This window comes from Pseudomonas sp. CCC3.1, from assembly GCF_034347405.1.
Taxonomy (GTDB): Bacteria; Pseudomonadota; Gammaproteobacteria; order Pseudomonadales; family Pseudomonadaceae; genus Aquipseudomonas.
Genome location: NZ_CP133778.1, coordinates 5,354,133 through 5,410,080, shown reverse-complemented (window position 1 = coordinate 5,410,080; position 55,948 = coordinate 5,354,133). Strand labels below are relative to the sequence as shown.

58 protein-coding genes and 1 pseudogene (2 of these 59 only partly in view) are annotated in these 55,948 nt (G+C 58.2%); 37 read left to right on the top strand and 22 right to left on the bottom strand.

The window, feature by feature from the left end:
* Both RHM56_RS23695 and RHM56_RS23690 read left to right on the top strand, forming a co-directional pair.
* Positions 1-24: the end of a RidA family protein gene (locus RHM56_RS23695; RefSeq protein WP_019410296.1), read on the top strand. The gene continues 357 nt to the left of window position 1, outside the view; only the last 24 of its 381 coding nucleotides appear in the window; its start codon lies off the left edge, out of view; its stop codon occupies positions 22-24.
* A gap of 58 nt (positions 25-82) precedes the next feature.
* Positions 83-826, top strand: coding sequence for a hypothetical protein (locus RHM56_RS23690; RefSeq protein ID WP_322236604.1), 744 nt, complete (start codon positions 83-85; stop codon positions 824-826).
* A 90-nt stretch (positions 827-916) separates the two neighbouring features.
* Here RHM56_RS23690 and RHM56_RS23685 read toward each other — a convergent pair whose 3' ends face one another.
* A complete protein-coding gene (locus tag RHM56_RS23685; RefSeq protein WP_322236602.1) occupies positions 917-1,771 on the bottom strand; it encodes an SDR family oxidoreductase in 855 nt (284 codons plus the stop codon).
* A gap of 188 nt (positions 1,772-1,959) precedes the next feature.
* Between RHM56_RS23685 and exbB the strand changes: the two genes are divergently transcribed.
* The 6 genes from exbB to RHM56_RS23655 all read left to right on the top strand — a co-directional run bounded on the left by exbB (position 1,960) and on the right by RHM56_RS23655 (position 8,936).
* Positions 1,960-2,943 (top strand): tonB-system energizer ExbB, encoded by a 984-nt coding sequence (gene exbB, locus RHM56_RS23680; protein WP_322236600.1) that lies wholly within the window; start codon positions 1,960-1,962, stop codon positions 2,941-2,943.
* A gap of 6 nt (positions 2,944-2,949) precedes the next feature.
* Entirely contained in the window at positions 2,950-3,375 is a 426-nt protein-coding gene (gene exbD, locus RHM56_RS23675; protein WP_322236598.1) for a TonB system transport protein ExbD, read from the top strand.
* Complete coding sequence (locus tag RHM56_RS23670) at positions 3,372-4,118, top strand: TonB family protein (protein ID WP_019410301.1); 747 nt, start codon at positions 3,372-3,374, stop codon at positions 4,116-4,118. The genes exbD and RHM56_RS23670 overlap by 4 nt, the downstream gene beginning before the upstream one ends.
* A gap of 332 nt (positions 4,119-4,450) precedes the next feature.
* Positions 4,451-5,371 carry a hydrogen peroxide-inducible genes activator gene (locus RHM56_RS23665; RefSeq protein WP_322236595.1) on the top strand — a complete coding sequence of 307 codons (921 nt, stop codon included), beginning with the start codon at positions 4,451-4,453 and terminating at the stop codon, positions 5,369-5,371.
* A gap of 9 nt (positions 5,372-5,380) precedes the next feature.
* Entirely contained in the window at positions 5,381-7,456 is a 2,076-nt protein-coding gene (gene recG, locus RHM56_RS23660) for an ATP-dependent DNA helicase RecG (RefSeq protein ID WP_322236593.1), read from the top strand.
* 79 nt (positions 7,457-7,535) lie between these two features.
* Entirely contained in the window at positions 7,536-8,936 is a 1,401-nt protein-coding gene (locus RHM56_RS23655) for an aminoacyl-tRNA deacylase and HDOD domain-containing protein (RefSeq protein WP_322236591.1), read from the top strand.
* 123 nt (positions 8,937-9,059) lie between these two features.
* Here RHM56_RS23655 and RHM56_RS23650 read toward each other — a convergent pair whose 3' ends face one another.
* The 4 genes from RHM56_RS23650 to RHM56_RS23635 form a co-directional block, all read right to left on the bottom strand.
* Entirely contained in the window at positions 9,060-9,443 is a 384-nt protein-coding gene (locus RHM56_RS23650; protein ID WP_322236589.1) for a helicase, read from the bottom strand.
* Between the two features lie 199 nt (positions 9,444-9,642).
* Positions 9,643-9,918 (bottom strand): HU family DNA-binding protein, encoded by a 276-nt coding sequence (locus RHM56_RS23645; RefSeq protein ID WP_322236587.1) that lies wholly within the window; start codon positions 9,916-9,918, stop codon positions 9,643-9,645.
* Positions 9,919-10,107: 189 nt separating this feature from the next.
* Positions 10,108-11,256: an NAD(P)/FAD-dependent oxidoreductase gene (locus tag RHM56_RS23640; RefSeq protein ID WP_322236585.1), complete on the bottom strand. Its 1,149-nt coding sequence runs from the start codon at positions 11,254-11,256 to the stop codon at positions 10,108-10,110.
* Positions 11,257-11,294: 38 nt separating this feature from the next.
* The gene (locus tag RHM56_RS23635; RefSeq protein WP_322236583.1) at positions 11,295-11,462 is read right to left on the bottom strand and encodes a rubredoxin; all 168 of its coding nucleotides are present in this window, start codon (positions 11,460-11,462) and stop codon (positions 11,295-11,297) included.
* Between the two features lie 202 nt (positions 11,463-11,664).
* Between RHM56_RS23635 and RHM56_RS23630 the strand changes: the two genes are divergently transcribed.
* Both RHM56_RS23630 and ubiA read left to right on the top strand, forming a co-directional pair.
* Complete coding sequence (locus RHM56_RS23630) at positions 11,665-12,228, top strand: chorismate--pyruvate lyase family protein (protein ID WP_322236581.1); 564 nt, start codon at positions 11,665-11,667, stop codon at positions 12,226-12,228.
* Complete coding sequence (ubiA, locus tag RHM56_RS23625) at positions 12,228-13,118, top strand: 4-hydroxybenzoate octaprenyltransferase (protein WP_322236579.1); 891 nt, start codon at positions 12,228-12,230, stop codon at positions 13,116-13,118. The genes RHM56_RS23630 and ubiA overlap by 1 nt, the downstream gene beginning before the upstream one ends.
* 62 nt (positions 13,119-13,180) lie before the next feature.
* On the opposite strand, the gene RHM56_RS23620 is transcribed toward ubiA, so the two are convergent.
* Together RHM56_RS23620 and RHM56_RS23615 are read right to left on the bottom strand one after the other, a co-directional pair.
* Entirely contained in the window at positions 13,181-15,565 is a 2,385-nt protein-coding gene (locus RHM56_RS23620) for a penicillin acylase family protein (RefSeq protein ID WP_322236577.1), read from the bottom strand.
* A gap of 39 nt (positions 15,566-15,604) precedes the next feature.
* A complete protein-coding gene (locus RHM56_RS23615; RefSeq protein ID WP_322236575.1) occupies positions 15,605-16,189 on the bottom strand; it encodes a DUF6436 domain-containing protein in 585 nt (194 codons plus the stop codon).
* Between the two features lie 110 nt (positions 16,190-16,299).
* Here RHM56_RS23615 and RHM56_RS23610 point away from each other — a divergent pair, with 110 nt between their 5' ends.
* Positions 16,300-17,241 (top strand): alpha/beta hydrolase, encoded by a 942-nt coding sequence (locus tag RHM56_RS23610; protein ID WP_322236573.1) that lies wholly within the window; start codon positions 16,300-16,302, stop codon positions 17,239-17,241.
* A gap of 81 nt (positions 17,242-17,322) precedes the next feature.
* On the opposite strand, the gene RHM56_RS23605 is transcribed toward RHM56_RS23610, so the two are convergent.
* On the bottom strand, positions 17,323-17,811 hold the full coding sequence (locus RHM56_RS23605; protein ID WP_003437842.1) for an Lrp/AsnC ligand binding domain-containing protein: 489 nt from the start codon (positions 17,809-17,811) through the stop codon (positions 17,323-17,325).
* 156 nt (positions 17,812-17,967) lie between these two features.
* Between RHM56_RS23605 and dadA the strand changes: the two genes are divergently transcribed.
* The 6 genes from dadA (at position 17,968) to RHM56_RS23575 (ending at position 24,122) form a co-directional block, all read left to right on the top strand.
* Positions 17,968-19,269: a D-amino acid dehydrogenase gene (gene dadA, locus RHM56_RS23600; protein WP_322236571.1), complete on the top strand. Its 1,302-nt coding sequence runs from the start codon at positions 17,968-17,970 to the stop codon at positions 19,267-19,269.
* A complete protein-coding gene (locus RHM56_RS23595) occupies positions 19,241-19,594 on the top strand; it encodes a RidA family protein (RefSeq protein ID WP_322236569.1) in 354 nt (117 codons plus the stop codon). Before dadA ends, RHM56_RS23595 begins: the two co-directional genes overlap by 29 nt.
* Before the next feature lie 101 nt (positions 19,595-19,695).
* Positions 19,696-20,769, top strand: a complete 1,074-nt coding sequence (gene alr, locus RHM56_RS23590) for an alanine racemase (protein WP_322236566.1) — start codon at positions 19,696-19,698, stop codon at positions 20,767-20,769.
* 127 nt (positions 20,770-20,896) lie between these two features.
* On the top strand, positions 20,897-21,445 hold the full coding sequence (locus tag RHM56_RS23585) for a cupin domain-containing protein (protein ID WP_322236564.1): 549 nt from the start codon (positions 20,897-20,899) through the stop codon (positions 21,443-21,445).
* 180 nt (positions 21,446-21,625) lie between these two features.
* On the top strand, positions 21,626-22,039 hold the full coding sequence (locus tag RHM56_RS23580; protein ID WP_322241853.1) for a c-type cytochrome: 414 nt from the start codon (positions 21,626-21,628) through the stop codon (positions 22,037-22,039).
* A gap of 160 nt (positions 22,040-22,199) precedes the next feature.
* Complete coding sequence (locus tag RHM56_RS23575; RefSeq protein ID WP_322236562.1) at positions 22,200-24,122, top strand: acetyl-CoA hydrolase/transferase C-terminal domain-containing protein; 1,923 nt, start codon at positions 22,200-22,202, stop codon at positions 24,120-24,122.
* A gap of 233 nt (positions 24,123-24,355) precedes the next feature.
* On the opposite strand, the gene RHM56_RS23570 is transcribed toward RHM56_RS23575, so the two are convergent.
* Both RHM56_RS23570 and rep read right to left on the bottom strand, forming a co-directional pair.
* Positions 24,356-24,928 (bottom strand): xanthine phosphoribosyltransferase, encoded by a 573-nt coding sequence (locus tag RHM56_RS23570; RefSeq protein WP_019410320.1) that lies wholly within the window; start codon positions 24,926-24,928, stop codon positions 24,356-24,358.
* A 56-nt stretch (positions 24,929-24,984) separates the two neighbouring features.
* Positions 24,985-26,994 (bottom strand): DNA helicase Rep, encoded by a 2,010-nt coding sequence (gene rep, locus RHM56_RS23565; protein ID WP_322236560.1) that lies wholly within the window; start codon positions 26,992-26,994, stop codon positions 24,985-24,987.
* A gap of 262 nt (positions 26,995-27,256) precedes the next feature.
* Between rep and RHM56_RS23560 the strand changes: the two genes are divergently transcribed.
* Entirely contained in the window at positions 27,257-28,927 is a 1,671-nt protein-coding gene (locus RHM56_RS23560) for a bifunctional diguanylate cyclase/phosphodiesterase (protein WP_322236558.1), read from the top strand.
* A gap of 172 nt (positions 28,928-29,099) precedes the next feature.
* Here RHM56_RS23560 and RHM56_RS23555 read toward each other — a convergent pair whose 3' ends face one another.
* Complete coding sequence (locus tag RHM56_RS23555) at positions 29,100-30,500, bottom strand: NorM family multidrug efflux MATE transporter (RefSeq protein WP_322236556.1); 1,401 nt, start codon at positions 30,498-30,500, stop codon at positions 29,100-29,102.
* A 150-nt stretch (positions 30,501-30,650) separates the two neighbouring features.
* On the opposite strand from RHM56_RS23555, the gene RHM56_RS23550 reads away from it, so the two are divergent.
* The 3 genes from RHM56_RS23550 to RHM56_RS23540 all read left to right on the top strand — a co-directional run bounded on the left by RHM56_RS23550 (position 30,651) and on the right by RHM56_RS23540 (position 32,858).
* A complete protein-coding gene (locus tag RHM56_RS23550) occupies positions 30,651-31,571 on the top strand; it encodes a LysR substrate-binding domain-containing protein (protein WP_322236554.1) in 921 nt (306 codons plus the stop codon).
* A 106-nt stretch (positions 31,572-31,677) separates the two neighbouring features.
* Positions 31,678-32,175, top strand: a complete 498-nt coding sequence (locus RHM56_RS23545) for an Hcp family type VI secretion system effector (protein WP_322236552.1) — start codon at positions 31,678-31,680, stop codon at positions 32,173-32,175.
* Positions 32,157-32,858, top strand: coding sequence for a DUF4225 domain-containing protein (locus RHM56_RS23540; RefSeq protein ID WP_322236550.1), 702 nt, complete (start codon positions 32,157-32,159; stop codon positions 32,856-32,858). The genes RHM56_RS23545 and RHM56_RS23540 overlap by 19 nt, the downstream gene beginning before the upstream one ends.
* 838 nt (positions 32,859-33,696) lie before the next feature.
* On the opposite strand, the gene RHM56_RS23535 is transcribed toward RHM56_RS23540, so the two are convergent.
* Complete coding sequence (locus RHM56_RS23535) at positions 33,697-35,190, bottom strand: YifB family Mg chelatase-like AAA ATPase (RefSeq protein WP_322236548.1); 1,494 nt, start codon at positions 35,188-35,190, stop codon at positions 33,697-33,699.
* Between the two features lie 183 nt (positions 35,191-35,373).
* Positions 35,374-36,285 carry a 5-dehydro-4-deoxyglucarate dehydratase gene (gene kdgD / locus RHM56_RS23530; RefSeq protein ID WP_322236546.1) on the bottom strand — a complete coding sequence of 304 codons (912 nt, stop codon included), beginning with the start codon at positions 36,283-36,285 and terminating at the stop codon, positions 35,374-35,376.
* A 384-nt stretch (positions 36,286-36,669) separates the two neighbouring features.
* Between kdgD and RHM56_RS23525 the strand changes: the two genes are divergently transcribed.
* The 5 genes from RHM56_RS23525 to RHM56_RS23505 all read left to right on the top strand — a co-directional run bounded on the left by RHM56_RS23525 (position 36,670) and on the right by RHM56_RS23505 (position 41,080).
* Entirely contained in the window at positions 36,670-37,872 is a 1,203-nt protein-coding gene (locus RHM56_RS23525) for a pyridoxal phosphate-dependent aminotransferase (protein WP_322236544.1), read from the top strand.
* 54 nt (positions 37,873-37,926) lie between these two features.
* Positions 37,927-38,823, top strand: coding sequence for a transporter substrate-binding domain-containing protein (locus RHM56_RS23520; protein ID WP_322236542.1), 897 nt, complete (start codon positions 37,927-37,929; stop codon positions 38,821-38,823).
* Between the two features lie 114 nt (positions 38,824-38,937).
* Positions 38,938-39,666: an amino acid ABC transporter permease gene (locus RHM56_RS23515; RefSeq protein ID WP_322236540.1), complete on the top strand. Its 729-nt coding sequence runs from the start codon at positions 38,938-38,940 to the stop codon at positions 39,664-39,666.
* A gap of 2 nt (positions 39,667-39,668) precedes the next feature.
* The gene (locus tag RHM56_RS23510; protein ID WP_322236538.1) at positions 39,669-40,355 is read left to right on the top strand and encodes an ABC transporter permease subunit; all 687 of its coding nucleotides are present in this window, start codon (positions 39,669-39,671) and stop codon (positions 40,353-40,355) included.
* On the top strand, positions 40,352-41,080 hold the full coding sequence (locus tag RHM56_RS23505) for an amino acid ABC transporter ATP-binding protein (RefSeq protein WP_322236536.1): 729 nt from the start codon (positions 40,352-40,354) through the stop codon (positions 41,078-41,080). Before RHM56_RS23510 ends, RHM56_RS23505 begins: the two co-directional genes overlap by 4 nt.
* A gap of 71 nt (positions 41,081-41,151) precedes the next feature.
* Here the strand turns inward: RHM56_RS23505 and RHM56_RS23500 are convergent, their stop codons facing one another.
* Entirely contained in the window at positions 41,152-41,412 is a 261-nt protein-coding gene (locus RHM56_RS23500; protein ID WP_322236534.1) for an accessory factor UbiK family protein, read from the bottom strand.
* A 416-nt stretch (positions 41,413-41,828) separates the two neighbouring features.
* On the opposite strand from RHM56_RS23500, the gene glnK reads away from it, so the two are divergent.
* The 3 genes from glnK (at position 41,829) to sutA (ending at position 44,353) form a co-directional block, all read left to right on the top strand.
* The gene (gene glnK / locus RHM56_RS23495) at positions 41,829-42,167 is read left to right on the top strand and encodes a P-II family nitrogen regulator (RefSeq protein ID WP_002555808.1); all 339 of its coding nucleotides are present in this window, start codon (positions 41,829-41,831) and stop codon (positions 42,165-42,167) included.
* Between the two features lie 35 nt (positions 42,168-42,202).
* Positions 42,203-43,540, top strand: coding sequence for an ammonium transporter (locus RHM56_RS23490; protein ID WP_322236532.1), 1,338 nt, complete (start codon positions 42,203-42,205; stop codon positions 43,538-43,540).
* Between the two features lie 486 nt (positions 43,541-44,026).
* Positions 44,027-44,353, top strand: a complete 327-nt coding sequence (gene sutA / locus RHM56_RS23485; RefSeq protein WP_322236530.1) for a transcriptional regulator SutA — start codon at positions 44,027-44,029, stop codon at positions 44,351-44,353.
* Between the two features lie 231 nt (positions 44,354-44,584).
* On the opposite strand, the gene RHM56_RS23480 is transcribed toward sutA, so the two are convergent.
* The 6 genes from RHM56_RS23480 to lptM are packed head-to-tail and all read right to left on the bottom strand — an operon-like array spanning position 44,585 to position 49,147.
* The gene (locus RHM56_RS23480; protein WP_322236528.1) at positions 44,585-45,274 is read right to left on the bottom strand and encodes an HAD-IA family hydrolase; all 690 of its coding nucleotides are present in this window, start codon (positions 45,272-45,274) and stop codon (positions 44,585-44,587) included.
* Positions 45,271-46,167, bottom strand: a complete 897-nt coding sequence (xerC, locus tag RHM56_RS23475) for a tyrosine recombinase XerC (protein WP_322236526.1) — start codon at positions 46,165-46,167, stop codon at positions 45,271-45,273. The genes RHM56_RS23480 and xerC overlap by 4 nt, the downstream gene beginning before the upstream one ends.
* Before the next feature lie 2 nt (positions 46,168-46,169).
* Entirely contained in the window at positions 46,170-46,886 is a 717-nt protein-coding gene (locus RHM56_RS23470; RefSeq protein ID WP_322236524.1) for a DUF484 family protein, read from the bottom strand.
* A gap of 13 nt (positions 46,887-46,899) precedes the next feature.
* Positions 46,900-47,730: a diaminopimelate epimerase gene (gene dapF / locus RHM56_RS23465; RefSeq protein WP_322236522.1), complete on the bottom strand. Its 831-nt coding sequence runs from the start codon at positions 47,728-47,730 to the stop codon at positions 46,900-46,902.
* A 4-nt stretch (positions 47,731-47,734) separates the two neighbouring features.
* The gene (lysA, locus tag RHM56_RS23460; protein ID WP_322236520.1) at positions 47,735-48,982 is read right to left on the bottom strand and encodes a diaminopimelate decarboxylase; all 1,248 of its coding nucleotides are present in this window, start codon (positions 48,980-48,982) and stop codon (positions 47,735-47,737) included.
* Positions 48,983-48,991: 9 nt separating this feature from the next.
* On the bottom strand, positions 48,992-49,147 hold the full coding sequence (lptM, locus tag RHM56_RS23455) for an LPS translocon maturation chaperone LptM (protein WP_322236518.1): 156 nt from the start codon (positions 49,145-49,147) through the stop codon (positions 48,992-48,994).
* A gap of 204 nt (positions 49,148-49,351) precedes the next feature.
* Between lptM and cyaY the strand changes: the two genes are divergently transcribed.
* The 3 genes from cyaY to rnk all read left to right on the top strand — a co-directional run bounded on the left by cyaY (position 49,352) and on the right by rnk (position 50,459).
* The gene (gene cyaY / locus RHM56_RS23450) at positions 49,352-49,684 is read left to right on the top strand and encodes an iron donor protein CyaY (protein WP_322236516.1); all 333 of its coding nucleotides are present in this window, start codon (positions 49,352-49,354) and stop codon (positions 49,682-49,684) included.
* A gap of 2 nt (positions 49,685-49,686) precedes the next feature.
* On the top strand, positions 49,687-49,893 hold the full coding sequence (locus tag RHM56_RS23445) for a DUF1289 domain-containing protein (RefSeq protein WP_322236514.1): 207 nt from the start codon (positions 49,687-49,689) through the stop codon (positions 49,891-49,893).
* A 152-nt stretch (positions 49,894-50,045) separates the two neighbouring features.
* Entirely contained in the window at positions 50,046-50,459 is a 414-nt protein-coding gene (gene rnk, locus RHM56_RS23440) for a nucleoside diphosphate kinase regulator (protein ID WP_322236512.1), read from the top strand.
* Positions 50,460-50,537: 78 nt separating this feature from the next.
* Here rnk and RHM56_RS23435 read toward each other — a convergent pair.
* Both RHM56_RS23435 and RHM56_RS23430 read right to left on the bottom strand, forming a co-directional pair.
* Positions 50,538-51,812 (bottom strand): annotated as a pseudogene (locus RHM56_RS23435) (class I adenylate cyclase); the annotation flags it as partial.
* Between the two features lie 187 nt (positions 51,813-51,999).
* Positions 52,000-52,269: a TIGR02647 family protein gene (locus RHM56_RS23430; protein WP_322236510.1), complete on the bottom strand. Its 270-nt coding sequence runs from the start codon at positions 52,267-52,269 to the stop codon at positions 52,000-52,002.
* A gap of 428 nt (positions 52,270-52,697) precedes the next feature.
* Here RHM56_RS23430 and oscA point away from each other — a divergent pair, with 428 nt between their 5' ends.
* From oscA to RHM56_RS23405, 5 genes are all read left to right on the top strand, one after another.
* On the top strand, positions 52,698-52,880 hold the full coding sequence (gene oscA / locus RHM56_RS23425) for a sulfur starvation response protein OscA (protein WP_019411821.1): 183 nt from the start codon (positions 52,698-52,700) through the stop codon (positions 52,878-52,880).
* 64 nt (positions 52,881-52,944) lie between these two features.
* A complete protein-coding gene (locus RHM56_RS23420; RefSeq protein ID WP_322236507.1) occupies positions 52,945-53,958 on the top strand; it encodes a sulfate ABC transporter substrate-binding protein in 1,014 nt (337 codons plus the stop codon).
* A 90-nt stretch (positions 53,959-54,048) separates the two neighbouring features.
* Positions 54,049-54,870 carry a sulfate ABC transporter permease subunit CysT gene (gene cysT, locus RHM56_RS23415; protein ID WP_322236505.1) on the top strand — a complete coding sequence of 274 codons (822 nt, stop codon included), beginning with the start codon at positions 54,049-54,051 and terminating at the stop codon, positions 54,868-54,870.
* Between the two features lie 13 nt (positions 54,871-54,883).
* Positions 54,884-55,756 carry a sulfate ABC transporter permease subunit CysW gene (gene cysW / locus RHM56_RS23410; protein ID WP_322236503.1) on the top strand — a complete coding sequence of 291 codons (873 nt, stop codon included), beginning with the start codon at positions 54,884-54,886 and terminating at the stop codon, positions 55,754-55,756.
* Between the two features lie 3 nt (positions 55,757-55,759).
* Positions 55,760-55,948 carry the beginning of a sulfate ABC transporter ATP-binding protein gene (locus tag RHM56_RS23405; RefSeq protein WP_322236502.1) on the top strand. It continues 792 nt past the right edge of the window, so 189 of the gene's 981 nt are visible here — the first part of the coding sequence; the start codon lies at positions 55,760-55,762; its stop codon lies beyond the right edge, outside the window.

Genomic DNA, 55,948 nt, shown 5'->3' with positions numbered 1-55,948 from the left:
GACGCCATTCTCGTACTCGAGTAATGCTCCCCCGGCGCAGCGCCTTCCTGCTGCGCCACCCCCGCTTTAAAAGGATTCCACTATGCGCAAAGCGCTAGCCTTGTCACTGCTCGCCGTTTTTTTGGGTGGCTGTGCCAGCGAACCCGCTCCTCGCGATATCAGTGGCGTCTGGATCAACCAGGCTGCAATCGATGAAGCGGCCAACGGCGGCAACCTGCGCGAGGCCTTGCTGGCCAACGGGCCAAACCTTGAATGGAAAATCGACGCCAAAAACGCCAAAGCCAGCTACACCAATGGCTTTGAATGGGTCGAAGGCAATCTCTTGCCTGAGAAGAATCGTGTGTGGCAGGTCAACGTTTATGGCAGCTCAGCCACTAACCTGAGCCTGGACGGCGACCAGTTGATACAAGCCGCCGCCGAGTCTGACCCGCAACAATCCTTTACTCGCTCGCCTGTACACCTGGCCAGCGATGCGCCTTTGGGCACAAACTTCGAACACGCGCTCAAATCTGCCTACCTGGGTGGTCAATGGCGCGTGGTCAGCGGTGCAGGGCAGGGCAATGCCGTGACCTTTTTGCCCGACGGCAAAATCACCGGTCTGCCAAATCACAACGCCTACGCCTTGTGCCTGGCGGGCGATTGCGCATCGATGAGCGGTGAATACGACAGCCTGTGGCTGCAACAGGACGAAGTCGGCGCAGCGCACATCTTTGTCCGTAACGGCTCACAGCTGGAAATTTTCCAGGCCCTGGACTCCGCCAAGCCTGACGAAATGCCTCAGTTTTATCCAGGCAAGCTGGAATGGCGGCTGGAAAAGCAGCTTTAACGGCGGGTGAAGCCTGCGTTGGAGCTGCCGCAGGCTGCGATCTTTTGACCTTTTAAAGCTCGCAGCCTTCGTGCCTCGTCAGCGCCTACATTACTTGCGCTCAAGGATCGCTGCATACCCCTCGCGATAACTCGGGTAACGCGGCTCCCAGCCCAACGCTTTTGCCCGCGCGTTGCTGCAACGCTTGCTACCCGCCCGTCGCACACTGGCTTCAGCGTCCCACTCAGTAACACCCAGACGCTCACGCAACCAGCCCACTACCTCAGCCAACGGCGCAGGGTCGTTATCGACGCCGATATAACAGTCGTCCAGGGTTTTGCCGTGCCGGTCAGCCTCAAGCAAGAACGCTAAAAGCCCGCCCGCATCATCCGCGTGAATCCGGTTGCCATACAGTGGCGGGTCGACAGCAACGCGATAACCCTTGCGCACTTGCCCCAACATCCATTCCCGGCCCGGCCCGTAAATGCCGGTCAACCGCACCACGCTGGCAGGAATGCCGCTGCGCAACGCAACCTGTTCGGCTTCAAGCATGATCCGCCCGGAGTAACTCGTGGCCTGCGCAGGCGACGTTTCATCCACCCATTCGCCATCTTTCTGCACGTAAACGCCGCTACTGGACACAAACAACAAGCGCTTGGGCTGCTGCCCGTGCTGCTTGAGCCAGCTCAGGGTGTGTTTCAAACCCTCGACATACGCTGCCTGATACCCGGCCTCGTCGTGATCCGTCGCAGCGGTGCTGTACACCAGATAATCGATGTGACCCGTCGGCCATTGCGCCGGGCACGCCTCACTGAACAGATCACCCGCTACACCGATGACGCCTTCAGGCAGGCGCTCGATAGAACGACGCAGCCCATACACCTGCCAGTCATTGGCGAGCAACTGAGTGGCCAGGCGACTCCCGACATCACCGCAACCGACGATCAAAGCGGAGGCTTTGGGCATCTGAAAACTCCTAACGAAATGTTACAAAATGGCATGAATAGTCACGACCAAGGTCGTGACTTTCGAAAAAAACAGGTGCTATTGCTTTTGTTAACAAGAATTACTTGCAATAATAACGCATCGTTTGCCCTGGGTCTTAAGACGCGCTGTAGGGCAATTCTTCTTTTCCTTCTTCAGGTCCGGCTAGCATGACACGCAATCAACCCACCGCTTCGCCAACCCAGCTTTCGAGCCCATCACGCCTGTGGCGCGGGCTTGCAGCGCTGATGTTCAGCTTTTTGCTGGCACCTGCTGCGGCCTTTGCCGACGAGCCTGCTGCTCCAGCCGTGCATTCTGCCACCGAGGCTGCGGCCCCGGCACCTGCGGCAACACCGGTTGCGACTGACCCTGCATTGGCGCAAAACGCTGACGCGCCAGCCGATGAAGCTTCGCAAGTGGTAGCCGAAGAAGAAGATAACAGCCTGGGCATGGCGCACGACCTGTCGCCTTGGGGCATGTACAAAAACGCCGACATTATCGTCAAGATCGTCATGATCGGCCTGGCCATTGCCTCGATCATCACTTGGACCATCTGGATTGCCAAAGGCTTTGAAGTCTTGGGCGCCAAGCGTCGTCTGCGCGTTGAAATCGCCAACCTGAAAAAAGCCCGCACCCTTAAAGAAGCCAGCGAAAGCGCAGCCAAAGAAGGCACGCTGGCGCACCTGCTGGTGCAGGATGCCCTCGAAGAGATGCGCCTCTCGGCCAATAGCCGCGAGAAAGAAGGCATCAAGGAACGTGTCAGCTTCCGTCTTGAGCGTCTGGTTGCTGCCTGCGGTCGCAACATGAGCAGCGGCACCGGCGTACTCGCCACCATCGGTTCCACAGCCCCGTTTGTCGGTCTGTTCGGTACCGTGTGGGGCATCATGAACAGCTTTATCGGTATCGCCAAAACCCAAACCACCAACCTGGCCGTGGTAGCACCCGGTATTGCCGAAGCCTTGCTGGCGACTGCACTGGGCTTGGTTGCAGCGATTCCTGCGGTAGTGATTTACAACGTCTTCGCCCGCTCCATCACCGGCTACAAAGCTCAGGTGGCGGATGCGTCGGCAGAAGTGTTGCTGTTGGTTAGCCGTGACCTCGATCACCTGCCGCCCGAGCGCAGCTCGCAACCGCACATGGTGAAAGTGGGGTAATCGGCCATGGGCCTGCATTTAAAAGAAGGCGATGACGACCTCGCCGAGAACCATGAAATCAACGTCACCCCCTTTATTGACGTGATGTTGGTGCTGCTGATCATCTTCATGGTGGCCGCACCGCTGGCCACTGTGGACATCAAAGTTGACCTGCCGGCGTCAACCGCCAAACCGGCGCCACGCCCTGAGAAACCTGTGTTCCTCAGCGTCAAGGCTGACCAGCGCCTGTATCTGGGCGAAGAGCCTGTTTTGGTTGAAGCGCTGGGCCCGACCCTGGATGCCAGGACTCACAACAACAAAGACACGACGATCTTCTTCCAGGCTGACAAAGGCGTGGACTACGGTGACTTGATGAGCGTTATGGATGCATTGCGCGCAGCCGGTTACTTGAAGGTGGGTCTGGTCGGACTTGAGACGGCAGCCAAGAAATGACCATAGCGCGCCAAAAGATGACGCGTTACGCAATCAGCTTGGCCGTGGTGTTGGGTGTCCATGCAGTGGCAGTGATTCTTGCCCTGCAATGGTCCAACCCACGGGCTATCGAACTTCCACCGCAAGCCATGATGGTTGATCTGGCACCGATGCCAGCACCGCCACCGCCTGCGCCGCCGAAAGTGGTGACACCACCGCAACCGCCGGCCCCTGTGGAAGAGTTACCGATACCCAAGCTGGCCGAAGCGCCCAAGCCCAAGATTGCCGTTCCGAAACCGGTCAAACCCAAGCAAAAGCCTCAGCCGCCCAAGCCTGTGGAAAAACCTGACCCGATTAAAGAAAAGCCGTCAGAAGAGAAACCGAGCGACGCAACGCCAACCAAGGCACCGAGCGAGAAATCGGCGGCACCCGCGCCAGGCCCATCGCCACAACAACTGGCCGCCAAAGCCAGCTGGGAAGGCACGTTGCTGGCCCATTTGGGCAAGTACAAAAAGTACCCGCCCGCAGCCCAGTCGCGGGGCAAGGAAGGTCTGAACCGTCTGCGCTTCGTGGTAGATGCTGAAGGCAAGGTGCTGTCCTACGAGTTGGTAGGCCGCTCTGGCAACGCTGATCTGGACCGGGCCACCCTGGAAATGATCCGCCGAGCACAGCCATTACCCAAGCCGCCGCCAGAAATGCTGACCAATGGCAGCATCGAAATCGTGGCTCCCTTCGTTTATTCCATCGATAAACGTCGGCGTTAACACCAGAAAGGGCACCTCAGGGTGCCCTTTTTGCATGTTGAAGCTCACTCACCCATGGCGTAGCAGTTGCCGAGCCTTGCGAGGTTACGTCCGGCGGCGAAGCCGTCGTAAAGCCAGGCAACGCGGTGCGTCAGAGCCACCCAGCATTTACGATCGCTGCGCAATCGGACGTAGCCTCGCAAGGCTCGTCAACTGCTACGGGTTTTGCGCATAACATCCAATCCAACATGAATACCTGCCGCAGTCACTGTGGTTCCGTAGGCAATGTCTAATAACGTGCGTCTATCGATTGCAGCCGTTATGCTTGGCCCGTCAATACAGGGACGCCCGCTATGACTCTTACCGAATTGCGCTACATCGTTACGCTCGCCCAAGAACAACACTTCGGCCATGCCGCCGAGCGTTGCCACGTCAGCCAGCCGACCTTATCGGTGGGCGTGAAAAAACTGGAAGACGAACTCGGTGTGCTGATTTTCGAGCGCAGCAAAAGCGCAGTGCGCCTAACGCCTGTCGGTGAAGGCATCGTTGCCCAAGCCCAAAAAGTCCTTGAACAGGCCCAGGGGATTCGCGAACTGGCCCAGGCTGGCAAGAATCAACTGACGGCGCCGCTCAAAGTCGGGGCGATTTACACTGTCGGCCCGTACCTTTTCCCACACCTTATTCCGCAACTGCACCGGGTCGCCCCGCAAATGCCGTTGTACATCGAAGAAAACTTCACCCACGTGCTGCGCGACAAACTGCGCAACGGTGAGCTGGACGCGATCATCATCGCACTGCCGTTCCACGAAGCCGACGTGCTGACGCTGCCGCTCTACGACGAGCCGTTCTACGTGCTGATGCCGAGCGAACACCCGTGGAGCAAAAAAGACACCATCGACGCCAGCCTGCTCAATGACAAAAGCTTGCTGCTGCTGGGTGAAGGTCACTGTTTCCGCGATCAAGTGCTTGAAGCCTGCCCGACGCTGGCCAAAGGCAATGATGGCGCCAAGCACACCACCGTAGAATCCAGCTCGCTGGAAACCATCCGCCACATGGTTGCGTCAGGGCTGGGCATTTCGATCCTGCCGTTCTCGGCGGTCGACAGCCATCATTACGCCCCCGGCATTCTGGCGGTGCGTCCATTGACGCCGCCGGTGCCGTTCCGCACCGTGGCCATTGCCTGGCGCGCCAGCTTCCCACGGCCCAAGGCGATTGAAATCCTCGCGGACTCGATCCGCCTGTGCTCCGTGGCCAAGCCACCTGTTGCGTCCTAAGAAGCTGAGATGAGCGAGCTGTCAAACGTATCGGTCACCGCGCTCAAGGGCGTGGGTGAGGCCATGGCCGAGAAATTGGCCAAAGTAGGATTGGAAACCGTTCAAGACGTGCTCTTCCACCTGCCATTACGCTATCAGGACCGCACACGCGTCGTGCCCATTGGCGCCCTGCGCCCGGGGCAAGACGCCGTCGTGGAAGGCCGGGTGATCGGCATCGACGTGGTGATGGGCAAACGCCGCAGCCTGCTGGTGCGCATCAACGATGGCACGGGCGGGTTGAGCCTGCGCTTTTACCACTTCAGCAATGCGCAAAAAGAAAGCCTCAAGCGCGGCACCGAAGTGCGCTGCTATGGCGAAGCGCGGCCCGGGGCTTCGGGGCTGGAGATCTACCACCCGGAATACCGCGCCATTACAGGCGATGAGCCGCCGCCCGTCGACACCACGCTCACGCCGATTTATCCCACCACCGAAGGCCTGACCCAACAGCGCCTGCGCCAGCTCAGCCTGCAAAGCCTGGGCATGCTGGGGCCGCGCAGCTTGCCTGACTGGTTGCCGCCGGAGTTGGCCAAAGACTACCAACTGGCCCCGCTGGACGAGGCGATTCGTTATTTGCATCAGCCACCGGCCGATGCCGATGTTGAAGAACTCGCGCTGGGCCATCACTGGGCCCAACACCGCCTGGCGTTTGAAGAGCTGCTGACCCACCAGCTCTCGCAGCAGCGCCTGCGCGAGAGCCTGCGCTCTCAGCAAGCCCCTGCGTTGCCTCATGCCAAAAAGCTGCCTAAACAATTTCTCGCCAACCTGGGGTTTCCGCCGACCGGCGCTCAAGTCCGGGTTGGCAACGAAATCGCTTACGACCTCAGCCAGCCTGAACCCATGCTGCGCCTGATCCAGGGCGACGTTGGCGCGGGCAAGACCGTGGTCGCAGCCCTGGCCGCGCTACAGGCGCTCGAAGCCGGTTATCAGGTGGCATTGATGGCGCCCACGGAAATCCTTGCCGAGCAGCACTTCATCAGCTTTAAACGCTGGTTGGAGCCGCTGGGCATTGAAGTCGCGTGGCTGGCCGGCAAGCTCAAGGGCAAGGCGCGAGCCGCGTCTCTGGAGCAGATCGCCAATGGCGCGCCCATGGTGGTCGGCACTCACGCGCTGTTTCAAGATCAGGTGCAGTTTAAAAACCTGGCGCTGGTGATCATCGACGAGCAACACCGCTTCGGCGTGCAGCAGCGCCTGGCCCTGCGCAACAAAGGCGTTGGCGGGGTGATGTGCCCGCATCAGTTGATCATGACCGCAACCCCGATCCCGCGCACGCTGGCCATGAGCGCCTACGCCGACCTCGATACCTCGATACTCGACGAACTGCCGCCTGGCCGAACCCCGGTCAACACCGTGCTGGTGGTCGACACACGGCGCGTTGAAGTGATTGAGCGGGTACGGGCCGCCTGCGCCGAAGGGCGGCAAGCCTATTGGGTGTGCACGCTGATTGAAGAGTCTGAAGAGATGACCTGTCAAGCTGCCGAAACCACCTTTGAAGACCTCTCCAGCGCGCTGGGTGAGTTGCGCGTCGGGTTGATCCATGGCCGCATGAAAGCGGCTGAAAAAGCCGAGGTCATGGCGCAGTTCAAAGCCGGCGAACTGCAATTGCTGGTCGCAACCACGGTGATCGAAGTCGGCGTGGACGTCCCGAATGCCAGCCTGATGATCATCGAAAACCCCGAGCGCCTTGGCCTGTCCCAATTGCACCAGTTGCGTGGGCGCGTCGGCCGGGGCAGTGCCGCCAGCCACTGCGTGCTGCTGTATCACCCGCCGCTGTCGCAAGTCGGACGCCAGCGCCTGGGCATCATGCGCGAGACCAACGATGGCTTCGTGATCGCCGAAAAAGACCTCGAACTGCGCGGCCCCGGCGAGATGCTCGGCACGCGGCAAACAGGCCTTCTGCAGTTCAAAGTCGCTGACCTGATGCGTGACGCCGACCTGCTGCCCGCGGTGCGCGATGCCGCACTGGCACTGCTTGAACGCTGGCCAAGCCATGTCAGCCCACTTCTGGATCGCTGGCTACGACATGGTCAGCAATACGGCCAAGTATGAAAATTCGTACAGTAATTTGAGAAGCGGCCGATCAAGTACCGGGTTACCCAATTTGAGTTGCACAAATCGGATGCAGATCATGACCAATGTCGCCAGCGCCTTAGCCGTTCCGAGTACGCCGCCTGTTATCCAGCAATTGCTCGATGAGCGGGCCATTGCGTATCGAGAAGTCCTTGATCATCCCGGACTCAACCCGGACAGCAAGGTACAAGCCGTGCTGCTCGAGGATACGGCTGGCGTCTTGATGGTGTTGTTCGCGCAGAGCCAATTGCTCGACCTTAACCGCCTGGCCGACTTGATCGGACGCCGCATGACCGCCGTCGCTGCGGGAAAGCTTCAGGAAATACTCGACAAACATGGCCTGAGCCAGTTGCCGGGCCTGCCCTCCATTGCGCGTTCGTCCTGCCTGTACGAAGAGCATCTGTTGCAGCAACCGCTGCTGCTGATCAGCGCGGGGGCGCCGGGCCTGCTGCTGGAAATAACCCGCGAAGACTTCCAGCGCTTGCTGGGCATCGCCAACTCCGGGCGCTTTGGCGAGCCCTTGAGCAAGATCAACCTCAACCTCAATCGCCCGGACGACGACAGCGAAGCCATCACCCAAGCGGTCCAGGCCTTCACCGCCCGGCGCATCCAGCAACGGCTTGAAGCCACCATCGAGATACCACCGTTGGCGGAGAGCGTGCGCAAAATCATGCGCCTGCGGGTGGACCCAGACGTCACCATCGATGAGATCACCAGCGTTGTCGAAACCGACCCGGCGCTGGCAGCACAAGTCATGAGCTGGGCCTCGTCCTCGTACTACGCCGCGCCGAGCAAAATTCGTTCGGTTGAAGACGCCATTGTGCGGGTGCTCGGGGTCGATCTGGTGATCAACCTGGCGTTGAGCCTGTCACTGGGCAAAACCTTGAGCTTGCCCAAGGACAATCCGCAAACCAGCACGCCGTACTGGCAACAGTCGATCTACACCGCGGCGGTCATTGAAGGCCTGACCCGTGCCATGCCACGCGATCAGCGCCCCGAGGTGGGTCTGACCTACCTCGCGGGGCTGCTGCACAACTTTGGTTACTTGCTGCTGGCCCACGTGTTCCCGCCGCACTTCTCACTGATTTGCCGCCACCTTGAAGTCAACCCGCACGTTAGCCATAGCCTGATTGAGCAGCACTTGCTGGGCATCAGCCGTGAACAAATGGGCGCTTGGTTGATGCGCCACTGGGGCATGCCAGAAGAACTGGTGACGGCGCTGCGCTTTCAACACGACCCGGACTACACCGGCATTCATGCCCAGTACCCGAATCTGGTGTGTGTCGCATTGGGGTTGCTGCGCAATCGCTCGATTGGTCACGGGGCTTATGCGCCGCTGCCTGACGCGCTGTTCGAGCGCCTGGGCGTGAGCCGCGAAAAAGCCGAGGACGCTGTCAGCAAAGTGCTGGAGGCCGAGGTATTACTGCGCGAGATGGCGAATACATTTAGTCAGGCCTGATTAGGCTTGTAGTCGCTGCCGAGGCACGAAGGCTGCGATCAGAGACCACTCGGTGTCAAGTGCGACTGCTGCGCAGCCGATCGCAGCCTCGTGCCTCGGCAGCGGCTACAGACCGACTACGTTTTAAGAAGTCTTCGGCTTTTTACGCGGCTTGAGGTACTTGGTCAGGCCCTGAAACCAGATCACCTGCGCCGGGTTGCCCTTGATCTGAATCGACTTGTCCTGAATCCCCGTCATGAACGCCAGTTGCTTGTTCTTCGCCTGCATCGTGTCGAAGCCATACGCGGCATCTTTAAAGGCAATCGCAAAGGCAGGCTCCGGGTATAAGCCCGAATGGCTGGTAATACGCTGGTCTTTGACCTTGAAGTGACGGGCGACTTTGCCATCGAGGGTTTGCAGCTGGAAAACCAGGTCCTTGTCGACCAATTGCTGCTGAAAAGCAGGGTTTTTACGACTGGCTTTGCCCATCAAAAAGCCCAGCATCCAGAGCAGGAAACGAAATTTCATGTACGCGGCCTCGGGGAAAAAATAAATAGCCGGCGCAGTGTAACGATTTGAACGAATAACGCCACATATCCACAGCAATAGGCGCAGATAGACGGTTTTTTGCCACTTATGGCCGCATGATCGGCCACGTCATCATCAAGAGCGGGCAAGCCAGCTTGCCCGTTCTTCAAGGCCGCTTCGCATAGCGGCCCAACCCGGCTTACGGGTTGACGCTGTCTTTCAGGAATTTGCCCGGCTTGAACGCAACGGTGTTGCTGGCTTTGATTTTGACCGGCTCGCCGGTTTGCGGGTTTTGCCCGGTACGCGCACCGCGATGGCGCTGGATAAAGGTACCGAAGCCGACCAGCGTGACGCTGTCTTTGCGATGCAGGGCGTTGGTGATTTCTTCGAGCACTGCATTGAGTACACGGCTGGCCTGCTCTTTGGTGAGGTCAGCCTTTTCAGCGATAGCGCTAGTGAGATCTGGTTTACGCATGATGAAGCCTCTTTGACTGTTTTTTGTTGTTATTGCGTGCTGCTCTTCTATGGAGCAGCAACCACGGCGCCACAGGCTCTACTCTGCGGCAGACCGGTGTGAGAATGGCACGCGACCAACGCCTGCGCCACCCTCAGCAGGGTCTTTGTTGAGTCAAGGCAATGTCATATACGACAAAAAATGCCGCGTTTAAGCCAATAAAGCCGGCAGCTCTTTGTTCAGCGCCAGTTTGTCGCGAACGGCCTCACCCGTCAGGGCGTAACCCAGCAGTTTTCCGTCAGCATCGCGGCACAGCGCTTTGATGTCTGCACCTTGCCCTTCCACGGTCCAGACACCTTCAAAGCCCCGCGGCACTGGCGAAACCACCAGCGGGCAGACCGGGGTTTTCACGGTGATCGGCATCGCCCCGTAGCTGACCGCTGTCGGGTTGCCGGCCAGGGTTTGCGCCAGCGCCCGGGCGCAGCTCATCAGTGGCATCACATACAGCAGACTCAAGCCATCAACCTGCGCGCAGTCGCCCAGCGCAAAGATGTTGTCGTGGGAGGTCTTGAGGTGACGGTCCACCTCGATTCCGCGGTTGATGCGAATGCCCGCAGCCGCCGCCAAGTCGGTGCGGGGCCGCAAGCCAATGGCCGACACAACCACATCACAGGCAATGACGCTGGCATCTGACAAGTGTGCTTCGAGGCCATTTTCAGTGCGCTGCAAACGCGTAAGCACCGGCCCTAGGTGCAAGCGCGCGCCCAGACTTTCGAGGCCCGCCTGCACCGCTGCCGCAGCGGCAGGGTGCAGCAATGTCGGCATCACTTGCTCACAAGGCGCCACCAGATCAACTTCGTAACCGCCTGCAATCAAATCGTTGGCAAATTCACAACCAATCAGCCCAACGCCCAAAATCAGCACCCGACGCTTGCCCGCAGCCGCGGCACGAAAGCGTGCGTAGTCTTCAAGGTCGTTAATCGAGAAAATCGCGTCCTGGGCATCGCCGTCTACCGGCACCTGCACCGACTGTGCGCCCCAGGCCAGAATCAGGTCGCGATAGGGCACGGCTTCCTCACCGATCCACAGTTGCTTGTGGCCCGGATCAATCCCGCTGACCCGCGTATGGGTCCGCACTTGCGCCTTGAGTTGCTCGGCCATGGCGCCGGGCAGGGCCATGCTCAAACCGTCGGCTTCTTTATTTTTGCCAAAGCCGGTAGACAGCATCGGCTTGGAATAGGAGCGCCCATCATCGGCCGTGATCAGCAACAGCGGGGTTTCGCTGTCCAGCTTGCGAAACTCCCGGGCCAGGTTATAGCCAGCCAGCCCAGTACCTACGATCACGACAGGTGCGTTCATTCCAATCTCCAGGGTGAATCAATTCAAAAGAGGGCGGATCAGCCGATTTCGATCATCTCGAAATCCATTTTTCCGACGCCGCAGTCCGGGCACAGCCAGTCTTCAGGCACGTCTTGCCATTGCGTGCCGGGCGCGATGCCGTCATCCGGCCAGCCATCGGCTTCGTTGTAAATCAGTCCACAGACAATGCATTGCCACTTTTTCATGGGGGTTACTTCCTTAAGTTCAGGCTGGGGCGAGGGCACAGGCTCTTATCGACCGGCTGTGTTGCTCGTTAAATTCAGGGCGTTTTGTACTGATCAGCACCGATAGATGCAAGCACGATGACTGCCAAAGGCGCTCAGCCGCTCCTGCCAGGATCCGCGTGATAAGCTCGCCGACCTCAATGGCTGCCAATTATGACCCACCGTGCCGCACATAACTCCCCCGCTGGTCTCCTCTGTCTGGCTTGAGCAACGCCATCTTCCTGCGCTGCCCGACGAACTAACCCTCGACTGGCTATTCGATCAGGGCTCCCTGACCCGGCGCCTGACCGCACTTTCAAACGACGCCTTCAGCGTGCTCCCGCTGTTCGAAGGTTGGCAAACGTTGCGTGCCGATGAATGCACCGCGCTTGGCCTGTGCAAAAACAGTGAGGGCTGGGTGCGCGAAGTGTATTTGCTCGGCCATCAGCAACCGTGGGTATTTGCCCGCAGCGTGGCAGCGAGAAGCGCGCTGCAAGAGGGCGGGCTGGACATGGACGCGTTGGGGACTCGCTCACTGGGTGAGTTGCTGTTTTGCGACGACGCCTTTGAGCGCGGCGCATTGCAGGTGTGCCGCTACCCCCGCGACGGGCTGCCGGTCGCCGATCAGGCCGACGGCCTGTGGGCACGTCGCTCACGCTTTACCCGCGGCCCGTTGAGCCTGTTGGTGGCCGAAGTCTTCTTACCTAACCTGTGGGCCGCCCTGAGTGCCCGGTCGGAGAACACCTGATGTACGTGAGCCTGCTCAAATCACTCAATCGCTTGAACCCGCGTGCCTGGGACTTTATTCAACTGACCCGCATGGACAAGCCCATCGGCATTTACCTGCTGCTGTGGCCGACGTTGTGGGCGCTGTGGATTGCCGCCAAGGGTGTGCCTTCGTTGAGCAACCTGCTGATCTTTGTCTTCGGCGTGATCCTGACCCGGGCGGGTGGCTGCGTGATCAACGATTTTGCGGATCGCAAGGTCGACGGCCACGTCAAACGTACTGAACAACGGCCTTTGGTCAGCGGAAAAATCAGCAGCAAAGAAGCGCTGGTGTTTTTTGCGTTGCTCATGGGTATCAGCTTCCTACTGGTGCTGTGCACCAACGCCCCGACCATCTGGCTGTCATTCGGCGGCCTGGCGCTGGCCGCAAGTTACCCGTTCATGAAGCGCTACACCTACTACCCGCAAGTGGTCCTGGGCGCGGCGTTCTCGTGGGGCATGCCTATGGCTTTCACCGCCGAAACCGGCAGCCTGCCAGCGGCCGCGTGGTTGCTGTACATCGCCAACCTGCTGTGGACCGTGGGTTACGACACCTACTACGCCATGACCGACCGCGACGACGACCTGAAAATCGGCGTCAAATCTACCGCCATCCTGTTTGGCGACGCCGACCGCGTGATCATCCTCAGCCTGCAAGGTCTGGCGCTGGGCTGTTTGTTGCTGGCGGGGGCGCACTTTGAACTGGGCGGCTGGTTCCACCTCGGTTTGCTTGCGGCAGCGGCGTGCTTTGTGTGGGAATTCTGGTACACCCGCAACCGCGACCCGCAACGCTGCTTCAAAGCCTTCCTGCACAACCATTGGGCCGGGTTGGCGATCTTCGTGGGGATCGTGCTGAATTACGCGCTGGCCTGACCGCAACCCCTGTAGGAGCAAGCTCGCTCCTACAGGTTTTTTGTACGAAACACCTATTGATTTCATTGCGTCACAGGCACCAGCCGCAACGTACTGCGGGTGTTGGCCTGGACCTCGGTGTCGTCGATATGGGTGATGTCGTAGTCGCCTTCGATGTAGGCCTGCGCCTGGTCGCTGTAGTGTTTGTCGAAGGGCACGCCGCTTTGGCCCACCGGGTTGATGGTCAGGCCGTGCGAAGGGTCGGCAAAGTCGATCACACGCCGGGTCGACGGGCCATAGCTCACGGCCCACGGCGCATTGCCGAGTTTGGCGCTGAGGTTGTTCGGCACTTCGTGACTGCCGGGCGCCGCAAAGGGCCCCACGTTAAATAACCAGTCCAGCGGTTTTTGCCGTCCCAGCGGGTGTTCGTGGGTCAGGGTGTGGGCGCTGCCCCAACGCCATTGCGCGGGGTCATCGCCCAAGGTGGTCTTGAGCTGGGCGATGCTGTTTTGCCAAGCCAGTTTGACGGTGTCGGCGCGGGTCTCTTTTTGCGCCGTGTTGCGATTGTCCCACCACGGCGAATCAGGGCTCGCAGCAAGGCGCGGCAAGGCCTCGTCGATCACGCGGGTGGTCAGCAAGGTGTCGAAGAGGGCATCGCCCAGCTTGTCGTGCATCGCGGCCTGCGCCAGGCTGTACAAAAACTGGTTGAACACGGTGGCGGCCGTCGAGTCCAACGGGTAGTCGCCTTTCCACTGCGCCAGTTGCTCGACTAATTTGCGCTCCGCCGGGGCGTTGACCACTTCTCGCAGCACCGGCAACAGCGGCTTGAGCACGCGCTGACCATAGTCAGTGGTGGTGCCCAGTTGCAGCGCCTGGCTGTTTTTAAGGTTCCATTTCACGCCGGGATCGCTGAGCTGGCGATTTAACTGTTGGCCACGATCCGCGAGGTTGTAGTAGCCGGGGATCTGAATGCCGGTGGGCGAAACCGGCTGAAAATTGGCCGACACGATGTAGCCCCGCGCCGGGTTTTCTTCCTGCGGGTTATCGCTAAACGGGTAAAAGCCCTCTTTGTCAGCCTCATTCGTGCTGCCATCGAGGATGAACGCCGGGTTGACCCCCGCAGGCCGTTTAGGCAGTTGCGCAGCCGCCCACCAACCAATATCCCCTGCGGCGTTGGCCCATACCACGTTCAACCCCGGCGCCTGGATGTGGGTCGCTGCCGCCCGAGCCTTGCTCAGGCTGTCGGCGCGGTTGAGCTGGTAGAAGCCTTCAAGGATCGGATTTTTTGTCTCCAGAAAACCCCACCACATGGCGATGGGCGTAGCGCCCGCCGTGGCGCCCAGCACGTCGTTGACGATCGGCCCATGCGGGGATTGACGCAGGGTCAACGTGACCGGCGCTTCGCCTTTCACCGCTATCTGCTGCTGGCTGCTGCTCATGTCGACCCACTGGCCGTGGTACCACACTTGATTGGGGTTATCGGGGTTGGTCTTTTCGGCGATCAGGTCCAGGTCATCGTTCTGGAACATAGTCAGGCTCCAGCCAAAGTCGCTGTTGTTGCCCAGAAACGCGAACGGCACCAGCGCCTGGTGGTAGCCATACAGCTCGAACTCCGGCGTGGAAAGCTGCGCCTCGTACCACACCGACGGGGTCGAAAAACGAATATGCGGGTCCCCCGCCAGCAGCGGTTTGCCGCTTTGCGTGCGCGTGCCCGACACCACCCACGCGTTGCTGCCTTCAAATTGCGGCAAGCCCGCCTGGCTCAGTGCCTGATCACTGAGCTGCGCCAACGCCCCCAGGGTTTTCCAGTCGCTGGCCGCCAGGGCCGGGGCCAATACGCCTTGAGGCTGCCAGTCGAGATCGAAGACTTTCAGGTAGTCGCTGCCCAATTGATCACGTACGTAAGTCAGTAGCGGCTCAGTACGAAAGGCCGCAGCAAAGCTGTAGGCCATGTAACCGGCGACACTGATCGTATCCTCTGCCGTGAAGGGTCTTGGCGTGATGCCCAGCAGGTCGAACTCCACGGGTTTGGCGTGGGTGGCCTGATACTGATTGATCCCGTCCAGATACGCTTGCAAGGCCAAAAACGCCGGGGACTGCTGATCCAGCTCGGTCATATAGCTGGCTGCCCGTTCGCGAATGCGCAGGCTGCGAAACAGCTTGTCGGTGTCGACCAGTTTGGGCCCCAGCACCTCAGCCAGCTCGCCCCGGGCCAGGCGGCGCATGATCTCCATCTGAAACAGCCGGTCTTGCGCCTGAACGTAACCGAGCGCGCGGTACACATCCGCCTCATTACCCGCCCGAATATGCGGCACCCCGCGCTCGTCATACCGCACCGTGACCGGCCCTTGCAGCCCACTCAGCGCCACTTGCCCCTGTCGCACGGGCAGTTTGCTTTGCACGTACCACACGCCACCTCCGACAACGGCAGCGATAACAAGGGCGAGGGCGGTCAGGCTGCGTTTCATGAGGGGTTCCTTGTTCTTTTAGTCGGCACCGAAACGTGATTACAGGGCGGTACGCGCATCCTGCCACGGGCAATAACACCCCACGGCCATGGTATGGATGGCTTTCACCGAGCGGCCCTGGCTCAAGGCTTGCAGAATGGGCTCGATAAAGCTGTTATTGGCGTTGCAGGTGGCGCCTTCGCTGTAGGGGCCAAAGTAGGCCAGTTGGCCGCTGTGGTCCCAGATGGCAACGGCCGGGCTGACGCTCAGATGTTCGGCACCCGGCAGGCTGGCCAAGGGGTTGATCGCGCCCAAGGTCGCCGCAAGCTGGCCGTGTGTGCCGGGCTTTTGCACGGAATAGAATTCAACCCCTTGCGGGACGTAAGTCGCCAGCAGTTCGCTCAGGTGCTGCTGATTGCCAACGTTACACGGGCAGGCCGGGTCCCAAAAGTGCACCACGCGAATCGGCCCCGGCCCGGACAGTTCGGCGGGCAGGCTGAGCACGTCGCCTGCAAACAGCGCGGTTTGGTCGCTGAACGCACGAATGTAACGGCCCTGAAACCAATCGTAGGCGGCCCACAACCCCACGCCGCAGGTCAGCGCCAGCAGGCAGGCAAGCCAGGTTTTAGCGGTGGGCGCGGGCATGCAAAATGATCCTCAAGGGTCGCGTAGCTTGCCATGCTTGAACTGACAGATGAATATCGTCGGTCTATAAAGACTGTTCTGCCCTCATGCCTTTCTGTTTGGAACCCCTTATGCCCGCCGCGTTTTCTCCCGATTCCTTGCGCACCAGCTTGCAGCCTCTGGTCGCAGGTCAGCCGTTATCGAGGGAGGGTTTGGCGTACCAGCATTTTTATGGGTTGGACTTCGCGCAGCGCACAGCGCCCGTGCGCCGCCAACTGGGGCGCTTCAGTGCGGGCGGCTATGAACTGGTCAGCCAGGTCTGGTGGCCCGAGTCCACGCCCGTGGCAACGCTGTTTGTGGTCCACGGTTTTTACGATCACATGGGGTTGTATCGGCATGTGATTGAGTGGGGCTTGAACCACGGCTTTGTGGTGATTGCCTGCGATTTGCCGGGGCATGGGCTGTCGAGTGGCGAGCGCGCCAGCATTGATGACTTCTCGCAGTATCAAGAGGCGCTGCAAGGCCTGTTTATCGAGGCGCAATCGTTGGCGCTGCCGCAACCTTGGCACTTGATCGGGCAAAGCACCGGCGGCGCGGTGGTGCTGGACCATTTGCTGCACTACGGCGATCAGAGCCCGGCCCAAGGCAAGGCGGTACTGATGGCACCGCTGGTGAGGCCCAAAGACTGGAAGTGGTCGAAGTTCAGCTATTACCTGCTCAGGCCTTTCGTCAAAGGTATCGAGCGGCGTTTTAGCGAGAACACTAACGACCCGGATTTCATGCCGTTTCTGCTGGCCGATCCGCTACAGCCCATGCGCCTGCCCACCGCATGGGTGGGCGCCATGGCGCGCTGGATTCCTCGCGTCGAGGCCATGCCTGCGAGCGCCCGCCAGCCCTTGGTGATTCAGGGCCAGGCAGATAAAACCGTCGATTGGGAACACAACCTCAAGGTGCTGGACGCCAAGTTCAATCACCCTCAAGTGCTGCTGATCCCCCAGGCCCGACACCATCTGGCCAATGAAACCGCCGACATCCGCGAAGCGTATTTCGCGTTTCTGGATCAACATTTCTGACCCAACACCCCTGTAGGAGCGAGCTTGCCTCGCGATCTTTTGACCGTTTAAAGATCGCGAGGCAAGCTCGCTCCTACAGTCTCAATCCGGGATCGGCAGGTTCAGGCTCTCTTTCACTTCTTCCATCACGATGTAGCTCTTGGACTCACGCACGTGAGGCAGTTTGAGCAAAATATCGCCCAGCAGTTTTCGGTACGACGCCATCTCGGAAATTCGCGCCTTGACCAAATAGTCGAAGTCACCCGAGACCAAATGGCACTCCAGCACGTGGGGCAGTTTCAGCACGGCACGTCGGAACTCTTCAAAAGTATCGCCTGACTTGTAGTCGAGGCTGATCTCGACAAAGACCAGCAAGCTGCCCTGCAGGTGTTGCGGGTTGAGACGGGCGTTGTAGCCCATGATGATCCCTTCGCGCTCCAGCCTGCGTACCCGCTCGGTGCAGGGCGTGGTCGACAGCCCGACCTTCTCGCCCAGCTCGGTAAACGAGATACGCCCATCGGCCTGCAAGATGCGCAAAATGTTGCGATCAATCTTGTCCAGCTCGCGCTTTGTCTGGTGATTTGTACGCATAGGAGATTCTCCTTTGTCAAAAGCGTTTCGGCCGAGAATTGTCGCCAAATATAGCCGCTTATACAGTGAAACTCACTGGCTAATGCTTCATATACTGCCCACATCTTCGCTTTGAACAATAAACGTCTGCGGCGGGCCGCGATGAGGGATAAAAATATGCGCGTTATGGTATTGGGTGGCGGCGTGATTGGGACTGCCAGCGCCTATTATCTGGCCCGAGCCGGATTCGACGTGGTCGTCGTAGACCGCCAGCCTGCCGTGGCGATGGAAACCAGCTTTGCCAACGCCGGCCAGGTGTCCCCAGGTTATGCCTCGCCGTGGGCTGCACCGGGCGTGCCGCTCAAGGCCATGAAGTGGTTGTTGGAGCGTCACGCACCGCTGGCGATCAAAGCCACGGCCAATGTCGACCAATACCTGTGGATGGCGCAAATGCTGCGCAACTGCACCGCCAGCCGTTACGCGGTGAACAAAGAGCGCATGGTGCGTCTGTCCGAGTACAGCCGCGATTGCCTCGACGAATTGCGTGCCGAAACCGGCATTGCCTACGAGGCGCGCAGCCTGGGCACCACGCAACTGTTTCGCACCCAGGCGCAACTGGACGGCGCGGCCAAAGACATCGCCGTACTCAAAGAGTCCGGCGTGCCGTTTGAGCTGCTGGACCGTGCGGGCATTGCCCGGGTTGAGCCGGCGCTGGCCAACGTCACCGACATTCTGGCCGGCGCCTTGCGCTTGCCGAATGACCAAACCGGCGACTGCCAGATGTTCACCACCCGCCTGGCCGAAATGGCCAAAAACCTGGGTGTCGAATTCCGCTTCGGCCAAGACATTCAGCATTTGGACTACGCGGGTGATCGCATCAATGGCGTGATGATCGACGGCAAACTCGAAACCGCAGACCGCTACGTACTGGCGCTGGGCAGCTACTCGCCGCAAATGCTCAAGCCGCTGGGCATCAAGGCCCCGGTTTACCCGCTCAAGGGTTACTCGCTGACCATCCCGATCACTAACTCGGACATGGCCCCGACGTCGACGATTCTGGATGAAACCTACAAAATCGCGATCACCCGTTTCGACAACCGCATTCGTGTGGGCGGCATGGCTGAAATCGCCGGTTTTGACCTGTCGCTGAACCCGCGTCGCCGCGAAACCCTGGAGATGGTCGTCAACGACCTTTATCCTCAGGGCGGCGATTTGAGCCAGGCCAGCTTCTGGACCGGTCTGCGCCCAACCACGCCAGACGGCACGCCGATTGTGGGCGCGACCCCATTCAAAAACCTGTTCCTGAACACCGGTCATGGCACACTCGGCTGGACCATGGCCTGCGGCTCTGGTCGCTTCCTCGCTGACGTGATGGCCAAAAAGACCCCACAGATCAGCACCGAAGGCCTCGATATTTCTCGTTACGGCAACCACCAGGAGACTGCACAACATGGCAATCCAGCGCCAGCTCACCAATAACCGCATGAGCCAGATCGTGGCTCATAACGGTACTGTTTACCTGTCCGGTCAGGTCGGCGACGACATGAACGCAGGGATTGAGCAGCAAACGCGCGAAACCCTGAATAACATCGAGCGCCTGCTGGATCTGGCGGGCACTGACAAAAGCCACCTTCTGTCGGTGACCATTTACCTCAAAGACATTGATGCCGACTTTGCGGGCATGAACAGCGTGTGGGATGAGTGGCTGCCTAAAGGCGTGCAACCTGCCCGTGCCACGGTTGAGGCCAAGCTGTGCGAGCCTGAAATTCTGGTTGAGTTGTCGGTTGTGGCCGCACTGCCATAACCTCACCGTTTTAAACACAGTCCCTCTTGCGGTGCGGCACGCGGTTTACGCCGTGGGTCAGCACCGTTTTTTTATTCAACAGCCGTTAGAAGCCCGCCGCCATGCGCCCAACTCGTGCCCTGATCGACCTTCAAGCCCTGCGTCATAACTACCAACTGGCCCGTGAAGTGACGGGGGCAAAAGCCCTCGCGGTGATCAAGGCCGATGCCTACGGGCACGGTGCCGTACGTTGCGCCCAAGCCCTGGAGGCCGAGGCTGATGGCTTTGCCGTCGCCTGTATCGAAGAAGCACTGGAGCTGCGCGCCGCCGGTATTCACGCCCCCGTGCTGCTGCTCGAAGGTTTTTTTGAGGCCGATGAACTGCCGCTGATCGTCGAACATGACTTTTGGTGCGTGGTGCATTCACTGTGGCAACTCGAGGCTATCGAGCAAGCCAAGCTCGCCAAGCCGATTCACGTGTGGCTAAAACTCGACACCGGCATGCACCGCGTGGGGCTGCACCCAAGCGATTACAAAACCGCTTATCAGCGCCTGCAAGCAAGCGGAAAAGTCGCAAAAATTGTGCTGATGAGCCATTTCGCCCGCGCCGATGAACTGGACTGCCTGCGCAGCGTAGAGCAGGTCGCCGTGTTCCTGGCTGCCCGTGACGACTTATCTGCCGACGTCAGCTTGCGCAACTCACCCGCCATTCTTGGCTGGCCAAGTGTGCCCAGCGACTGGGTGCGCCCGGGTCTGATGCTCTACGGAGCTTCGCCTTTCGAAGAAGCCCAGGCGCACGCCGCACGCTTGCAACCGGTGATGACCCTGGAGTCCAAAGTGATTGCCGTGCGTGAACTGCCTGCCGGTGAGCCGGTGGGTTACGGCGCGAAGTTCGTCACCCCTAAACCGATGCGCATTGGCGTGGTTGCCATGGGTTATGCCGACGGCTACCCGCGTCACGCACCCACGGGCACCCCCGTTTGGGTTGCCGGTCAACGCAGCCAATTGCTGGGCCGGGTATCCATGGACATGCTGTGCATCGACCTCACGGATGTGCCGCAGGCAGGCCTCGGTTCAACGGTTGAGTTGTGGGGCAAAAACATCCTCGCCAGCGAACTCGCGGCAAAAGCTGAAACCATTCCCTACCAAATTTTTTGCAACCTGAAACGAGCGCCGCGCCTCTATTCCGGGAGCTGATGGGTTGTATCCAATGTGCGGAGCACAATGGGTACGCAGGTTTGAGGTCGAAGTGTTGTAAATACTGAACGCTATCGCCATGATGGCGGCTTCTTGACCTGAATCTGATCCCCTGGAGGCTCCCGCATTGGACGTCGGTGAACGACTGCAATCCATCCGCAAACTGAAAGGCCTGTCACAGCGTGAACTCGCCAAGCGCGCGGGCGTCACCAACAGCACCATTTCGATGATCGAAAAGAACAGCGTGAGCCCGTCAATAAGCTCCCTGAGAAAAGTGCTGAGTGGCATTCCGATGTCTATGGTCGAGTTCTTTTCCGAAGAAATCCTTCAGGAAAAGCCGACACAGATTGTCTACAAAGCCAATGAGTTGATCGACATCTCAGATGGCGCCGTGACCATGAAACTGGTCGGCAAGGCGCATCCGAGTCGGGCGATTGCGTTTCTCAACGAAATTTATCCACCGGGCGCTGACACCGGGGACGAAATGCTGACCCACGAAGGCGAAGAAACCGGAATCCTTGTCGAGGGCCGCCTTGAGCTGACCGTTGGCCTTGAGACGTTCGTGCTCGAAGCCGGTGACAGCTATTACTTCGAGAGTTCGAAACCGCACCGTTTTCGCAACCCGTTCAATGTCGCGGCGCGACTAATCAGCGCAGCCACCCCCGCAAATTTCTAAACAAAGCGGCGCCCTATGCGTATCTAGAGGCGCCCGCGATTCCATTTCGCCAGCTCTATTCCCCCTTTATTTTTAGGGTTGTTTCAGTGTGTCAGGCTAAACGGTATACTTTCGCCGCCCGCAAAACCGTGGTTGTGGGCGTGAATAGCCACCATTGAGGGTGTACGCGTGAACCTAATTATGAAAATGCTGGCCGTACCAGCAACAGTACTGGCCCTATGGGCTGCCAACGCTCAAGCAACGACGGATGATGACATCGCAAAACGCCTCGAACCCGTCGGCAAAGTCTGTGTTCAGGGCCAAGAGTGCGCGGGCATGAGCGTGACCGCGGCAGCGGGTGGCAGTGGTGGTGGCATGAGCGCTGATGACGTGGTTGCCAAGCACTGCAACGCTTGTCACAGCATTGGCTTGCTGGAAGCCCCGAAAATCGGTGACACCGCGGCCTGGAAAGTGCGCGCCGACAAAGAAGGCGGTATTGATGGCCTGCTGGCCAAAGCCATTACCGGGCTCAACGCCATGCCCCCTAAAGGCACCTGTTCGGAATGTTCCGACGACGAGCTGAAAGCCGCCATCCAGAAAATGTCCGGCTTGTAATAACCCCACGCCACTGTAAGAGCGAGCTTGCCTCGCGATCTTTTTAGAGATCAAAAGATCGCGAGGCAAGCTCGCTCCTACCGTTTGAGCCTTGCACTTTGCAACCAAAACCGACCACTCTCGGTCACATCTCTATACACGGATGGTTTTGGAGGCTCAGATGGTGCAGTCCTGTTCGATCGACTATGCAGTCGATGAGGCGCTGGCTCGATTACCCGCGCATATCCACCTCGGTTTGCCGCTGGGCTTGGGCAAGGCCAATCGTTTTGTGAACGCGCTGTACCAGCGCATCAAACAGTTACCAGAGCGCCAGTTGACGATTTACACCGCGTTAAGCCTGGGCCGCCCGGCGCTGGGCGATGGCTTGCAAAAACGCTTTCTGGAACCGTTCGTAGCGCGCATCTTTGGCGACTATATCGAGCTGGAATACCTCGCCGACCTGCACCGCGACAGCCTGCCGAACAACATCAGCGTGCAGCAGTTTTTCATGCAGCCGGGCAGCCTGCTCAACAGCCCACCGGCGCAGCAAGATTACGTCAGCAGCAATTACAGCCACGCGGCCCGTGACATCAACGCCAATGGCCTGAATCTGGTGGCGCAGTTGATCGCCCGCAACCCGCGGGATGCCAATCGCCTGAGTTTGAGCTGCAACCCCGACATCACCCTCGATCTGCTGCCGATGATCGCCAAACGCCGGGCAGCGGGCGAGACCATTCTGCTGCTCGGCCACGTACACAGCGACCTGCCCTACATGCCCGGTGACTCGGAGCTCAACGCTGACGATTTTGACCTGCTGATCGACGACGATGAGCGCACCACGCTGTTTTCCACGCCCAATATGCCGGTCAATGTGCAAGACCACTTTATTGGCCACCACGCCAGCACCCTGATCCGCGACGGCGGCACCCTGCAAATCGGCATTGGCGCGATGGGCGATGCGCTGGCGGCTTCCTTGCTGGCACGCCAGGCTGACAGCAAAGGCTATCGCGCGTTGCTCAACGATATGGATGTCACGCCGTGGCGCGCCCTGATTGAGCGCGAAGGCGGGGTCGAGCCCTTTGCCCAAGGCCTGTATGGTTGCAGCGAAATGTTCGTGCATGGGCTCATGGCCTTGGTCGACGCAGGCATCGTGCGACGCAAGGTTTACCCGGATATTGAGCGCCAGACCCAAGCCAACGCGGGCACGCTGGACGAAAGCTTGCACACCGATGGCGTCAGCGTTCACGGCGGTTTCATCCTCGGCCCAAGCGACTTTTACCAGCGTTTGAACGAACTGCCTTACAGCAAGCGCGCCGAATTCAACATGACCGCCATCAGCTACATCAACGAGCTCTTTGGTCAGGAAGCATTAAAACGCCTGCAACGCCGTGATGCGCGCTTTGTAAACAGCGCCTTCACCGTGACCTTGCTGGGCGCAGGCGTGGCGGATCAGTTGCAAGATGGTCGCGTACTCAGCGGGGTCGGCGGGCAATACAACTTCGTGGCGCAGGGGCACGCGCTGCACGATGCGCGGTCGGTGATCATCCTGCGCAGCTGGCGTGAATCCGGGGGCGATGTGAGTTCCAACATCGTCTGGGAGTACGGCCATTGCACGATCCCGCGTCATTTGCGCGACATTGTGGTGACCGAGTACGGCATTGCCGACTTGCGCGGCAAAACCGATAAGCAGGTGATCGAGGCACTGCTCAACATCACCGACTCACGTTTCCAGACCGAACTGATCGCGCAGGCACAACACATCGGCAAACTGCCAAAAGACTTTTGCCTGGACCCACGCTTTGCCGACAACAGCCCGGAACGCTTGCAGGCGATTGCCGAGCGCCATCCGCACCTGTTCCCGGAGTACCCGCTGGGCAGCGATTTCAGCGCGCAGGAGCAAGACCTGCTGCGAGCGTTGAACTGGCTCAAGAGCAAATTCAAGCTCACGCAGCTCTATGAACTGGGCAAGGCCACGCTCGACGCGCCATCACCGCAGGCGTACCCCGAACACCTGGCGCGCATGCACCTCGACAACCCGGACGGGCTGCGCGAAGAGCTGTATCAGCGCGTGCTGCTGGCGGGGTTGCAGGCAACTGCCAAATAACAACTATCGCCCGTGCCGCCGCAGATCTACGCGCGCGAACACGTAGCAGCTGCCGAGCCTGCGAGGCTGCGTCCGGCTGCGCAGCAGTCGTAAAATCAAGCACTGCGGCGTGTCAGTTGAAGCCTGAATTTAGGGCTTACGATCGCTTCGCAATCGGACGTAGCCTCGCAGGCTCGGCAACTGCTACGAAATCAGCTTGCTGCACACCATAGAGTCTCCCACACAGGGCCGTGTCACTCGATAAACGTCACTTTGCCGCCTGCCAGGGATTGAACCCGTGCCAGGGACTCAACGCGATAGCCCTGCGAGTCCAGCTCGGCGCGGCCACCCTGGAACGACTTCTCGATCACGATGCCCAGGCCCGCGACGGTTGCGCCCGCTTGCTTGATGATCGAAATCAGTGCCTGCGACGCTTTGCCGTTGGCCAGGAAGTCGTCGATGACCAGCACCCGATCAGTGCTTTTCAGGTGACGCGGGGAGATGGCAACGGTGCTTTCGGTTTGCTTGGTGAACGAATACACCGTGGCCGACAGCAGGTTTTCAGTCAGGGTCAGGGACTGGTGCTTGCGGGCGAAAATCACCGGAACACCCAGGTTCAAGCCCGTCATCACGGCTGGAGCAATGCCCGAGGCTTCGATGGTGACGATCTTGGTGATGCCCGCATCAGCGAACAAACGCGCGAACTCATCGCCGATTTCTTTCATCAGCTGGGGATCGATCTGGTGGTTCAAAAAGGCATCAACCTTCAAAACCTGATCGGAAAGCACGATGCCTTCTTCGCGAATTTTCTTGTGCAGTGCTTCCAACGTAACGTCCTCAAATAGCGCCTATGCGCTGAAGGTAGAGTAAAAAGTAGTCGATTTTAGCGTTTTAACATTGCGCGTATATCGGCCAATGCCGTATTTCCGCGAACCGCTTTCACTTCGGTGGGGGTGTCGTCGTTGCCTTCCCAGGCCAGATCGTCCGGCGGCAACTCATCCAGGAAGCGACTCGGCGCGCAATCGATGATTTCGCCGTACTGCTTGCGCTTGGCCGCAAAGGTAAACGCCAGCGTCTCACGTGCGCGGGTAATCCCTACGTAGGCAAGGCGACGTTCTTCTTCGATGGTGTCGGCTTCGATGCTGGAGCGGTGCGGCAGGATTTCTTCTTCCATGCCCATGATGAACACGTAGGGGAATTCCAGCCCTTTGGACGCGTGCAACGTCATCATCTGCACACCTTCGGCGCCGTCTTCCTCTTCTTGCTGGCGCTCAAGCATGTCGCGCAGCACCAGCTTGCCGATGGCTTCCTCAATGGTCATGCCGCCTTCTTCGTCTTTTTCGAGGGTGTTTTTCAACGCCTCGACCAAGAACCAGACGTTGGACATGCGGTAGTCAGCGGCCTTTTCACTGGAGCTGTTGGTGCGCAGCCAGTTTTCGTAGTCGATGTCCATGATCATGCTGCGCAGCGCGGCAATCGGGTCTTCGCCCGAGCAGTGCTCGCGCACGCGGTCCATGAAACGCTTGAAGCGGGCCAGGCGATCTGTGAACCGACTGTCCAGATGCTCGCCCAGACCGATTTCGTCGGTCGCCGCGTACATCGAGATTTTGCGTTCAGTGGCGTAGTTACCCAGCTTTTCCAGCGTGGTAGAACCGATCTCACGCCGTGGGACGTTGATCACCCGCAGGAAGGCGTTGTCGTCATCCGGGTTCACAATCAGCCGGAAGTAGGCCATCAGGTCTTTTACTTCCTGACGCCCGAAGAAGCTGTTTCCGCCTGAGAGGCGGTAAGGGATCTGATGATGCTGCAATTTCAGCTCAATCAGTTTTGCCTGATAGTTGCCGCGGTACAGAATCGCAAAGTCGCTGTAAGGCCGGTCTGTGCGCAGGTGCAGCGTCAGGATCTCGACCGCAACGCGCTCGGCCTCGGCGTCTTCGTTGCGGCAGCGAATGACCCGCACTTCATCGCCGTGGCCCATCTCACTCCACAACTGCTTCTCGAACGCATGCGGGTTGTTCGAAATCAGCACGTTGGCGCAGCGCAAAATGCGGCTGGTGGAGCGATAGTTTTGCTCCAGCATCACCACTTTCAGGGACGGGTAATCGTCCTTGAGCAGCATCAGGTTTTCAGGGCGAGCGCCGCGCCAGGCATAAATGGACTGGTCATCATCGCCCACCACGGTGAACTGGTTGCGCGTGCCAATCAGGTATTTGACCAGCAGATACTGGCTGGCGTTGGTGTCCTGGTATTCGTCCACCAGCAGGTAGCGGACCTTGTTCTGCCACTTTTCAAGGATGTCAGCGTGCTCTTCGAACAGCTTCACCGGCAGCAGGATCAGGTCGTCAAAATCCACCGCGTTGTAGGCTTTGAGCGTGCGTTGATAGTGGGTGTAGACGATGGCCGCCGTCTGCTCCTTGGGGTTGCGCGCATTTTCCAAGGCCTGGGGCGGCAGGATCAGGTCGTTTTTCCACGAGCCGATCATGTTCTTGATTTCATCGACCCCGTCATCACCCGAGTATTCCTTTTGCATGATGTCGGTCATCAGCGCTTTGACGTCGGCCTCGTCAAAGATCGAAAAGCCCGGCTTGTAGCCCAGCCGCGCGTGCTCCTTGCGGATGATGTTCAGCCCCAGGTTGTGGAACGTGCTCACCGTCAGGCCTCGGCCTTCACCTTTTTTGAGCAACGTGCCGACGCGCTCTTTCATCTCGCGGGCGGCCTTGTTGGTAAAGGTCATGGCGACGATGTACTGAGCACGGATGCCACAGTTCTGAATAAGGTGTGCGATTTTTCGGGTAATCACACTGGTTTTGCCGGAGCCAGCACCGGCGAGCACCAAAAGAGGGCCGCCGACGTAGCTCACGGCTTCTTGCTGCCGGGGATTGAGTCGGGACATGACGGTTATAAGGGTCGATGACGAAAAGGGCGGGCATTTTAACAGGCTGAGCAGATATTGCCGCCACTCTGCGACAGTGTGACGTAGCCCTCTATCTAAATTTGCCGCTTTTGTTACTTTGCCGCAGGATACCTGACCTGTTTAGGTCTACCGTTCGGTATGCGCTAGCCAGGTGCATTTGATAAATGGTGTCATTTGCCATTAGCCGATAGCACGCCATAATGCCCATCGCCTGAATTTATGCAGAGTCTAGGGAGCCAGCTTGTCTACGCCTGTCGAACCCTTGCGTTTGCTGCTACTGGCCAAAGAGCCGTCTTGGGCAGCGTTATTGCGTGAGTGTCTGACGCCCATGGGAAGTTCGGCCATATTAATGTGTGCGCCGAACTGGGAATCTGTCAGCTATTTGTTCGAAAACGATCAAAATGCGCTGCTCCTGACCACCCCGGCCCTGCAGCCCCTCGCGGGTCGCTGCCGCTTGTCCACTATCTTGTTGCTGGACGCAGAACCGGTGATGCCGCCCCAAGGCGTCAGCGACTGGCTGGTCAGCACCAGCCTGAACACAGACGTGCTGCGCCGCTGCCTGCGCCATGTGCACGAACGCGGCGTGCTGGAACACACGTTGCAACGCCTGGCCGAAGAAGACCCGCTGACCGGCATCGCCAACCGACAAGGCTTCCAGACCTTGCTAGCGGTGCGCCTGGCCGAAAACGATGGGCGCGGTGTCGCCCTCGGGCATCTGGACCTGGACAACTTTCGCCATGCCAATGACGCGCTGGGGCATCAGGCTGGCGACCGTCTGATCCTGCAAGTGGTGGCACGCCTTAAAAGCCAGCTCGAAGCCTGCGACCAGTTGGCTCGTCTGGGCAGCGACGAGTTCGCCCTGCTGATCGACACCCGCCGCGCCCCTGATCGCGCGGCCTGGATGGCCGAGCGCATCACCGAGGTCATGGCCGAGTCTTATTGGATCGACGGCGAAAGCTTGCTGATCGGTTGCAGCCTGGGCATCGCCCACGCCCGCGCCAATGCCGGGGCCGACCCCTTGATGTGGCACGCGCACATCGCCATGCAGCAGGCCAAAAGCACGCAGGGCTGCACCTATCACGTGTTCGACGAACGCATCAATCGCAATGCTCGCAGCCTCGCCGATCTGGAGAGCGAACTGCGTCGGGCCTTGCGTCGTGACGAACTTGAACTGCATTACCAACCGCGCCTGGACCTGGTCTCAGGCTTGATTGTGGGGCTCGAAGCTCTGGTGCGTTGGCGCCACGGCGAACGTGGCCTGCTCGCGCCGAGCGAATTTGTGCCGCTGGCCGAGCAAAGCGGGTTGATCGTGCCGCTGGGCTACTGGGTTATATCCCGAGCCTTGCGCGATATGCAGGCGCTGCGCGAACACGGGCTGGACGCACTGCACATGGCCGTTAACCTGTCGTTCCGTCAGTTTCAGGACAGCCAATTGCTCTCGACCCTCAGCCGCTTGATCTCCGAGCACGGGGTTGATGCTCAATGGCTGGAGTTTGAGCTGACTGAAACGGCAGTCATGCGCCGCAGTGACATGGTCAAACAGACCATGGATGCGCTGGGGCGACTGGGCGTGCGCTTCTCGCTGGATGATTTTGGCACCGGCTTTTCGTCCTTTGTGCACCTCAACAGCCTGCCCATTGCCCTGCTTAAAATCGACAAAAGCTTTGTCGGCGGCATGGAAGATCGCGAAGAGAACCGCAAGCTGGTGCACGCGATGATCAACCTGGCGCACAACCTTCAATTGCAAGTCGTGGCCGAAGGCGTAGAAACCCCGGAACAACTGGCGCTATTGCGTGATTTTGCCTGTGACCAGGTGCAGGGCTATCTCATCAGCAAACCGTTGCCGATCACCGAGTTGGTGGAGTATTTGACCCTTGGGGCTCAGCAAAAAGTGGCTCTCGACGCTCACTAACAGCTCCCACGAAACCCGTAGCAGTTGCCGAGCCTTGCGAGGCTACGTCCGATTGCGCAGTGATCGTAAATCCTGAGAACCCTACCCAACTGAAGAACCGCGATAGTCCATTTACGACGGCTACGCCGCCGGACGTAGCCTCGCGGGGCTCGGCAACTGCTACAAAACTCCACTACCCAGAAACTAATTGCGCCACCTTCGCCGCCTTGCGCTCACGCTTGAGCATGCGCCGCACCTTCCATTCAAACGCCAAGGTGAGGCTGACCGACGAGCACGCCAGGCCCAAGGCCAAGCCCCACCACACGCCTGTCGGGCCCCAGCCGAACGTGAATGCCATGAGCCAGGCAGTCGGCGCGCCGATCACCCAGTAGCAGAACAGCCCGACCAGAAAGGTGGTCTTGGCATCTTTGAGCCCACGGATCGCACCCATGGCGATGGTTTGCGTGCCATCAAACAACTCGAACCACGCCGCCACGGCCAACAGGCTGACCGCCAACTCAAACACGGGGCGGAACGCAGGGTCGTTGTAATCCAGAAACAGGCCAATCAACTGGTTCGGCCAGAACCAGAACACCACTGAAAACCCGAGCATGGCCGCGGCACCGAAACCAATACCCACCCGGCCCGCCAGGCGTGCCCGTAGCAAGTCGCCAGCGCCATAATGCTGACCGATGCGCATGGTGATGGCGTACGACATGCCTGCCGGAACCATGAACGCCACAGACACGATCTGTAACGCGATCTGGTGCGCAGCCAACTGCGTGCTGCCCATGGTGCCCATGCACAATGCCGCGAATGCAAACAGCCCGACTTCTACTGCGTAAGTGCCGCCAATCGGCAAACCAAGGCGCCACAGTTCGCGTAAATAGGTCAGGTTAATCCGCGAAAGGCCTTGGCGAATCGGATACGCGTCGTAAGCCGGGTGCTTATGGATATGCCAGGCCAAGCCAAGCGCCATGCAGGTTGCGACAATCGCCGTCACCAGACCAATGCCCATCAGACCCAGTTTTGGCAGGCCAAACATGCCGGTGATCAACGCGTAATTGAGTAGGAAGTTAGCCACGGTGCCAATCAGGCTTATTACCATCACCGGGGTTGCCCGGCCCATGGCGCTGGTAAAACCGCGCAAGGCCATAAACGTCATATAGCCGGGCAGGGCGAGTGGCAGCAGCAGCAAAAACTGCCCGGCGGCCTCTACGTTGGTCGGTGTCTGGCCAAATAGCAGCAACAGCGGTTTGATGTTCCACAGCACCAGCGCGCCCACCAGGGCCAACGCCCACGCCAGCCACAGCCCGGCCTGTGTCAGACGGGTGGCCCCTTCTATGTCGCCAGAGCCCTGACGAATCGACACGAGTGTGCCGACAGCCGCGATCACGCCGATGCAAAAAATAGACACGAACGAGTAGCTCGCAGCCCCCAAACTGCCACCGGCCAACGCCTCTGGACTCAGGCGAGCCATCATCAGTGTGTCGGTCAGCACCATCAGCATGTGCGCCAACTGCGAGGCGATCAGCGGCCCTGCCAGCCGCAGAATGGCCCAGAGCTCGATACGTACTGGATGCTGCTTTGTCATCGGTTTGATTTCTTGAGTGCGTTGAAAGACTGATTCTCGGCGCGTTGAGAGGATTAAGCAAAAGGATAAAAACGATTGCTGACATGACTAATACTCATGCTAAATACCGCTTTTAATGGACTTTCCCGTCGCACAATCGGATTTTTCCTCATGAGTCGTAGTCTTCCCCCTCTTTACGCCTTGCGCGCCTTCGAGGCCGCAGCACGTCACCACTCATTTACCCGCGCGGGAGAAGAACTGTCGATCACTCAGAGCGCCATCAGCCGACATATCAAAACCTTAGAAGCGCATTTCGCCTGCCGCTTATTTCAGCGCAACGGCCGCACCTTGCAACTGACAGAAGCCGCCCGTCTGCTGTTACCCGGTGTACGCGAGGGGTTTAGCGCACTTGAACGCGCCTGCACCACGTTGCGCGCCGAAGATGACATCCTGCGCATGAAAGCGCCCTCGACCCTGACTATGCGTTGGTTATTGGCCCGTCTTAGCCGTTTTCGCCACCTGCAAGCAGGTAACGAAGTGCAACTGACCAGCGCCTGGATGGACATCGACCATGTGGACTTCAATCTGGAGCCTTTTGATTGCGCGGTATTGCTGAGCAGCGGCCACTTTCCACCCGACTGGGAGGTCACGCTGCTGTTTCCGGAAATGCTGATACCGGTGGGGGCGCCCAACCTGCTGGACGATCAACCGTGGGATGCAAAACGTCTGGCGGGGACTGAACTGCTGCACCCAACGCCCGACCGTCGAGACTGGCGGCGCTGGCTCGATTGCATGGGCCTCAGTGGCCAGATTTCACTGAAGGGCGGGCAAGTGTTCGACACCCTGGAGCTGGGCATGATCGCAGCGGCTCGAGGTTACGGCATCTCCATGGGGGACTTGCTGATGGTGGCCGAAGACGTGGCTCAAAATCGCTTGAGCCTGCCGTTTCCGGCGGCCGTGTCCAGCGGCGAAAACTACTACTTGGTCTGGCCAAAAACCCGGCCTGGTGGTGAGCGCCTGCGCCGCTTGAGTGATTTCTTACAAAATGAAGTGGCCGCGATGGAGTTGCCAGCGGTCGAGCGACTGGAGTAAATCGGCGTAATTATCAGTTTCTGCGCAATATTCAGAATCGCCCTACACATGCTCAAAACTACCCGCCATAGACTGCTTTCTTTTATCTCAACAGGTAAAGCAGTCCATGGCTAATAACAGTTACATGAGTATCACAGGTGTAAATAGCGGGCTCATGTCGGCCGGTTGCTCTACACCTGAATCCATGGGTAATAAGTGCCAGGCAACACACATTGACGAAATCATGGTGCTGTCTGTCGACCACAGCCTGCTCTCGGGCAACGCCACCAGCGCGTTCGGCAGCAACGCCAGGCATTCCCCTGTTGTGATTACAAAATACATTGATAAATCATCACCCCTGCTTGCCAAGGCACTGGATGACGGTGAGTACGTGAAATGCGTCATTCACCTGTACCGAGCCTCAGCGACTGCCGGTGAAGAGAAGTACTACAAAATTGAATTACGCGAAGCCCGCATTGCACACATCACCCTCAGCGTGCCGCCCGCGACTTCTCGCGGAGACTCACAACCCGTCGAAATAGTGTCCATTCGCTACGGCGACATCATTCTGGAACATATCGCAGCCCGCACCAGTGCCGGAATGACATGGCAGACTCAAAAATGAAAGAGCAACTCTGCACTCTAAAAGACGTCGACCAAACCGCCGAAAAACTGATGGCGCTTGGGTGCAAAGTCAGCGCCATGCATATCAATGATGGTGCTGCGCGACTGGGTTTTTTGGGTGAAATCAGGGCATTTGCAGAAGAGGTTTATCAAGATATTGGAGACGGGGTAATAAGTGCGGCAGAGGGGGTTGAAGCGCTTTGGGATGAGCATGAGGCGTTGCGGGATAAAGCGTCGTTTTATTTGACTAATGGCATTACTGTTGCGGGTGGGGTGGTGCAGGTTGAATTGGGCACGGTGATTACAGGTGCGTCCGGTGGAACAGCAGTACCTGTTGGAGGACTCATGATTTCACATGGCGTTAACAACATATATGAGGGGATCGGAAATATTTATAACGGTCCTAACAAGCCAAGTGTCGTTGGCCCAACCAGATGGCTTTACCAAGAGATTGCAGGTGGAGTGTACGAAGGTAATATTGCATACGGCACCACGGACTTGGCTTTATCCGCTTACGGTGTATTCAGGCTAGTCCGAACACCTGGCTCAGCTCAGCTTTTTAGGCAGGATCCAATTAATTACGAAAATGCTTACAAGCAAGCTGGACGATTATCTCTACTTCTTGAAGGTAGTGTTGACGCCATAACTATAAATTCAATGATTAACGAAGAGAAAAGCAAATAGCTATACAGAGGAATTATAGCGGCTACCTCACACAATCCCTCGTAGCCTTGGAATATAAAACCACAACCCAAAAATGACGATACCCACGTACACAACAACATAGACAACCTTTAATATCACCCCCTCCAGCGGTATTATTTTTTTTAGCGCCCAGACAACAAGCAAAGTATAAAAAATGGCACTACCAAAAACCAACAATGACACCATAAAATAATGCCTAATATTTTCTGAGCTCATTTCAAATATCTCCACTCACAACCACAATTAACGTCGAAGTACCTAATGCAATTGAAAATGCCGCAAAGGTCACCCTTACCGCAGAATTAAAACCAAATATGCGCACTTACTCCCATCACTCTCCATCCATATTATTTGCCAGGAAACAGCTCCTGAGAAATAAATATCAATATCGCAATATATGCAAGAGCCTTATATAGCCACCAGAATAATTTAATTATCCAATAACGCATAACTATAAACCGCTTCACTCCGCGAGAATGAATCAATTGCTTTATGCCTCGATCTTCTGGACCGTGTGATTTATAGATCATTAAAAAAACAACACAAAAAAGCGCTACACGAACCACTGTAGCAGCGTGTCCATTGGCAGGAATGAAAAGCAAAATAAGTATCAACGAGAAGAATGCAATCAGCACAAGTCACCACAACCACAAATTAAACTACTATTTTCTTTTGCCAACGACAAAATTTTTAATATACCCCCCTGCTTCAGGCTCATCTACTAAAAAGCCAGCTATTTCGGTTATCGGGATATATACCTCATTCTTTAAAGAATACACCGTATAACTTACAAGAACTTTCCTACAAATAACCCCAATCACCCACCCACCGGCCGATACTGCAACGCCTCGGCCAGATGCTTACGCTCAATGCATTCCACCTGCTCCAGGTCAGCCAATGTCCGCGCCACTTTCAATAAGCGATGCGCGGCTCTTAGCGACAAGGTCATCCGCTCGCACGCTGTCTCCAGCCAGGTGTTATCCACATCGCTCAGTCTGCATTGGGCCCTCACCCCCGGTAGGTCGAGAAAGGCATTGGCACACCCCTGACGTTGCAACTGCCGCTCCCGCGCGTCCGCGACGAGCGCAGCCGCGTTGGCGGTGGTGTCACCCGACGCGAGAGGCGGGTTGAGCGAGGTGGTTTCTCGGGCCACCGTCAGGTGCAAGTCGATGCGGTCGAGCAAGGGGCCGGAGAGTTTGTTGCGGTAACGCTGGATCTGTTCCGGGGTGCAACGGCAGCGTCCTGTGGGTTCGCCCAAGTAGCCGCAAGGGCAGGGGTTCATGGCGGCGACCAACTGGAAGCGCGCCGGAAAACGCATGCGGTCCCGTGCACGGGCGATCACGATAAATCCCGATTCCATGGGTTCTCTGAGCACTTCCAGCACTTTGCGATCGAACTCGGGCAGCTCATCGAGAAACAATACCCCGTGATGCGCCAAGGTGATTTCGCCTGGCTGCGGTTTTGAGCCGCCGCCCACCAATGCCGGGCCGGAAGCGGAATGGTGCGGCTGGCGAAACGGGCGCTGCGGCCAGCAACTTAACGGCACATGACTGGCGACGGACTGGATGGCCGCCACTTCCAGCGCTTCTTGCTCGTTGAGTGGCGGCAGCAAGCCGGGCAAGCGGCTGGCCAGCAAGGTTTTTCCGGTGCCAGGCGGCCCGGTGAACAGCAGATTGTGGCTGCCAGCGGCGGCGATCAATAACGCCCGCTTGGCCGAGAGTTGCCCCTGAACATCACTCAAGTCGGGATACGGTTTGCTCACGTGCAATAAACCACTGGCAGCATAGGGCTCAATCACCGCGCGCCCCGCAAAGTGCGCCACCACCTGCAGCAAGTGCTCGGCCGCAATCACTGTCAAACCCGAGGCCAGTGACGCCTCTTCGGCATTCGCCAGCGGCACGACTAAGGCTCGACCCGCCGCCCGCGCTGCCAACGCGGCAGGCAACACGCCCTGAACCGAGCGAATGGCGCCCGACAACGCCAACTCCCCCAGACACTCCACCTGCTCCAGCGCCTTGGCCGGTAGTTGCCCGCTGGCGGCCAGAATGCCCAGCGCAATGGCCAAATCAAAACGCCCGCCGTCCTTGGGCAGGTCGGCGGGCGCCAGATTGAGGGTGATACGGCGAGCGGGAAAATCCAGGCTGGAATTGAGAATCGCGCTGCGTACCCGGTCTTTGCTTTCCTTGACCGCTGTTTCAGGCAACCCGACCAGGGTGAACGCCGGCAACCCATTGGCAAGATGCGTCTCGACCGTGACGGCTGGGGCCTCTACGCCCACTTGAGCGCGGCTGTAAACGATGGCCAGTGACATGACTCATTCCTTGAGTTCGCAAAACACGCATCCTGCGCGAATCGAAGACCCAGGGTTGAGCTGGAATGGATACCGGATGTGAATGTGGCAGTTAAAACCTTGTAGGAGCGAGCTTGCCTCGCGATCTTTTAAACGATCAAAAGATCGCGAGGCAAGCTCGCTCCTACAAGCCGCGCGTGCCTTTTATTGCGGGCCTTGTTTGTGAATCAAGGCCGCCAGTGCGTCGTATTCTTCTGGCAACAAATCAGTCAGCGGGGTGCGGACCGGGCCTGCGCTGTAGCCAGAGATGGTGGCCCCGGCCTTGACGATGCTCACCGCGTAACCGGCTTTTCGGTTGCGGATGTCCAGGTATGGCAGGAAGAAGTCGTCGATGATCTTGCCGACCGTGGCGTGATCTTCGCGGGCAATGGCGTGGTAGAAGTCCATCGCGGTTTTCGGGATGAAGTTGAACACCGCCGAGGAGTAAACAGGCACGCCCAGCGCTTTGTAAGCCGCAGCGTAGACCTCGGCCGTCGGCAAACCGCCCAGGTAGCTGAAACGGTCGCCAAGGCGGCGACGAATCGAGACCATCAGTTCGATGTCACCCAGGCCATCTTTGTAACCGATCAGGTTCGGGCAACGCTCGGCCAGTTGCTCCAGCAGCGGCGCGGTCAGGCGGCACACGTTGCGGTTGTAAACAACGACACCGATTTTGACCGACTTGCACACGGCTTCTACGTGGGCAGCAACGCCTTCCTGGCTGGCTTCTGTCAGGTAGTGCGGCAACAGCAGCAGGCCTTTGGCGCCCAGACGTTCGGCTTCTTGAGCGTACTCGATGGCTTGACGCGTCGAGCCGCCGACCCCGGCCAGAATCGGCACGCTGGTGGCGCAGGTATCGACAGCGGTTTTGATCACCTGCGAATACTCGCTGGCCGCCAGGGAGAAGAACTCACCGGTGCCGCCTGCCGCGAACAAGGCAGAAGCACCATATGGGGCCAGCCATTCCAGACGCTTGATGTAACCCTCGCGGTGGAAGTCACCTTGAGCCGTGAAATCGGTGAGCGGAAAAGACAGTAGGCCGGACGAGAGGATGGACTTCAGTTCTTGTGGATTCATTATTCGAACACCCTGGAATGTAATGTGTTGCAGGAAAAGCGTCAGCCCTTGCTGACGTCATACGTCATCGTACAACATCAAATTGGAACGCTCAAGAACATGAATGCACTCTCTTTTTTAGAAACGCCACTGCCAGGCACATAGTGTCCGGTGCTTTGAAACGTATCCCCACCTGAGGTTTTCTTCAGGTTTCAAGGCACAGAAAACAGACACACTGCAACTCATTTCTCCTGCTCGAACCCATCAATCAGCAATGTTATTTTTTTCCTTATTTCGGGGCTTTTTCCGGATTGCGAAAACCGATATATGTGTCATACCATGTCGTACAACAACTGCGAGGCACCCCGTAAATTCCAGCGGTCCTCCATAAAAGGCGGGTATTTCATGAGTTTCGAGAGTCATCGGGTCAAACAAATCTCCTCGTCCCCCAGCATGATTATTTCCATGCGTGCCAAAGAGTTAGCCAGCCAGGGCCGCGACATTGTCGACATGAGCCTGGGCGAACCAGACTTCGATACTCCCACGCATATCATCGACGCGGCCTGTCAGGCCATGCGCGATGGCCATACCCGCTACACCGCGCCGCAAGGCACCTTGGCACTGCGTCAGGCGATTACCCGTAAATTTCAGCGCGAAAACGGCCTGACGTATAGCGTCGATGAAATCACTGTCGGAAACGGCGCCAAGCAAGTGATCTTCAATACGTTCATGGCCACGCTGGAAGCCGGTGATGAGGTGATCATCCCCGCGCCGTACTGGGTGTCTTATTCCGATATCGTCACGCTTAACGGCGGCACCCCACGGGTCGTGCCCTGCGGCATTGAGGCCGGTTTCAAGCTGAGTGTCGAAGCACTGCAGGCTCAACTGAACGACAAAACCCGCTGGCTGATCCTCAATACACCGTCTAACCCGAGCGGCGCAATTTACTCCGAAGCCGAGCTGCAAGCCTTGGGGAACGCGTTGGAGGATTACCCCAACGTGCTGGTGATGTCCGACGAAATCTACGAACACGTGTTGCTGGCTGACCAGCCCTTCGTCTCATTCGGTAACGCCTGCCCGCAATTGCGCGAGCGCACGCTGCTGATCAATGGCGTGGCCAAAGCGTATGCCATGACGGGTTGGCGGATCGGTTACGCCGCGGGCCCGAAAGCGCTGATCGCTGCCGTCAGCAAGATTCAATCGCAAAGCACTTCAGGTGCGAGTGCCATCTCTCAGGAAGCGTCTCGCGCAGCCCTGGATGGCCCGCAAGACTTCGTTACACGCAGCGCCAAAGAATACGCCGAGCGAGGCCGCTTGCTGGTGGACGGCCTGAGCCAATGTGCAGGTTTGCGCATTGATGCACCGGCAGGTGCGTTCTACGCATTCCCTGAATGCAGCCAATTGCTGGGCCGCGTCACCCCTCAAGGGCAGGTCATCCGTGACGATGTTGAGCTGTCCGCGTATCTGCTCGATCACGCGGGTGTCGCAGTGGTACCGGGCTTGGCATTCGGCTTGCCGGGCTACTTCCGACTGTCGTTTGCGACTTCTCGCGATCAAATAAAAAAAGCTGTTGTTCGTCTCAACGAAGCCCTTGGCGCCTTGCGCTAAAGCCTTCGTCCTTTGCTGTGCCAAAGCTGCCATAACAAATAGTCGGAGATCCCCATGTTCGATCACAAGAAAAAGCTGCTTGCCCTTATTGTCGGTGCTTGTTTGTGCACCGCTGTTCAGGCTGAAGACCTCACCGGAACACTGAAAAAAATCAAGGAATCAGGCACCGTCACCCTGGGCTATCGTGACGCCTCATTGCCCTTTTCCTATCTGAACGATGACCAGCAACCGATCGGTTACAGCGTCGAGCTGTGCAAAAAAATTGTTGATCAAATCAAGGTCAAAGTCGGTGAGCCCAACCTCAAGACCGAATACGTGTCCGTGGTTGCAGCCACCCGTACGCCACTTCTGATCAACGGCACCATTGACCTGGAATGCGGCGTGACAACCAACACCGTTGAGCGCCAGAAACAAATCGGCTTTCTGCTCACCAGCTATGTCGCCAGCGCCAAATACGCGGTCAAGAAAAATGCTGGAATCGCCAGCGTTGCCGACCTTAAAGGCAAGTCCGTGGTGGTGATTACCGGCGGCAGCGGCGAGTGGATCACCAAAAACCTCGACCGGGAAAAAGCCCTGGGCCTGAAGATCCTTAATGCCAAAGATGGTGGTGAAGCCTTCCTGATGTTGGAGACCGGCCGCGCCGTTGCTTACATCAACGATGACGTGCAGTTGATGGCCACCATCGCTCAAAGCCGCTCCCCGGATGCCTACACCTTGCTGTCCGAGCCCATGTCTGCCGAACCGTATGCCATCGGCATTCGCAAGAACGACCCGCAGTTTAAAACGTTCGCTGACGACGCCTTGCGCACTCTCTACAGCTCGGGCGAGATCGATACCCTCTATCCGAAATGGTTCCAGCAACCCATCCCACCGAAAAATAGCGTAATCAATCTGCCGATGAGTGACGCCTTGAAAGAAGCCATCGCCCATCCGAACGACACCGGCGTCTGATTCCACCGCGTCAGACGCGTCCTGATTCCAGCCAGTCAACAGACAGGGAGAGGTGTGATTGGCCGGGACATGGGTGTGCTCCGACCTATATTTCCTTTCAAAGGTTGGTGCTTCATGGATTACAACTGGAATTGGAATATTTTTTGGGAGTCTGCTCCCGGAGAGTCTTCGTCATACCTGCAATGGCTGATTACCGGCACCAGCTGGACGTTGGCCACCACCCTGGTCGCGTTCATCCTGGCGTTTCTGATCGGCGGCCTGGTCGGCACCCTGCGCACCACGACGCTGCGCCCGGTGGTGTGGCTGTGCAACCTCTACACCGAAGTGTTTCGCAACATTCCCTTGCTGGTGCAGATGTTCATCTGCTTCTTCGTGCTCCCGGAGTTACTGCCCGTTTGGGCGGGTGATTACCTCAAGCAAGATTTGCCCTACCCATCGTTTTTCAGCGCTGTAGTCGCCCTCACCCTGTTCACCTCGGCCAAGCTGTCGGAGCTGTTCAAGGCAGGCATTGAGTCGGTCGCCCAAGGGCAGCGTGGCGCAGCACTGGCGCTGGGTCTGCGACCTGCTCAGATGTACCTGCAAGTCCTGTTGCCACAAGCGATCCGCGTGGTGTTCCCGCCGCTGACATCTGAGGCATTGAACACCCTGAAGAACTCATCAGTGGCGCTGACGATCGGCTTGATGGAGTTGACCGCGCAAGCGCGAAACATCAGCGAATACTCGTTCAACACCTTCGAAGCATTCACCGCCGCGACCGTGATTTACGTGGTCATTTCGCTGCTGGTGACCTTCGTCATGGGCCATATAGAACGTTCCCTGACCATTCGCGGCGCGACGAGGTAGTCATGTTTGATTTAGATCCAAGCGTCATTGTCCGGGCCATGCCCGCGCTGTGGAGCGGCCTTAAATTTACGTTGCTGCTGACCTTCGTCGCCATGTCGGTGGGTATCGTCACGGGCACCCTGCTGGCGATCATGCGTCTATCGCACAACCGCGTCCTGCGTGGTTTTGCCTTGGGCTACGTCACCGTCATGCGCAGCATCCCGCTGGTACTGGTGATTTTCTGGTTCTACTTTCTGATGCCCTTGTTGCTGCAAATGGCCTTCGGCACGGAAAGACCGGTGCAGATCGGGCCGATCGTCACCGCCTTCGTGACGTTCTGCATGTTCGAGGCGGCCTACTACAGCGAGATTATTCGCGGGGGTATCCAAAGCATCAGCCCAGGCCAGAAACAGGCCGCCGCGGCCCTCGGCCTGCGCCCGACACAAGCGATGGCCTACGTGATCCTGCCGCAAGCCCTCAGACGCATGGCGCCGCTGTTGCTGACCCAGACCATCATCCTGTTTCAAGACACCTCGCTGGTGTATGTGCTGTCCATCGCCGACTTCACGGGTGCCGCGAGCAAATTCGCGCAGCGTGATGGACGTCTGGTCGAACTGTATCTGTTCGTTGCATTGGTCTATCTGGTGATCTGTTACCTGCTGTCCAGTCTGAGCAAACGCCTGAAAACAAACGTAGGGAAAACCGCATGATCCAGATGAACAACCTGAGCAAATGGTACGGCAACTTCCAGGTCCTGAAGAACTGCACCACTGAGCTTGCCCGCGGTGAAGTCATGGTGGTGTGCGGCCCCTCCGGCTCAGGCAAAAGCACGTTGATCAAATGCGTCAACGGCCTGGAGCCGGTACAAAAGGGCGATATTTTCATCGAGAACCAGCCTGTCACCGGCAAAGGTGTCGACTTGCCGAAGTTGCGGGCCCGGGTGGGCATGGTGTTCCAGCATTTCGAGCTGTTCCCGCACCTGACCATTATCGACAACCTCAACCTTGCGCAAATCAAAGTGCTGGGCCGTGATCGCCACGCAGCGACCAAAAAAGGCATGGCGCTGCTCGAACGCGTGGGGCTCAAGAGCCACGCCCACAAGTACCCGATTCAGTTGTCGGGCGGTCAGCAGCAGCGAGTTGCCATTGCGCGAGCGCTGGCGATGGACCCCATTGCGATGCTGTTCGATGAGCCGACCTCGGCGCTGGACCCGGAGATGGTCAACGAAGTCCTGGACGTCATGGTTGAGCTGGCGGGAGAGGGCATGACCATGATGTGTGTCACCCACGAAATGGGTTTCGCCCGCAAAGTGGCAGATCGCATCGTGTTCATGGACGGCGGCGAGATTATTGAAGATGTGAAGTCCGAAGAGTTCTTCAGCGCTCCGCGCTCAGATCGCGCTCGCAGCTTTCTGTCCAAGATCTTGCAGCACTGAGTGCCGCCGGACCACTGTGGGCGCAAGCTCGCTCCCACAGTGGTCATGCGCAGGTGCACCGCATCCGCGCATTATTCGCTCGGCGGCAACCACTTGGCTTCCAGCTCCGCCACTTTGGCTTCAAGGCTTTCGAGGCGCGCGCGGGTGCGGGCCAGGACCACCATCTGGCTGTCGAATTCTTCGCGGCTTACCAAGTCCAGTTTGCTAAAGCCACTTTGCAGCAAGGCTTTGAACTGGCTTTCGATTTCGTTGCGCGGCAGCGCAGTTTCGCCACTGAACAAACGTGAGGCGTGGCCACTCAGGGCGTCGAGAAAATCTTTGGGCGCGAGCATGGTTAAGGTCCTTAAAACAGATGGCGGCGAGTGTATCACGCAGTGTCAGGAGCGATTCTTTACCCGGCTTCGCACATTTTTCGGGCGCACCCCCTGCTGCCAACGCACCGTTTGTGTGCACAAATCCTCTGGCAAATCAGGCATAACGCCACTAACCAATGATATCCACTTGAAATTATTGGATTTTCCAGACATGGCAAGGTTTCTGCTTAGTTGCTCATGACTCACGTACTGATGCAGTTGCTGTGACGATGGTAGTGCGGCAGATGGTTCAGGGAGTGTTTTCGTCACAAGCGATTGATACACGTTGCGTTGCCTGAAGAAGGCCAACGAAGCGTTACAAAGCCAGACACTGCGCTTAGACTTGAGCCGGGTTTGTTTTCCTGGGGCAAGTCCACCAATTCGGGAGAAGTTTCATGAAGCTAGTCACCGCCATTATCAAGCCGTTCAAATTAGACGACGTACGCGAGTCGCTGTCTGAAATCGGCGTGCAGGGCATTACCGTTACTGAGGTTAAAGGCTTCGGCCGGCAGAAAGGTCACACCGAGCTGTATCGCGGCGCGGAGTATGTGGTCGATTTTCTGCCAAAGGTGAAGATTGATGTCGCCATTGACGACAAAGATCTTGACCGGGTTATCGAGGCGATAACCAAGGCTGCCAACACCGGCAAAATTGGTGATGGCAAGATTTTTGTGGTCAATCTGGAACAGGCTATTCGCATCCGTACCGGCGAAACCGATACCGACGCAATCTAAGCCGCCAAACCCCCAACGCCCCAGGAGAAAACACTATGACTCTGCGCAAAATCGCAGGGCTCGGAGCCCTGTTGTCCGTCGTAATGCCTGGCCTGGCCATGGCGGCAGACGAAGTGGCCGCTCCAGTTCTGAACTCCGGCGACACCGCCTGGATGCTGACTGCCACGGCTTTGGTGCTGTTTATGACCATTCCCGGCCTGGCGCTGTTTTACGGCGGCATGGTCCGCTCCAAAAACCTTCTTTCCGTGATGATGCAATGCTTCGCCATTACCGGCCTGATCAGCATTCTGTGGGTCGCTTACGGCTACAGCATCGCGTTCGACGCAACGGGCATGGAAGCGGGTGTTGTTAACTTCAACTCGTTCATCGGCGGCTTTGGCAAAGCGTTCCTGGCCGGCATCACACCTGAAAGCATTACCGGCCCTGCGGCGCTGTTCCCCGAAGCGATCTTCGTCACCTTCCAGATGACCTTCGCCATCATCACTCCAGCCCTGATCGTCGGTGCGTTCGCTGAACGCATGAAGTTCTCGGCCATGCTGATCTTCATGGGCGTGTGGTTCACCCTGGTGTATGCACCTATCGCGCACATGGTCTGGGGCGGCCCGGGTTCATTGCTGGGTGATTGGGGCGTGCTCGACTTCGCGGGCGGCACCGTGGTGCACATCAACGCCGGTGTTGCAGGCCTTGTAGCGTGCATCGTACTCGGCAAGCGTAAAGGCTACCCGACCACCCCAATGGCACCGCACAACCTCGGTTACACCCTGGTCGGTGCTGCCATGCTGTGGATCGGCTGGTTCGGCTTTAACGCAGGCTCCGCTGCTGCTGCCAATGGCACCGCCGGTATGGCGATGCTGGTCACTCAAATCGCAACCGCCGCTGCTGCACTGGGCTGGATGTTTGCCGAGTGGGTCACCCACGGCAAGCCAAGCGCACTGGGCATCGCCTCGGGCGTGGTAGCCGGTCTGGTAGCGATTACCCCAGCGGCAGGCACTGTTGGCCCAATGGGCTCGATCGTGATCGGCCTGGCAGCAGGTGTGATCTGCTTCTTCTGCGCCACCAGCCTCAAGCGCAAACTGGGCTATGACGACTCACTGGACGCATTCGGCGTGCACGGCATCGGCGGTATCGTCGGCGCCATCCTGACCGGTGTGTTCGCAGCTCCTGCTCTGGGTGGCTTCGGCACCGTGACTGACATCCCGATGCAAGTCTGGATTCAGTTCAAAGGCGTCGCCTTCACCGTGGTCTACACCGCGATTGTGACCTTCGTCATTCTCAAAGTGCTGGATGCCGTGATGGGCCTGCGTGTCACCGAAGAAGAAGAGGCCGTTGGCCTCGACCTGGCACAACACAACGAACGTGGTTACAACTTGTAAGCGTGTAAGCGCTCGAAAAAAATACCCGGCTTGCCGGGTATTTTTTTATCTGCAATCTGGCGTTATTCGCGGCACTGAAATGATTTTTCCTACCACTTTAGGCTTAGATCAGTTCTACGCTTGTTTGTAAGGTGAATACTTACATCAAAACTCGACTATTAGCCGCTTTGCTTTTTTATTCAGCGCGCTAGAATGCGCGCCGAGGGGCGAAAAACAGCACCCTGGCAGGACGAAGGCGAGGATAACCTCCCGACGCTTTCAAGGCCCGCAGGCCGGGCGGCCAAAACCACTGGCACTGGGCTGCTGGCAACGTGTTTATCTGGACGAGCAGCGTGATACCGCGGTGCTCGGTAAGTTCTCGTCACCTTAAACGATGAAGAGACTTGAGCCTCGGTTTACCCAAGGCTACTTTTTCACCAGCGGCAGTCGACAGTTGGCGCAGCTGGTCTATAACTAATCTGCTTTACGCAAGTCATGGGGTAGAACATGAGCGACGATGATCTGGAAAATGATGACCTCGAAGTAGGTGACGAAGACGAGACCGAAGAAGGCTTGGAAGCATCAGCCGAAGACGTTGCAGACGATGACGGTGGCGAAGATGCACCGGTCCCTGCGGCCAAAGGCAAATCCAAGGCAGCGGTTTCGGTAGATGACCTGCCAAGTGTTGAAGCCAAAAACAAAGAGCGTGATGCTCTGGCCCGCGCCATGGAAGAGTTTCTTTCGCGGGGCGGCAAAGTGCAGGAAGTCGAGGCGAACGTGGTGGCAGACCCACCCAAAAAGCCTGACAACAAGTACGGCAGCCGTCCTATCTAAGGGCTGCTCCATCGCTTGAAAAAACCCGCCGTCGCTGCGGGTTTTTTTGTGGCTGTCGTCGCTGCGACACCCTCTCGGAGTCGCTTTACAACCCATCGCCTCCTCATGCTTCGTCAGCGACTACAGGGTTTCGCAAGGCTCTGGGGTTTGGGCCCTTGTAGCCGCTGCCGAGGTACAAGGCTGCGATGCGGGCCGCAGCCTTATGCTTCGGCAGCGCCTACAGGGTAAGTTTCAGCCCAGGTGTTTCAACACCATTGGCAGTTCGCTCAAGCAGCCGATTTCGGCGTCCGGGGCTTTGCCACCGTCCCAGCGTTTGCCGCCCGGGTTGAACCAGATCGCGCGCAAGCCCGCTTGCTGGGCTCCGGCGATGTCATCACTTGGGTGGTCGCCCACGTGCACCGTCGACTCCGCCGCCACGCCACCGCGTAACAGGGCTTCATGGAACAGCCGCGCATCCGGCTTGGCGATGCCAATGTCTTCAGCGCACAACATAAATTTGAAGTGATGCCCCAACCCGACCCGTCGCACGTCCGCGTTGCCATTAGTGATCACGCCCAAGTCGTAGTAATGGGCCAGTTGCGCCAACGTCGACTCTACCCGCGGGAATACTTGCAGCGCATGACGGGCCTCGATAAAGACTTCAAAGGCGTCGTCCGACATCTGGGCAGCGTTCGCATAACCCGCGTCATTTAACGCGTGAAACAACACCCGCCGACGTAAGGCGCTGATCCGGTGCTTGAGCTGTGGCTCACCGTTCAGAACCCGCTCGCGCAACGCCTGATACCCCGCAAGGTCCAACGCGCCCAATTTTGGTGCATGCGTGGCCAGCCAGGTCTGCAGCACGGTTTCGGCACTGGCAATCACCGGCGCGGTGTCCCACAGGGTGTCGTCGAGGTCGAAGGTAATCAGCTTAATGGTCATTCACTGCCCTTACTGCGTTTGGCCCGTGGGTGGGCGCTGTCGTAAACCGATGCCAGGTGCTGGAAATCCAGATGGGTATAGATTTGCGTGGTTTTAATGTCCGCATGCCCCAGCAACTCTTGCACCGCACGTAAATCCTGAGACGACTCCAGCAAATGGCTGGCAAATGAATGGCGCAGCATGTGCGGGTGCAGGTTTTGCCCCAGCTCGCGCTCACCCGCCGCCTTGACCCGTAACTGAATAGCCCGCGGCCCGAGACGGCTGCCGCGCTGGCTGACGAACACCGCGTCGTCTTGCGGGTTGGCCAAGCCGCGCAAAGGCAGCCACGCCAGCAACGCCTCACGGGCCTTTTTGCCGACGGGCAGCACGCGGGTTTTGCTGCCTTTACCGAGCACTTCAACCAAGCCGTCGGCCAGGTCCAACTGGTCCAGATTAAGCCCGGTCAGCTCCGACAATCGCAACCCTGACGAATAGAACAGCTCCAGAATGGCCTGGTCGCGCAGGGCCAGAAAATCGTCTTCGACCGCGCCTTCGAGCAGTTGCAGGGCACGATCGGTGTCGAGGGTTTTCGGCAGACGACGCTCGCCCTTGGGCGGTGCCAGGCCGTTGGCCGGATCGTGATCGCACACACCTTCGCGATTGAGGTAGTGATAGAGCCCGCGCACCGCCGACAGCAGCCGCGCAATGCTGCGTGAAGACTGGCCTTGCTGATGCAGACGCGACACCAGTTGGCGCAAGCGCTGAATATCCAGCGCTGACCAGTTGGGGATAGTTTCTTTGGCACAGAACGCCAGCACCTTGTTCAGGTCGCGGCGATAGGCTTGCAGCGTGTGGGGTGACACTTGACGCTCGCTGCGCAGGTGAGTGCAGTAAGCGTCCAGTTGTCGTTCCACGGCTAGCGCACCGAGCGCAGGGCGTTAGTGAAACGCGGCAGGACTCGGCCCAGGACTTCGGCGATATACCCCAGAAACAGCGTCCCGACCGAGCTTTTGTAATGCTGAGGGTCGCGGCTGGCCACCGCCAACACGCCGTGCAGGCCCAGATGATTGAGCGCCACGACGGCGGTCGAACCAATCTGTTTGCGTTGTTCTTCGCCGAACAGGAAGTCCAGCTCATGTTCACGCAGGCTGCCGCTGACCGCTTTGCCTTCGGCCAGCAACCCGCCCAAGGCACGCTGCGCGTCGGCGCTGCTGACCCAACGTCCGACCGGCATCGGGTTATCGCCAAACAGCACCAGGCTGACAAAAGGCACCTGGAAGTCCTGGCGCAAGCTGTCTTCGACCGCGATCACCATTTCTTCAAGACTGGTGGCGTCCATCAGGGCAAGGTTGAGACGGCGGGTTTTTTCGAACAGTCGGTCGTTGTCGCGGGCCACGTCCATCAGTTGTGACAAGCGATGACGCATCTCGATGTTGCGACCACGCAACAGCTCTAACTGGCGCTCGACCAGCGAAATGGTATCGCCTCGCTGGTGCGGAATACGCAACGCCAACAGCAAATCGTCGCGCTGACTGAAGAAGTCCGGATGAGCCTCCAGATACGCCGCAACAGTCGCGGCCTCCAAAGAATCAGCAGGCTGTTCAAGATCGGAAGGCTGTGGCTGGTCGGTCATCAGATGCGCTCGCTCATAAACGGACTTGTCCTTCGTAAACACGCATCGCCGGGCCGGTCATGATCACAGAATGACCTGGGCCTGCCCATTCGATGGACAAACGGCCACCGGGCAAATCGAGGATCAACGGTGAATCCATCCAGCCTTGGCTGATCGCCGCCACCGCAGCAGCACAAGCGCCGGTACCGCAGGCCTGGGTTTCCCCGGCACCACGCTCCCACACCCGCAGTTGCCCGCGTTGACGATCAATCACGTGCAGAAAACCCACATTGACCCGCGCTGGAAAGCGCGGGTGATGCTCAATTTTTGGCCCCAGTTCATGCACTGGCGCAGCATTGATGTCATCGACGCGCAGCACCGCATGCGGGTTGCCCATCGACACCGCCGCCAGCTCAACCTCTTGGCCGTCGACCGCAAGCGTATAGCTCAAGGCCTGCGCGTCGGCCACAAACGGTATCTCTTGCGGGATCAGGCGCGGCGGCCCCATATCAACGCTGATTTGCCCGTCGCTGCGCACGTTTAGTTCAATGATGCCGCTTTTGGTTTCGACCTTGATCTGGCGCTTGGTGGTCAAACGCTTGTCGAGCACAAAGCGCGCAAAGCAGCGCGCACCGTTGCCGCACTGCTCCACTTCGGAACCGTCGGAGTTGAAAATCCGGTAACGAAAATCCACCTCCGGGCTGCTCGGGGCTTCAACGATCAATAATTGATCAAAGCCGACGCCCGTGTGCCGATCACCCCATTGCTTGGCGTGCTTGGGCAAAATATGCGCATGCTGGCTGACCAGGTCGAGAACCATGAAGTCGTTGCCCAGGCCGTGCATTTTAGTAAAACGCAGCAACATGGGCTCACTCCGGCAGCAGGCTTTCGCCAGCAAACAACTGCGCAACGGTCTCGCGGCGACGCACTTCAAACGCCTGGTCGCCATCCACCAGAATTTCGGCGGCGCGGCCACGGGTGTTGTAGTTCGAACTCATCACAAAGCCGTAGGCACCGGCCGAATGCACGGCCAGCAAATCACCTTCAGCCAGCGCCAACTGGCGGTCTTTGGCCAGGAAGTCGCCGGTCTCGCAGATCGGGCCCACGATGTCGTACGCACGGGCTTCGGTGTCACGCGGGCGCACCGCGGTCACGTCCATCCAGGCTTGGTACAACGCCGGACGAATCAGGTCGTTCATGGCCGCATCGACGATGGCGAAGTCTTTGTGTTCGGTGTGCTTGAGGTACTCGATCTGGGTCAGCAGCACGCCCGCGTTGGCCACGATAAAACGGCCCGGCTCAAACACCAGCGCCAGATCACGGCCCTCGATGCGCGCACGCACCGCCTTGATGTAATCAGCGGCCAATGGCGGCTCTTCATCGCGATAACGCACGCCCAAGCCACCACCGAGGTCGATGTGACGCAGGTAAATGCCGCAATCGCCCAGACGGTCGACCAGCGCCAGCAGGCGGTCGAGCGCATCGATAAACGGTTCGAGGGTGGTCAGTTGCGAGCCGATGTGGCAATCGACGCCGACCACATCAAGGTTCGGCAACTGCGCAGCGCGGATGTACACATCCTCGGCGTCAGCGATGGCGATACCGAATTTGTTTTCTTTAAGGCCGGTGGAGATGTACGGGTGAGTGCCCGCATCCACGTCCGGGTTGACCCGCAGCGAGATCGGCGCACGAACGCCCATCTCAGCGGCAACGACTTGCAGACGCTCAAGCTCTTCGGTGGACTCGACGTTGAAGCAGTGAACGCCCACTTCCAGCGCACGACGCATATCGTCGCGAGTCTTGCCGACGCCCGAAAAAACGATCTTGTCTGCCGAGCCGCCAGCGGCCAGCACACGCTCCAGTTCGCCACGCGACACAATGTCAAAACCAGCGCCCAAACGCGCCAGGACATTGAGTACACCCAGGTTGGAGTTAGCCTTTACCGCGAAACACACCAGATGCGGCGTGCCGTTCAGGGCGTCGGCGTAAGCGTTGTATTGCGCCTCGATGTGCGCCCGGGAATACACGTACGTCGGCGTGCCAAAGCGCTCGGCGATGGCCGTCAGCGCAACACCTTCGGCGAACAGTTCGCCGTCCCGGTAATTAAAAGCGTCCATGGTGTTCCCTTATTGGTGCTTGTGCGCTTTAGATTGCGAAGACTTAGCTTGGTCATCAGGATTTTGGCTGTCATCGGGCAGATACAGCGGTCCTTTTTGACCACAGGCAGAAACAAGGCAAGCAACCGCGACGAGCGCAGCAATAGAAGAGATCAGGCGCTTCATGGCGAAATCCTTTGAAAAGCATTAATTGCGCCCGAGTATACCGAGCACCTACCAGCTTGCCTATGCAGCAGACGGCTTGAGCGCGGGCGCCTGTCTGGATAATCAGTGGTGGCTTGCCAGCGGTCAGTCTTAGGGTTTGCAATCGGCCTGGAGCGCCCGTATCTTGCGAGCTCCGAGCATGACTAGACATTACGAGGTTCCACCATGAGTTTGACTGAAGCCCGTTTTCACGATCTGGTCGATGCAACCCAGGAAAACCTGGAAGACGTTTTCGACGACAGTGATCTGGATGTTGATGTAGAGAACGCAGCCGGGATCCTGACGGTCAAGTTCGAGAATGGCAAAGCGCTGATTTTCAGCCGTCAGGCACCGCTGTTTCAGCTTTGGCTGGCAGCGCCCAATGGCGGTTTTCACTTCGACTACGACGAAGCAGACAGTGTATGGAAATGCGACAAAACTGAAGAGCTGCTCAGCGAGATGGTGGACCGTCTGACAAAGGAACTCACTGGCGCCGAGCTGGAATTTGACGAGATCTAATTGTGACCGCCCCTGCTAAACCCGTAAAACCGCTTTACAGCAACGTCAGCCCGGCAGTGCCTTCCCCTTGCATCAGCACCTGCCGGCTGGATGAACACAAGGTCTGCCTGGGCTGTTTTCGCCACGTCGAAGATATTCGCGAGTGGCGCTCGGCAGATGACCCGCGGCGCCGGGTGATTTGCGAACAGGCCCGGCAACGCAAAGGTTGATTCTGCGCCGAGCATTAACCCCACCTCGCTTGTGTATTTATTTTGCTGTGGTAGTGTCCGGGTTCGCCTCGCCCTAACGAGGCTGGTCAAAACCCCGCCATTTTTCGGCGGGGTTTTGCTTTTCCGTGCAGAAAAAAGGAGTCTGCCAGGTCATGAATCATTCACCCGAGATCACCCTCACACGTCTGGACGTACAACGTCTGGAGAAGTTGATCGGCAACCTCGACGACACATTACCCGGTGTTGTTGCGCTGCAAGCCGAACTGGATCGAGCCGAAAATATTGTCGGCCATGACGAAGTGCCGGCGGGCGTTGTGACCATGAACTCGCGTGTGCACTGCCGCGAAGAAAGCAGCGGCAAGGACTATCACCTGACCTTGGTTTACCCCAAAGACGCCAACGCTGACGAAGGCAAGATTTCGATTCTGGCGCCTGTGGGCAGCGCACTGCTGGGCCTGCAAGCCGGGCAACACATCGACTGGCCAGCGCCGGGTGGCAAAACCCTCAAGCTCAAACTGCTCGAAGTTGAATACCAGCCAGAAGCAGCAGGCGACTTCGACCTTTAAGCGTCCCCGCACGATCAGGATCAACGGTAGCGCTCGGCTTTGCAGCGCTGCCCCAACGCCTTAATCCACGCTGACGGGCAACCTGAGTACAGGCTCATCGCGGGCCAATCGACTCAAGAAACGGTAACTGCCATTCAGTTCGCGTGACAACGCCAGACGCTCACGGCTGTCGGAGCCCATCTTCCAGTTCGAGCGATTGTCCAACCGCGCCAACTGCTGCTCATCCCAGCCCCATTCAGTGGTCAAACGCTCCAGCAACTGGCGTTGCCACTGCGCGCCACCTTGAGCCGCATGACGCGTCAGCTTGCGATTGACCTTCAAGTACAGGCTGCGACGCACTAACTCCAGCCGCTGCACATCGCCACAGGCACGCAGATAGTCTTCGATACGCCGGTACACCATCACGTACGGGTCCAGTTCATCGAGGTCCAGTTGATTGCTGTACACCGCACGCTTAAACCCCAGGCTCAGGCAATTGACCTGCGGGTGCTCGCTGGCGTACACCTCAATCAGCAGCAGCTTGAGCACCGACTTGTAGGGCGACTCAATGCCTTTGAACAACTGCCGCAGCCCGGCACCTAAAAACTCACTCGGTGCGATGTGCGCTAAATGCCCGAGATCAATCACCTCATCGGCGCTGATAACGCACTGTGCCAGCAAAGCGCTGACAAACTCGGCATAGCGAGCCTCTTCACACACCGGCACCCACCACCACAGCGGTGTGCGCCCCGCCAGCCAGATAGCCGTGCGATAAAACTCATCAAGCAACAACGAATGCTGCGCGGTCGCGCCATCGTCCTCGCTCCATTTCAACGCCGTCTCGCCTTGAGCAAAACGCTGCGCATCAATCAGAAAAAAATGCACCTCGCTGCCTTGGCTCCCCGCCCATAGTTCCAATTGATGGCACTTTTGGTACAACGCCGCCAAGGCGCCTTCATCCAGATCCGGGGCGTGGCAAATCCACACGTCCATATCGCTCTTGTCGGTCTGGGCCAACGTGCCGAGACTGCCCATCAAATACAGGCCGTGGATTGCTTGAGGCGCGTTGGGGGCAGGGGTGTAAGCAAAATCAGGTGCAAGGCCTTGCGCCCTCTCAAGCGTTGGCGCATCCGGCGCATAGCCCGATACCCCGGCAGGCGTGCAGTCCGACACGAAACCTGGCAACAACCGATGATTCACATGAAAGAACAGCGCCAACAGGCTCAGTACTGTCTGCTGACAGGGCGTCAAACCCGCCATCGCCCGGGCCAGACGGCCCTGATTGACAGCCAGAAATCGCCCACGCAGTTGATGGAGAATCTGTCGGTCGATTCCCTCATTCAGAGCGGGCCGTACTTCAAAGGGGCGCGTCATGGCAAACTCAGACCGGCTCGCCAAGCGAGAAAGACAAGGGGAGGAGAGTTTACAGCCAGCTGTAAGAAAGACTTAGAAGGAATGTGTTTTTGACGTCAGATTTTTTACATATCTGAACATTGGGCGGGGTAAAGAATGTGCCCGCGGAATCATTGCTCGGTGAGATTCCGTGGGCATGGCATGACTATCAGGCAAGTTCTGCCAGTTTTACGGAGGTTAAGGACTGCGAAGTCAAAATCGTTAACAGACGGTGAGTATATTCAACCGCATCACGCCCCAAGGGTGTGAGGTAGCCACCATCTACTTGGGTGATTAGATCTTTTTCGTACAGACGCTTTGCAGCCGCAATTGCTTTGAGATCAGCATTTTGATGGATCTTCAGACCCTCTTGGGTACTGTCCAAACTAAACAGTGCAAGGATTTCCAGTTCGGCAACCAACTCAGGGGTAAACGACATAAAAACTCCAGACTATGCAGGAAAAGACGACAACTGCTCTAAGGTGATCTCACTCGCACCGACTGTCCAGTGACAGTTCCTACCTTTGCAAAGCAGCATGCCGTGCCTGCCTCGCGTTATTGCTCTGACGAGGCAATGGGAGTGTAGCTGCAGTCTTCAATTACGCGCGCGAACGAATGAACACCTGTCGCTGACGAGAAACGAAGGCTGCGATCAATGTATCTGGGACACCCGAATGCCTGATTAACGACGGCTGCACAGCCGATCGCAGCCTTCGTTCCTCGTCAGCGACTACGCACGACCTCCGGCAACCGCGCTTTCAGTTATATAAACATTCTTAAATAGTATTTTTAAGAATAATCGCGCCTCACTACTATTGCTTCCAAGCCAGCACCTCAGTCGGCACCCAACATTTTCAGGAGCACACCATGAGCGCATCTCTGCGTAGCGTTGACGGTCAGGACGAAGCCACCATTCTGCGGGAAATCCAGAGCGCGCTACGAGACCTGCGCTTTGGTGCCGTGGAAATCACTGTGCACAACGCACAAGTGGTTCAGATCGAACGTAAAGAAAAATTCCGTCTGCAGAACCCAAGCCAAAAAAATAACTGATTCGCCTAAAGCGCACTCGCCTGGGTGCGCCCATAAAAACTAGAAAAGCTTTGGAGCCTCACCTATGTCCCTACGCCGTTACGCTTTGGCCGCGCTGGCCAGTGCCATTTTTGCTGGCTCCGCTGTAGCCAAAGATTACGAACTACTCAACGTTTCGTACGATCCGACCCGCGAGCTGTACCAGGATTACAACGCCGAGTTCACCCACTTCTGGAAACAAAGCCACCCGGGCGACAACGTCAAAATCCAGCAATCTCACGGCGGCTCGGGCAAACAGGCTCGCGGCGTGATCGATGGTTTGCGCGCAGACGTCGTGACCTTGGCCTTGGCCGGTGACATCGACGAAATCGCCAAACTGAACAAAGGCTCGCTGCCGGAAAACTGGCAAACTCGCCTACCGGACGCCAGCACCCCGTACACCTCAACCATCGTGTTCCTGGTGCGCAAAGGCAACCCTAAAGGCATCAAGGACTGGGCTGATCTGGTCAAGAAAGACGTTTCGGTGATTACCCCGAATCCAAAAACCAGCGGCGGCGCACGCTGGAACTTCCTCGCGGCCTACGCCTACGGCCTGAAAGCCAACGGCGGCGACGAAACCAAAGCCAAAGCGTACGTAAAAGAATTGTTCCAACACGTCCCGGTGCTGGACACCGGTGCACGCGGCTCGACCATTACCTTCGTCAACAACGGTCAGGGTGACGTGTTGCTGGCCTGGGAAAACGAAGCGTTCCTGGCACTCAAAGAAGACGGCGGCACTGACAAGTTCGATATCGTCGTGCCTTCGCTGTCGATTCTGGCTGAGCCACCGGTCGCCGTCGTCGACAAAAATGCTGAGAAAAAAGGCAACGCCGAGATCGCCAAGGCGTACCTCGAACACCTGTATAGCCCGGCGGGTCAGGAGATCGCAGCCAAGAACTTCTACCGTCCGCGTGACAAGGATGTTGCCGCTAAATACGCCAAACAATTTCCGAAGCTGGAGCTTGTCACTATCGACAAAGACTTCGGCGGCTGGAAAACTGCGCAGCCGAAATTTTTCAATGACGGTGGCGTGTTCGACCAGATCTACCAGGCGCAATAACCTGTGGGGCGCGACGTGAAGTCGCGCTTAAAGCTAGAACATAGAGCCCGCGACTGAGTTGCGGGCTTCGTGCGTTAACCAAGGACTCTTATGTCACGTCGTATCTCCCCCGTCATACCCGGCTTCGGGCTGACGCTGGGCTACACCTTGGTGTACCTCAGCCTCATCGTGCTTATACCGCTGGCAGCCATGTTCGTGCATGCCGCCCAACTCACCTGGGACCAGTTCTGGGCCATCATCACCGCTCCTCGGGTGTTGGCTGCGCTCAAGCTAAGCTTTGGTACCGCTTTCGTCGCCGCCATCATCAATGGCGTCATCGGCACTGTTCTGGCCTGGGTTCTGGTGCGTTACACCTTCCCCGGCCGCAAGATCATCGACGCGATGATCGACCTGCCATTCGCCCTGCCGACCGCCGTGGCCGGTATCGCATTGACCACGTTGTACGCCCCTAACGGCTGGATCGGCCAATTCGCCACCGACCTGGGTTTTAAAATCGCTTACACCCCGATGGGTATCACCCTGGCACTGACGTTCGTCACCCTGCCGTTCGTGGTGCGTACCGTGCAGCCCGTGCTGGCTGACATCCCGCGTGAAGTCGAAGAGGCCGCGGCCTGCCTGGGCGCCAAGCCATTGCAAGTGTTCCGCTACATCCTGGTGCCGGCCTTGCTGCCCGCCTGGCTGACCGGTTTTGCGTTGGCCTTCGCCCGTGGTGTCGGCGAATACGGCTCGGTGATTTTCATCGCCGGTAACATGCCGATGAAAACCGAGATTTTGCCGCTGCTGATCATGGTCAAGCTCGACCAGTACGACTACACCGGCGCGACCGCCATTGGCGTGATGATGCTGGTGGTTTCCTTCATTTTGCTGCTGATCATTAACTTGATTCAGCGCCGCATCGAAACCCCATCCTGAAGGAGGCCAGCGCATGTCCAGTTCAACAGTAAGCGCGGCTTCTGCCGCCAACGACGCCCGCCGTGGCAGCCCGGGCTCACGCCGGGTACTGATCGCTCTCGGCTGGCTGTTCTTCACAGTCTTCCTGCTGCTGCCACTGCTGATCGTGGTGTCGCAAGGCCTGAAGCTCGGCTTCGGTGCATTCTTTGACGCGATTCTTGAGCCTGACGCCTTGTCGGCCCTCAAGCTGACCATCATCGCCGTGGTCATTTCGGTGCCGCTCAACCTGCTGTTCGGCGTCAGCGCCGCATGGTGCGTGAGTAAATACAGCTTTCGGGGCAAAAGTATCCTGGTCACCCTGATCGACCTGCCGTTTTCGGTTTCGCCCGTGATTGCCGGTCTGGTCTACGTGCTGATGTTCGGCGCGCAAGGCTTCTTCGGCGAATGGCTGCAAGACCACGACATCCAGATCGTCTTCGCCTTGCCGGGGATCGTGCTGGCCACCATCTTCGTCACCGTGCCCTTCGTGGCCCGTGAACTGATCCCGCTGATGCAAGAGCAGGGCACCCAGGAAGAAGAAGCCGCACGCCTGCTGGGTGCCAACGGCTGGCAGATGTTCTGGCACGTGACTGTGCCCAACATCAAATGGGGCCTGATCTACGGCGTTGTGTTGTGTACGGCGCGGGCGATGGGCGAATTTGGCGCGGTGTCGGTGGTTTCCGGGCACATTCGCGGGGTGACCAACACCCTGCCGCTGCACGTCGAAATCCTCTACAACGAATACAACCACGTCGCCGCCTTCGCTGTGGCCACCCTGTTGCTGATCCTGGCGCTCTTCATCTTGCTGCTCAAGCAGTGGAGCGAATCCCGTATTAACCGCCTGCGCGCCAGCGCCGCGGAGGAATAAACCATGTCGATCGAAGTCCGTAACGTCAGCAAGAACTTCAACGCCTTCAAGGCACTGAACAGCATCAATCTGGACATTCAAAGCGGCGAGCTGGTGGCCCTGCTCGGCCCGTCGGGCTGTGGCAAAACCACGTTGTTGCGCATCATCGCGGGTCTTGAAACCCCCGATCAGGGCAATATCGTGTTCCACGGC

Coding starts and splice junctions, on each gene's coding strand:
- RHM56_RS23610 (WP_322236573.1), top strand. CDS start 16,300: ATGCCCGCCGCGTTTTCTCCCGATTCCTTGCGCACCAGCTTGCAGCCT.
- rep (WP_322236560.1), bottom strand. CDS start 26,994: ATGTCCCGACTCAATCCCCGGCAGCAAGAAGCCGTGAGCTACGTCGGC.
- cyaY (WP_322236516.1), top strand. CDS start 49,352: ATGAGTTTGACTGAAGCCCGTTTTCACGATCTGGTCGATGCAACCCAG.
- RHM56_RS23620 (WP_322236577.1), bottom strand. CDS start 15,565: ATGAAACGCAGCCTGACCGCCCTCGCCCTTGTTATCGCTGCCGTTGTC.
- RHM56_RS23690 (WP_322236604.1), top strand. CDS start 83: ATGCGCAAAGCGCTAGCCTTGTCACTGCTCGCCGTTTTTTTGGGTGGC.
- ubiA (WP_322236579.1), top strand. CDS start 12,228: ATGTACGTGAGCCTGCTCAAATCACTCAATCGCTTGAACCCGCGTGCC.
- RHM56_RS23640 (WP_322236585.1), bottom strand. CDS start 11,256: ATGAACGCACCTGTCGTGATCGTAGGTACTGGGCTGGCTGGCTATAAC.
- RHM56_RS23685 (WP_322236602.1), bottom strand. CDS start 1,771: ATGCCCAAAGCCTCCGCTTTGATCGTCGGTTGCGGTGATGTCGGGAGT.
- RHM56_RS23635 (WP_322236583.1), bottom strand. CDS start 11,462: ATGAAAAAGTGGCAATGCATTGTCTGTGGACTGATTTACAACGAAGCC.
- RHM56_RS23540 (WP_322236550.1), top strand. CDS start 32,157: ATGGCAGACTCAAAAATGAAAGAGCAACTCTGCACTCTAAAAGACGTC.
- glnK (WP_002555808.1), top strand. CDS start 41,829: ATGAAGCTAGTCACCGCCATTATCAAGCCGTTCAAATTAGACGACGTA.
- RHM56_RS23505 (WP_322236536.1), top strand. CDS start 40,352: ATGATCCAGATGAACAACCTGAGCAAATGGTACGGCAACTTCCAGGTC.
- RHM56_RS23480 (WP_322236528.1), bottom strand. CDS start 45,274: ATGACCATTAAGCTGATTACCTTCGACCTCGACGACACCCTGTGGGAC.
- RHM56_RS23525 (WP_322236544.1), top strand. CDS start 36,670: ATGAGTTTCGAGAGTCATCGGGTCAAACAAATCTCCTCGTCCCCCAGC.
- RHM56_RS23470 (WP_322236524.1), bottom strand. CDS start 46,886: ATGACCGACCAGCCACAGCCTTCCGATCTTGAACAGCCTGCTGATTCT.
- RHM56_RS23550 (WP_322236554.1), top strand. CDS start 30,651: ATGAGTCGTAGTCTTCCCCCTCTTTACGCCTTGCGCGCCTTCGAGGCC.
- RHM56_RS23615 (WP_322236575.1), bottom strand. CDS start 16,189: ATGCCCGCGCCCACCGCTAAAACCTGGCTTGCCTGCCTGCTGGCGCTG.
- exbD (WP_322236598.1), top strand. CDS start 2,950: ATGGGCCTGCATTTAAAAGAAGGCGATGACGACCTCGCCGAGAACCAT.
- RHM56_RS23665 (WP_322236595.1), top strand. CDS start 4,451: ATGACTCTTACCGAATTGCGCTACATCGTTACGCTCGCCCAAGAACAA.
- RHM56_RS23535 (WP_322236548.1), bottom strand. CDS start 35,190: ATGTCACTGGCCATCGTTTACAGCCGCGCTCAAGTGGGCGTAGAGGCC.
- RHM56_RS23605 (WP_003437842.1), bottom strand. CDS start 17,811: ATGCGTACAAATCACCAGACAAAGCGCGAGCTGGACAAGATTGATCGC.
- cysT (WP_322236505.1), top strand. CDS start 54,049: ATGTCACGTCGTATCTCCCCCGTCATACCCGGCTTCGGGCTGACGCTG.
- cysW (WP_322236503.1), top strand. CDS start 54,884: ATGTCCAGTTCAACAGTAAGCGCGGCTTCTGCCGCCAACGACGCCCGC.
- RHM56_RS23430 (WP_322236510.1), bottom strand. CDS start 52,269: ATGTCGTTTACCCCTGAGTTGGTTGCCGAACTGGAAATCCTTGCACTG.
- RHM56_RS23545 (WP_322236552.1), top strand. CDS start 31,678: ATGGCTAATAACAGTTACATGAGTATCACAGGTGTAAATAGCGGGCTC.
- RHM56_RS23645 (WP_322236587.1), bottom strand. CDS start 9,918: ATGCGTAAACCAGATCTCACTAGCGCTATCGCTGAAAAGGCTGACCTC.
- RHM56_RS23490 (WP_322236532.1), top strand. CDS start 42,203: ATGACTCTGCGCAAAATCGCAGGGCTCGGAGCCCTGTTGTCCGTCGTA.
- RHM56_RS23555 (WP_322236556.1), bottom strand. CDS start 30,500: ATGACAAAGCAGCATCCAGTACGTATCGAGCTCTGGGCCATTCTGCGG.
- RHM56_RS23500 (WP_322236534.1), bottom strand. CDS start 41,412: ATGCTCGCGCCCAAAGATTTTCTCGACGCCCTGAGTGGCCACGCCTCA.
- RHM56_RS23420 (WP_322236507.1), top strand. CDS start 52,945: ATGTCCCTACGCCGTTACGCTTTGGCCGCGCTGGCCAGTGCCATTTTT.
- kdgD (WP_322236546.1), bottom strand. CDS start 36,285: ATGAATCCACAAGAACTGAAGTCCATCCTCTCGTCCGGCCTACTGTCT.
- lptM (WP_322236518.1), bottom strand. CDS start 49,147: ATGAAGCGCCTGATCTCTTCTATTGCTGCGCTCGTCGCGGTTGCTTGC.
- dadA (WP_322236571.1), top strand. CDS start 17,968: ATGCGCGTTATGGTATTGGGTGGCGGCGTGATTGGGACTGCCAGCGCC.
- lysA (WP_322236520.1), bottom strand. CDS start 48,982: ATGGACGCTTTTAATTACCGGGACGGCGAACTGTTCGCCGAAGGTGTT.
- recG (WP_322236593.1), top strand. CDS start 5,381: ATGAGCGAGCTGTCAAACGTATCGGTCACCGCGCTCAAGGGCGTGGGT.
- RHM56_RS23650 (WP_322236589.1), bottom strand. CDS start 9,443: ATGAAATTTCGTTTCCTGCTCTGGATGCTGGGCTTTTTGATGGGCAAA.
- sutA (WP_322236530.1), top strand. CDS start 44,027: ATGAGCGACGATGATCTGGAAAATGATGACCTCGAAGTAGGTGACGAA.
- RHM56_RS23515 (WP_322236540.1), top strand. CDS start 38,938: ATGGATTACAACTGGAATTGGAATATTTTTTGGGAGTCTGCTCCCGGA.
- RHM56_RS23575 (WP_322236562.1), top strand. CDS start 22,200: ATGGTGCAGTCCTGTTCGATCGACTATGCAGTCGATGAGGCGCTGGCT.
- exbB (WP_322236600.1), top strand. CDS start 1,960: ATGACACGCAATCAACCCACCGCTTCGCCAACCCAGCTTTCGAGCCCA.
- RHM56_RS23595 (WP_322236569.1), top strand. CDS start 19,241: ATGGCAATCCAGCGCCAGCTCACCAATAACCGCATGAGCCAGATCGTG.
- alr (WP_322236566.1), top strand. CDS start 19,696: ATGCGCCCAACTCGTGCCCTGATCGACCTTCAAGCCCTGCGTCATAAC.
- rnk (WP_322236512.1), top strand. CDS start 50,046: ATGAATCATTCACCCGAGATCACCCTCACACGTCTGGACGTACAACGT.
- RHM56_RS23670 (WP_019410301.1), top strand. CDS start 3,372: ATGACCATAGCGCGCCAAAAGATGACGCGTTACGCAATCAGCTTGGCC.
- dapF (WP_322236522.1), bottom strand. CDS start 47,730: ATGTTGCTGCGTTTTACTAAAATGCACGGCCTGGGCAACGACTTCATG.
- oscA (WP_019411821.1), top strand. CDS start 52,698: ATGAGCGCATCTCTGCGTAGCGTTGACGGTCAGGACGAAGCCACCATT.
- RHM56_RS23520 (WP_322236542.1), top strand. CDS start 37,927: ATGTTCGATCACAAGAAAAAGCTGCTTGCCCTTATTGTCGGTGCTTGT.
- RHM56_RS23655 (WP_322236591.1), top strand. CDS start 7,536: ATGACCAATGTCGCCAGCGCCTTAGCCGTTCCGAGTACGCCGCCTGTT.
- RHM56_RS23580 (WP_322241853.1), top strand. CDS start 21,626: ATGAAAATGCTGGCCGTACCAGCAACAGTACTGGCCCTATGGGCTGCC.
- RHM56_RS23510 (WP_322236538.1), top strand. CDS start 39,669: ATGTTTGATTTAGATCCAAGCGTCATTGTCCGGGCCATGCCCGCGCTG.